Here is a 56,800-nt window from a genome sequence, read left to right as displayed (position 1 = left end):
GGACGAAGCCCGACAGCGACGGTGTCGAACGCCGCAGCAGCGCAGACGGAATGCGTGCGGAGCGGCGGGGGACGAGGCGATCGAAGACCTGGCGGGCGTCGGCATTCGCCACGACGAGATCGGCGGATCGGCGGCTGCCGTCGGCGAGTACGACACCGTCGACCCGGCCGTGTTCATCCGTCGAGACCCGGGACACCTCGACCCCGAACTCGACCCGACCACCCAGGGCGAGCAACCGATCCCGCATCGCGGTGGCGATCCGACCGAGGCCGCCGCGAACATACCAGGAGCCCCAGGCCTGCTCTGCCCACGGAACGGAGGCCAGGGCCGCCGGTGCACGACGTGGATCCGAGCCGGTGTAGGTGGCGTAACGGTCGAGCAACATCGCCAACCGCGAATCGCTGAGATACTCGGACCCCAGCCCCCGCAGCGTTTTCCACGGCGCCACGGTACGGACGTCGGAGGGGGTGGCGATCCCGCCGATCATCGTCCGGACGCTCATCGGCGACTCGAGGAACGGGCCGTGGGTGACGTCCCAAATTGCCTGCGCGCGTCCGAGAAACGCCGACCACTGGGCACCCGAACCGGGTCCGAGTGCGTCGTCCAGCGCGGAGGGGATGTGGTCGAGCGTGTCGGGCAGGTCTAGGACCGTGCCGTCGGGGAACCGGTAGCGCGCTGCGACCGGCAGGCGTTCGAGCTCGAGGAACTCGTCCACCGGGGCGCCGGTGTCGTCGAACAACTCGGTGAGGACGTGCGGCATGGTGACCAGTGACGGGCCGGTGTCGAAGACGAAGCCGTCGTGTTCGATCACGCCGAGTTTGCCGCCCACGGTGTCGAACTGTTCGAGAACGGTGACGTCATGGCCGGCCGCCAGCAGGCGCATCGCCGTGGCGAGTCCGCCGACGCCGGCGCCGATGACGATGACCCGGCTCATCGGGAGACCTCGATGGTGCGTCCCTTCCACTGCAGTTCGCCACGGCGGCGGGCGATCGCCGAATCCGCGGCGAGGAAGGTGAAGAGTGCGATGGACGCAGGATGTCCCAGGGCGTCGGGGAACGTACGTCCGCCCGTGGTCCGCGCGGACACGAGTCGCGAGGCGACGCCGGCGAGGTATCCCACCAGTCCGGTGCGGGAGCCCGTCAGAGCGGCGAGCGCCGGGATCACGTACATGAGACACAGACCGGCGGTCACCGCCGACGTCCCGGCGGGTGAGCCGAACGCGGACCACAGCGACTTGCGGTATCCCGCACGGACTTCGTCCCAGCCGTCGTACATGTGGCAGGTCGCCACGGTGCTCCCTTCGGCCACCACACCTCGACCGCCCGCGGCCTTGATCGCACGGAGGAGTGCGATGTCCTCCAGGACGACGTCACGGACCGCTTCGTGTCCGCCGGCGCGGCGATAGGTGGCGGCATCGACCATCAGGAACTGGCCGTTCGCGGCGGTCAGTGATTCGCGCGGGGACCGTTCGGCGATTCCCAGCGGGAGCGTGCTGAGCCACGACCACTGCAGCAGAGGTTGCACCAAACGCTCGGCAGCACTGATGGCGACCTGCCGCGGGTAGGGACTCACGAGGTCGAGTCCGGCGTTGCGCAACAACGCGAATGAGGAGGTGAATGCATGGGGTTCGACCACGACGTCGGCATCGACGAAGGCGAGGATCCCGCCTGGGGCGGCGTGGTCGGCCAATTGCCGGCAGGCCCAGGACTTCCCGAGCCAACCCGGCGGTGGCGGGGAGCCCTCGAACACCTCGAGTCGGTCGTCGTGGGCGGCCAGCCGCGCGAGGAGGGCGTCGGTGCCGTCGAGAGATCCGTCGTCGAGCACGAGGACGCGGGCGGGGCCGGGCCATCTGTCGACGGCCTCGAGGACGGCGGTGATGCAGCGTTCGGCCCGGGTGATCTCGTTCCGCATGGGTATCAGCACCGAAAGATGCTCGGCGGGAGGGATGTCCGCGAGACTTGGGCGGCGCACGCGAATCGCGTTGTCGACGGTGAGGGCGAGCGACGCCAGTGACAAGCCGGCCCCGACCGTCACCGTGCGACGCCAGAGGTCAGACGCTCGCACCGTGTCTCCTGGACCGGAACGACCGCACTTCGAGAACGATGAGCGGGATCGCGACGACACCCATCACCACGGCACCGGCCAGCGCGACCGTCGGGCGGCCGAAGAACATCGCATGCGCCATCACCGACGAGAAGTAGGTCCACAGGTAGGCGGCCACCGGGACCGCGTCATCGGCGTCGGCGGTGTCACCGGCACCGATCACCTGGTCGAGGAGGGCGGTCATCAGGAACGAGACCAGAAGCCAGCCTGCGAAGTTCGTCAACGGGATGTCGTCGACACCGGGTAACGACGGGGTGGGGTACTGCCAGTTCCAGTGACCCTGATCGACCATCTGGGGATCGAGGAAGACATCCCAGGCCGTCAGCGCGTACGCCCCCAGGAAGGCGGTCACCACGCGAGCCCGCGTACCGGACAGCCGCATGGCGCCGACGAGCCGTCGTGTCACGGCGAGTGCCGGCCACGACATCATGATCCAGGCCAGGGGCACCAGGACCGGGACACCGAGAAGCTTGAGGCCCAGACCGTCGGTGTATGCGTATGTGCCGAAGGGGAATCCGGTGCTGACACCGATCGCCTCGGCGACGAGGCCACCGCCGCCGGCGATCACGACCAGTGCGATCGCGGCCCCGAATCCGCGCGTGGCGGCGAGATGAAGGGCGGACGCCGACGCCAGGAGAACGACGCTCGCGACGGTGAGCGGCAGCGTGCCACCACCGGTCAGCGGGAAGGCGATCTGCACCCCGATGGTCGCGGCGAGGAGAACCCACGCGAGGGTGACGAGGTGCTTGCGGCGGGGTATCCGGGTCGCCGGGCCTTCGTGGCTCGTCGCTTGCGCTCCTCGCACCTCAGGCAGCGGGGAGGCTCCTGCTTGCGCTCCTCGCACCTCAGGCAACGGGGAGGCTCCTGCTGGCGCTCCTCGCACCTCAGGCAGCGGGGAGGCTCCTGCTTGGGCTCCTCGCACCTCAGGCAACGGGGAGGCTCCTGCTTGCGCTCCTCGCGCCTCGGCCGGCGAAGGTGATTTGGTCGTGCTCATGCCGATCTTCCCTGGTAGGTCCCGGTCACATCGAGGACGGCGAACCGGGCGAACAGTTCCTCGGCGTACCAACGGGCGGGTTTGGTGCGCGAGATCGCGGACTTGTGTGCGGGCGAGTGGTAGGCGAAGTGGGTGAGGTCGCGCGTGGAGTCCCAGAGTGAGAAGGTCCCCTGCACGCCGATCGGCAGCTCGCCGACGCCGAGCGCGAGCCGATTCCCCTGCGCGCCGGCCAGTTCCGAGGCGACCGGCGGGACCGCGCGCCAGAAGGACGCCATCGTCGTCGGCCGCAGCCGTGCTCGGGTGAGTGCGGCGACCGAACCGGTCCAGTCTCGTGCGCGGTCAGCCGCTGGATCTCGGTTCTCGTGGCCGAACGGATCGACCCGCGACCATCTCCCCTTCGAGCGCAGCGGACGCATCGTGATGCGCATTTCCTCGGTGCTCGCGTACTGCCAGCGTCGCAGCACACGCGAATTCGCCGACGCGCGAGCCGCATCGTCGTCGTGCCAGACGGTGAGTGCCGCCCAGTGGCGCAGGTCGGCGCTCTGCATCGTGAAAGTCTCTGCGGTACCGGTGCCGAGCAGTTTGGCGAAGCGGAGTCCGGGGGTGGCGCGCAACGCCCGCCGGCCCGATGCCATCCGGCCGAGCGCGGGCATCACCCGGTCGACGCCCCAGATGCGTAGCTCGACCGTCGGAACAGCAGTCGGGGTCATGAGCGGCGCCACACACAACGTTCGACGAGCGAGGTCAGGGCCTGCCGTGTCAGCTCGTCCACCGATGCGTCCGCGACGACCGCCAGGGCGTCCTCGGCGAGTTCGACGATGCGTTGTTCCACACGCTCGAGGGCGCCGGTGGATTCCACGACGTCGCGCATCTGTGCGGCACCGGCGACGTCGAGGTCCGGGTTGCCGAGGCAGTTGGCAATGATCCGTCGTTCCGTCCAGGTCGCGGACTCCTCGGCCAGCGCCATCAGCATGGTGCGCTTGCCCTCTCGGATGTCGTCGATCGCCGGCTTCCCGGTGATCTTCTCATCGCCGAAGACGCCGAGGATGTCGTCGCGCAATTGGAATGCCTCACCGGCGCTGATCCCGATCCGGTCGTAGTCGGTGAGAAGGGCGGCGTCGGCCCCGGCGAGCGTGCCGCCGAGCCGAAGTGGCTGGCCGATGCTGTAGCGGGCGCTCTTGTACCGGAGGACGCGTTCGGTCCGGTCGGGATCGGTGTGGTCCTCGGTCTGGCTGAGCATGTCCAGGTACTGGCCCGCGTACGCCTCGTCGCGCATCTCGGTCCAGGTCTCGCGGACAGCCTGACGGGTGTGGCGGTCGACGGCGTCGACCGCCGCGGCGACCAGGTCGTCCGACCACGACAGACACATGTCGCCGACGAGGATGGCGACCGCGGTGCCCCACGTGTCGGAGTCGCCCCGACGACCTACCGCGCGATGGGTGTCGGCGAAGAGACGGTGGATGGTGGGCAGGCCGCGGCGGGTGTCGGAGTCGTCCATCACGTCGTCGTGGACCAGGGCGGCGAAGTGGAACAGCTCGATGGCCGACGCCAATTCGACGACACCGGGGACCGACCGGCCGTGGGCGGCGCCGCGGGCACCCCACAGACAGAAGGCGGCGCGCAGGCGCTTGCCCCCGCCGATGCGGGCGGCGATGGCGTCCGCCGCGGGAGTCAGTTCGGCACCCACTTTGTTCAGCGTCAGGGCGTGGCGGCGGAAGTGCGCGGTCAGCACCTCCTCGACGAGTTCGAGGTCGGTCGTCGCGTCGTCGATCGCGCGGAGGCCGGAGTTCGGGTCGAGGACAGGCCGGTGAGGGAGGGATGAGTCGGTCATCTCGGCGGTCTGTGTCATGGCGAGGCCCTTCCGGGTGCGGGGTCGGCGCGGTTGCGGGTACCCGGTCTTCGGTGCGATGACACCCGTCGGATGGGTCAACGCGGTGAGCGTCAACGATCGCCCCTGAAAAGCGCCCCCGATTTCCGCCCGGCGTCGAAAACCGCCCCCGAAAAGAACCCTCCACAGCGCCGTCGGTGACAGATCGTTCGCGGTGCGACCCTGGAGGGCGGTTCCCAGGGGCGCATTTCGGGCCGGGGCGGAAGCCAGGGGCGGTTCCCAGGGGCGCTTTTCGGGCCGGGGCGGAAGCCAGGGGCGGTTCCCAGCGGATCGACGCCCGTGCTCGCGTACGGCCGCGGGGTTCTTGGCCAGCCTGTGGCGCACCGTCTCCGTCATCGCCGATGGGAGGCCGCGGCGCAGGGACCCCACGTCCGGCGGGCGCGTAGGGGCCCGGAGATGCCGGTAGGTTGGTCGAATGGCAGTGGATGCAACGGTGCCCGTGGTGGCTGCGGGTCTGGTCGGCGGCTTCGCGGCGGCTCGCTACAGCGGTCGACGAGAGCTCGGTGGGGTGGTCCTCGCAGCGGCGGGTGCCTGGTGCACCCGGCAGTGGGCGGTCAAGCAGGGTCCGGTGGTGGCCGGCGGACTGCTCGCCGGATACCTCGCGGCCTTCGGCGGCTCGCATCCGCTCGCGAAGAAGATCGGCGCCTGGCCGTCGGTCGGCGTCGTGACGGTCGCAGCTGCCGGCGCGACGGCTGTCGCCACACGCTGACACCCCGGTCCGGGAATCCTCCCCGGGTCCTGCGACGCCGACGTTACGATCGGCTCCCATGACCACGGGATACGGGCGAGCGCGGCAGAACGACATCTACACCGCTGGTGTACATCGTCGAAAGCCCCGCGTGCCAACGGATTTCGCGGAACTCGAACGCCGCGCCAGACGGTCGATGTCGGCTCGGGCGTGGGCGTACATCGGTGGTGGCGCCGGTGAGGGTCGCACGATGGCGGCCAACCGGCAGGCCCTGGACCGCTGGGCGATCGTGCCGCGGATCCTCCGCGACGTCTCCGCGCGGAACCTCGAGGTGGATCTGTTCGGACGCCGCATCCCGGCGCCGGTCCTGTTCGCACCGGTGGGCGCCGGCTCGCTGGCCGCTCCGGGAGCAGATCGTCTCATCGGTCATGCCGCCGCGGAACTCGGTGTGCCGTACATCTTCTCGAACCAGGCGAGTGTGCCGATGGAGACGGTGGCGGCCGAGATGGACGGCGTGACCCCGGGAGCCCCCCGCTGGTTCCAGCTGTACTGGTCGACCGACGACGACCTCGTCGACAGTCTGCTGGCCCGTGCGGCGGCCGTCAGCGCCGACGCGGTGGTCGTCACCCTCGACACCACGATGCTCGGTTGGCGGCCACAGGATCTGAACCTGGGATCGCTGCCGTTCGCGCGGGGCGAGGGGATCGCGCAGTACACCTCCGACCGGCGCTTCGTCGACATCGTCGCCGACCGGCTGCGCACCGCTGCCGAGGAGCGGCCGGAGATCTCCCTGGGCGCCATCGCGACCCTGGTCTCGATCACCCGCAACGCCCCCGGACGCTTCCTCTCGAATCTCACCTCGGCCCAACCGCGGGCCGCGGTGCAGACCTTCCTCGACATCTACTCGCGTCCGTCGCTGAGCTGGGACGACCTTGCCGGTCTGCGCGAGCGCACGTCGTTGCCGATCGTCCTCAAGGGCGTGCTGCATCCCGACGATGCCCGTCGCGCCGTCGACGCCGGGGTCGACGGCATCATCGTGTCCAACCACGGCGGACGTCAGATCGACGGAGCGATCAGCACCATCGACGCCCTCGACGAGATCGCACCCGCGGTCGACGGTCGGATCAAAGTGCTCATCGACTCCGGGATCTACACCGGTTCGGACGTGTTCAAGGCACTGGCGCTCGGCGCCGACGCCGCATGTATCGGCCGGCCGCACATGTACGGGCTGGCCCTCGCCGGTGCCGAGGGTGCCCGGGATGCGGTGGCCGACATCATCGCCGAACTCGACCTCACCCTCGGCCTGGCCGGCCACACCGACGTCACCGCACTCGATCGCGAGGCCTTGCGAAGGGTCTGAGCCGAGAAACGTCCCAACCGAAAAGCCCGTCCCGCTCGCGACGAGCGGGACGGGCTTCCCCCAACCGGGACAGGGAGCTCAGACCAGTGGACGGCCGGTGCGCATCCGCCAGCGGACGTCGGCGAGCAGCACGTTGAACGGAAAGCTGCGGACCGGTCTGGGCGCCCGGGTGATGATCGCCCGCAGGACGGCATTGTGCTTGGCGAAGAACAACTCCTGCCACGGCGACAGGCGGACGTCCATCTTGCGGCGGAAGTTCTCCGGCAGGAAGCCGATCGCCAGGATCTCGAAGTACCAGCCCAGCAACTTGGCGACGACCGGCCCCAGGAACTCGGCGCGGGCGATCTGCAACAGGTACCCGCGGATGACCGGGTCGATCTCGAGGGTCTCGACGGTGGAGTTCCAGTACTGCTCGAAGGCCTCGCGGTCGGCCGGCCAGGCCTCGCGCGGGACCTGCAGCGTGGTGCCCAGGACGGCACCCGCCTGATAGAACTCGTCGGTCACCTCGGTCATCCCGCCGAAGATCCGATGGACGTCCTCGGTGCCGCGGTACAGACAGGCCGCGACCCAGAGCTGCAGCTTCGGGTCGAAGGCGTTGTACTTCACTGGGCTGTCGGCGGTCGACCGAACCTGCGCGTGGGCCTTGCCGATCGCCTTGCGGTAGGCCTTGCGGTCCTTGGCGCTGCCCAGCCCCGCGACCGCGAGGTAGCTCAGGGTGGTGCGACCCCGCTTGAGCGGATGCTTGAACAGGTTGCCCGAGTCGACGCGGCTCTCATAGACGCCATATCCCACCGCGGGCAGGCTCAGCTGCATGATGACGTTCGCGGCGCCGGCGATGACGCCGATGCCGAGCGGATCGAGATCCTCGGCGGACGGGAGCGCGTCGAGTTCGGCGCGGGACATGCGCGCGGTCGACGGCAGGAACTCGGTGTCCGGGCGCTCAGCGGTGAGGAATTCGGCGACCTCGGCGGTCACCTCGGCGGGCGTCTGCGGCGACAGGGCCGAGCTTCCACTGGTGATAGGCTCCGTTGCCATCGAACCTCTCCTGGTCGGATTTAGGAAACGTGTGTTTCCCGTTTTATAAAACATGAACTTACCGGGGTGTCAAGATAGGAACCATGGGAAGAGGACCTTCGAACCCGGACAACGGGTCCGACGCTGCTGCGTCGGATTCGGCGGCTTCCCTGCGCGCCTACGGCGGCGAGGGTGGTGACACCCGGGTCGCGCGACGCCGCACATCGTTGATCGACGCAGCCCTCGACCTGCTCGGAGCCGACGACGCGGAAGCGGTCACGGTGCGAGGTGTCTGTCGGCGGGCCGGGCTGACCGCACGGTATTTCTACGAGAGTTTCGAGTCGGTCGATCAGCTCGTCGAAGTGGTGTACGACGGGGTCATCGAGGAGATCGCCCACTCGAGTCTGGCGGCGTTCGCCGAGGGCGAGACCATGCGCAGCAAGGTGTCGGGAGCGGTCGCCGTGATCGTCGATCTCATCGACAAGGACCGACGCAAGGGCCGACTTCTGTTCTCGCAGGCCCTGCTCAGCCCGGTGATCGCCGCGAAGCGGATGGAGTCGACCACGCTGTTCGCGGGCCTGACACTCCAGAGCGCCTCCTCGGTGCTCGATGTGCACGTCGGCTCGGCCGAGGCAGCGGGCGTCGCGCACTACAAGGTGGGTGGGCTGAGCCGTCTGCTCGCCGCCTGGCTCGAGGGCGACGTCGCACTCTCGAAGTCTGAGGTCGTGGACCTCAGCGTCGCGTTGCTCGTGTCTCCGGCGGACATCCTGGAGAAGAGCCTGCCCCACGGCAGCGCCGATGGTGAGTAGTGCTTCGTAGGCAGATATGGTCGATCCCATGAGCAGCGGAACCGGCGAAACCGACGTGCGACCGGCGAAGCAACCTCTCGGCGCCTGGCGTGACTACGGCGAGCCTGAGCTCCCGATCCCATTGGCCGCTGCCCTCGAGGCGTTCGCCGAGCAGGGCTACCACGGCACATCGGTGCGCGAGATCGCCGCGCGGGCGAACCTCTCGGTGCCGGGGCTGTACCACCACTACCCGTCCAAGCAGTCCCTGCTGCAGGGCCTGCTCGAACGCACGATGACCGATCTGCTGGCCCGCTCGGAGGCGGCGATCCTCGAAGCCGGCCCGGAGCCGGTGAAGCAGTTCGACGCGGTCGTCGAATCGCTGCTGCGGTTCCACATGTACCGGCGCGAGCAGGCCTTCGTCGGTTCCACGGAGATCCGGAGCCTCGACGACGACTACCGGCCGAAGTACATCGGTCATCGCGACCGCCAGCAGCGGATGGTCGACGAGATCGTCTTCGCCGGTGTGGAGGCGGGGGACTTCACCACCGAGTACCCGAAGGACGCCGCCCGGGCTGTGGCGACGATGTGTGTCGGTGTCTCGACCTGGTTCAAGCTCGACGGCTTGCTGGGGCCGGACGAACTGATCTCCCGAAATCTCCAGCTCGCCCGCGCCCTGGTCGGGTACCGCACCAACTGAGGGCACGGATTTCACCCGGTCAGCCTTGACCGGGATCGCATCGCCTGGCAAGGTATGGGCGGCCGAACGATCGCTCGGTCGGCGTCGGGGTAAGTTCCCGTCGGTCCAGCCAAAGGAGTCACGATGCCCATAGACCTGCGCCACGATCCCGCGGTGGTCGAGCTGGTCGAGAAGACCGAACGCTTCGTCCGCGACTACGTGCTGCCGCTCGAGGACGCGAACGGTGGCGACATCGTCGCGGCCGGTGGCGACGACCTTCGTCGTGAGATGAACGCAAAGGCCAAGGCAGAGGGCATCTTCGCGCCGCACGCGCCGGTAGAGTTCGGCGGGCTGGGACTGGACATGGCCGACCGCGCACCGGTTTTCGAGGCAGCAGGCTACTCCACCTTCGGTCCCGTCGCGCTGCACATCGGTGCGCCCGATGAGGGCAACATCCACATGCTCGAGCGCATCGCCAGCGAAGAGCAGCGCCACAAGTACCTGGCCCCGCTCGCCACGGGTGAGGTCCGTTCGGCCTTCGCGATGACCGAACCGGCACCGGGTGCGGGTTCGGACCCCAATGCGCTTCGCACGCAGGCGGTCCGCGTCGACGGCGGCTGGAAGATCAACGGCAAGAAGCACTTCATCACCGGTGCCGAGGGCGCGGGCTTCTTCATCATCATGGCCCGCACCGCGGGGTCACCGGGAGATCGTGGCGGCGCCACGATGTTCCTGGCTCCGGCCGGCACCGCGGGCATCACCGTGGGACGCCACATCAACACCATCGACAAGGCGATGATCGGCGGGCACTGCGAGGTCACGTTCGACGACGTCTTCGTCCCCGACGAGGACATCCTGGGCGAGGTCGACGAGGGCTACCGCTACGCGCAGGTCCGCCTCGGTCCGGCCCGCATGACCCACGTCATGCGCTGGCTCGGCGCAGCAAAGCGCTGCCACGACGTCGCCGTCGACTACGTCTCGCACCGTGAGGGATTCGGTGGCCGACTCGGCGACCTCGGGATGATCCAGCAGATGATCGCCGACAACGAGATCGACCTGGCGGCCTCGCGTGCGTTGCTGCTCAAGGCCTGTCACGAACTGGACCTGGGCAACCACGCCTCCGACGAGACCTCGATCGCCAAGACCTTCGCCGGTGAGGCATATTCGCGGATCGCCGATCGCAGCATCCAGATGTGCGGCGGCCTCGGTGTCTCCGCGGACCTGCCGATCGCGCGCCTGGCGCAGGAACTCCGTCCGTTCCGCGTCTACGACGGCCCCTCCGAGGTCCACCGTTGGGCCATTGCTCGCCGCGCCGTCGGGCGCGCGAAGAAGGCACAGGCCGCGGCGGGTGCGAAATGACCGGGGTCGAATCAGCCCTCGAGGCGGACAAGCTCCGTCGGCTCCTCACCGACAACGGTGTCGAACTCGCCGGTGATCTCTCGATCGAACTCATCAGCGGTGGGAAGTCGAACCTGACCTACACCGTCACCGACGGCGTGACCTCGTGGGTGGCGCGTCGCCCACCGACCGGTGGTCTCACCCCGTCCGCACACGACATGGGCCGTGAGTGGGCCGTCACCAGTGCGCTGCAGTCCACTTCGGTGCCGGTCGCCAAGACGGTCGCCTTCGATGCCGACGGATCGATCATCGGGGCGCCGTGCACCGTGGTCGAGTTCGTCGACGGGCGGGTGGTGCGTACGGCGGAGGATCTCGCCGCCTACTCAGACGACGAGGTGGCCGCCAACCTCGACGGCCTCGTCCGGACCCTCGCCGACCTGCACGCCGTCGATTACCAGGCCGTCGGCCTCGGCGAGTTCGGCCGTCCGGCCGGCTTCGCTGCACGACAGGTGAAGCTGTGGGCCCGGCAGTGGGGTCACGTGAAGACCCGCGACCTGCCCGACGTCGAGCGGCTCGTCGAGGCGTTGTCCGAGCGGGTTCCGGAGCAAGCCCGGGAATCGGTGGTGCACGGCGATTTCCGTGTCGACAACACCATCGTCGATGCGAACGACCCGGCGAAGATCGCCGCCGTCGTGGACTGGGAGATGTCCACCCTCGGCGACCCGATCACCGACGTCGCGCTGATGTGCGTCTATCGCACCGGTGTCTTCGATCAGGTGCTCGGATTCTCCGCGGCATGGACCAGTGACCGCTACGCCTCCGTGGACGAGATCGCGCAGAAGTACGCCACCGCAACCGGTTCCGACCTCGGCGACTGGGACTTCTACCTCGGTTTGGCCAACCTGAAGCTCGGTGTGATCGCTGAGGGCATCACCTACCGCGCGCTCTCGGGTGCGTCGTCGGGCGATGGTGCCGAGCGTGCGGGTGAGGCCACCGCGGCCTTCATCGCCGCCGGCCTGCGTCACATCAGCTGAATCGGCAACGGGCAGAGAAGAAACACGGGGGGCAAGTGCATGAGTGAAGTGTCGAACACCCGGGCCGCGCTGGTCACCGGCGCGTCCCGGGGCATCGGGGCGGCGATCGCCGAGAGGTTCGCAGCCGATGGCTGGGACCTGACGATCAGTGCCCGAGGCCGGGAAGCGTTGGAGAACAAGGCGGCCGAGCTTCGGGAGCGCGGCGCGGGTCGGGTGGAGGTCGTCCCGGCCGACATGACCGACGCCGACGCGATCGCCGCACTCGGTACCGCGCATGCCGACGCTTTCGGGCGCTGCGACGCGTTGATCATCAACGCGGGCATGGGTTCCAAGGGTGCGGTGGCGGAGATGCCGGTCAAGCGTTTCGACCGGCTCTACGAGGTCAACGTGCGGGCACCATACATCCTGCTGCAGTCGGTGCTGCCGACGTTGCGGGCGACCGCGGAATCCGTCGGCACGGCGAAAGTGGTTGCGGTGGCATCGATCACCGGTGTCTACCCCGAGCCCGAACTCTCCGCCTACGGTGCGACCAAGGCCGCGCTGATCTCGCTGTGCGAGACGTTCAACCTCGAGGAGTCGGAGAACGGTGTCAGCGCAACGACGATCGCGCCGGGTTACGTCAACACCGACATGACGGACTGGCTCGAGGACCGCATCCCCGCCGACGAGATGATCACCGCCGCCGACGTCGCCGTCGTCGCACACTCGATCACGCAACTGTCGCGGTTCGCGGTGCTCCCGAACGTGGTGCTCACGCGTCCGGGTACGAATCTGCATCGGGCGTAAGACCTCGATACGCGGCGCCCTCGCTCCGCTCGGTCGACGCTACTCGGCCGGCGGGGTGGGGGCGCCGCTGTGTGTGTTGGTGGTTACTCGGCCGGCCAATCCCGCCGGCCGAGTAGGTCCGAGGGGCTACCCGAGGGCCGTATCGAGGTCAGACCCGCTGCGCCGCCGACCTTCTCAGCGGAAGGTCGAGATCCCGCCCTCACGGTCGGAGAGGTGACCGTGTTCGTTGAACGACACGACGGTCACACCTTGCCGACCCACGATGAGCTTGGTGATGGAAGCGTTCACCATCGAGCGCGCCATCTTCGGCCACTGCTCGTCCGAGATGCCCCAGAGCTGGGCGATCCACTGCGTGATGGTGCCCGCCGAGGAGACCACCAGAAGCGTCTGACCTGAACCGGCCATCTCGGTCGCTCGCGCCGCGGCGTCGTGCACACGTGCCTGGAACTGCGGGTAGCTCTCGGCGGGCCCACCGTCGGGTCCCGGCTCGGGGTCGTGTTCACCTGCGGCGATCCACGCGGCGAGCCCCTTGTCCAGTTGCTGCTGGTAGTTGCGGCCGTCGCGGTACATCTCCGGCGACGCGTGTCCCACGAGTGCGGGGAGCGAGTACTCGTTCCAGCCGGGATCGACCCGCGCGTCCGGCCGCGTTTCGAACGGGCCGAGGACGCCGTTGAGGGTCTGACTCTGGCGGGGCAGGTTGCCACTCACGGCGGCGGTGAATCCGCCGACCTGACCGGAGAGGAATGCACCCGACACCGCGGCCTGGGTGTCACCGGTCGCAGTGAGTCCGCCGGGCCCGTTCCGGAGGTCGTCCGTGGCGTCGGATACGCCGTACGCCAACGCATTAGCCTGACCGTGCCGCACAAGATAGATGACGCCCATGACTGCACACTATTAGACGCCGATGAGTTCCCTTGCGCGGGCTGGTCTGTACTGGGTAGTACCCCGATCTCGACTGGAGGCCAGCCGTGGCATCGATGCTCTTCGTCAATCTGCCGGTCGCCGACGTCGCGCGGTCACGACGGTTCTTCGGCGCGCTGGGTTTCCGATTCGACGAGATGTTCTGCGACCCGGCCACGGTGTGCATGCCGATCAACGACGCCGCGATGGTGATCCTGATGCAACGACGACGTTTCGAAGGGTTCGCGGCCGGGCGCATCGCCGAGCCCGCACGGGGGCGCGAAGCGCTCGTCTCGTTCTCCGCCGACAGCCGGGAGCACGCCGACCACCTCGTGAGCGCTGCACTGTCAACCGGCGGCACCCCGCTACGCGAACCCGAGGACTTCGGCTTCATGTACTGCTGCAGTTTCTGTGATCCGGACGATCACGCGTGGGAGGTGGTCTGGATGGACCCCTCCCAACTACCGCAGGACTCCGAGGAGGGCTGACGTCTACCTCAGTGCCAGGGGTTGGGCGCCGCCCGGGTGGGTGCATCGTACGGAGTGGCGGGGAGCCCGAACCTGGCAAAGTCCTCTTCGAGGGTGTCGCTGAAGAAGGCCACCACGTACCCGACCTTCTTCGCCTGCGGATCGATGTCGAGGACCTGGAGCTGGAACGGCCGATGGACGCCGTCTGGTTCGCGCATGTACAACCCGAACGCCGGTTGTCCGTTGGCGACCGTGGGCAGCAGGATCTGGTCGCCGGCCTTCTCTGCCGGGCAGTTCTTGCGGATGAGGGTTCCGATGGCCTCCGGGCCCTGATACCAACCGGTGAACGGCGGCATCTCCCAGATCGCCTTGTCGGTGAACATCTCGGCGATCGCGTCGACGTCGTAGCGCTCGAAGGCGGACACATACCGGGCGAGCAGTTCCCGCTTGGCTTCGTCGTCGAGGACCGACGAGTCCGAGCTGCCCGACTCCGCCTGGGGGCGGGCGGTCTTGAGCTGTTCTCGTGCGCGCTGCAGAAGACTGTTGACGGTCGCGGTGGTGACGCCGATGGTGTCGGCGACCTCGGCGGCCCGCCACTGCAGGACGTCACGCAGGATCAGTACGGCACGTTGCCGTTCCGGCAGGTGCTGCAGGGCGGCGATGAACGCCAGTCGTACCGATTCCCGGGCGCCGACGACGTAGGCCGGGTCGGCGTCGTCGCCGGGGGTGATCTCGTCGACGGTGCCGGCGTACGGCTCGAGCCATGGCACCTCGTGGTTCTGGAGCAGGTCGTCGGTGGGGTCGAAGGCGTCGCCTCCGAGCCCGGACGGAAGCGGGCGACGCTGGGAACTCTGCAATGCAGTGAGGCAGGTGTTGGTCGCGATCTTGTGCAGCCAGGTCCGCACCGAGGAACGGTGGTCGAACTTGGCGTAGCCGCGCCATGCGCGCAGGAAGGTCTCCTGGGCGAGGTCCTCGGCGTCGTGGTGGGAGCCCATCATCCGGTAGCAATGGGCAATGATCTCGCGTCGGAACGGTTCGGCGATCTCGAGGAAATCGGCGTCGGAGACGGACTCGCCCGCGGTTGTGGTCATGCTCACAATTTACCGTCGATCACCGACACTCTCGACCCGGTGAGGTCAACGGGCCCTGGTCCGCTCGATGACGGGAAGCAGGTCGGGTAGCCGCAGCGTGTGGCTCTGTAACCACGCTGAGCGCAACCCGGGCGGGGCGTCGTCGGTGAGGCCGAGTTTGCCGGTGAACGCATGTGACCCCCGCTCCGGAAACCTCGGTCACCTGGAGGAACGGTCTTGCCGCGACGGGGCCGCGTTGCTAGTTTGATCCGCATGACGAGTGTCGACCGCAACCTGTCGGAGGTCACGTATGTGACCACCGCTCTGGGCTGCCGTCTGCCGCTCGCTCGCGTTCTCTGTTGTTGTCGTCGAATGCGCTGAGCCGACGCCTCGTTCCGGGGTGTCGCTCCAAGTCTCTTCTCCAGAGCACTTCAGCCACCCTGCCCCCGCCGTGTAGAGCGTGGGGATTTTCGACGAGGACATCATGACCGCAATTCTTCCTGAGATCTCCGGCCGTACCCTGCGGACCGCACCCACTCCGCTGACCCGCCGACCTGCATCGCGTCCGGTGCGCCGCGGGCCGCAGGTCAACCGCCAGCCAGTACCGTTGTCATCCGTACCTTCGCCGGTGCCGTCGCCCCGGGTCCCGGGATCGGTCGCGGACCGACGCGGCTTGAACAGGGGGGATCAGCGGGTGCACGTCTCGACGCCGCGCCTCGAGCTGTCGAACAAACCGGCCGCTCTCGTCCTCCGGGCCGCGCGACTGGCCGGGCCGCTGTTCCGTGACGATGCCGCCGAGCGCACCGGTCTGAGCATCTCGACGGTCAACCGCCAGGTCAGCGCCCTGCTGAAGGCCGGTCTGATCCGCGAACGCGCCGACCTGGCCCCGTCGGGAGCCATCGGACGCCCGCGCCTGCCCTTCGAGGTCAACCTCGCCGAGTTCCTCACCCTCGGCATCCACATCGGCTACAAGGTCACCTCGATCACCACCCACGATCTGCTCCACCGCGTGGTCGGTGCCATCCAGATCCCGACCCCGGAGGCCGACACCCCCGAGGAAACGCTCGCCGCGATCGGCGTGAGCGCCCGCCGCTTCGCCGAGCGCTGGACCGGGAAGCGCGTGCTCTGGGTGGGCGTCGCACTGGGCGGACGTGTTGCCGAGGGCGGCATCGTCGACCATCCCCGCCTCGGCTGGGAAGGTGCTCCCGTCGGGCGGGTCATCGCCGAGGCCGTCGGCCTGCCGGTGTCCGTCGCCTCACACGTCGAAGCGATGGCCGCCGCCGAGCTGGTCCTGAATCCCGTCGACGAGCAGTCGAGCTTCCTGTACTTCTACGCCCGCGAGATGCTGGGCATCGCCTTCAGCGTCGGCGGCACCGTGCACACCCCGACTGCGGGACCTCCGGTCATCGGGCACTTCCCGACCGGCACCACCACACTGCTCGACCCGCGCCGGACGGGTCGACTCGAGCCCGCGGTGAGCGACACCGGCATCGTCGAAGCCGCTCAGGCGCTGGGGCTTTCGGTGACCGACGTCGAAGGTCTGCACGGCCTGGCTCGTACGGGTGACGCCACTGCGCGCGCCCTCTTCGAAGAGCGCGCCGAGGTGCTGGGCCGCACGGTCGGCCTCATCGCCGACATCTTCAACCCGGACCACATCATCCTCGGTGGTCAGGCGTTCACCGACTACCCGACCACCCTGCCCACGGTGGCCCGCGCGGTTCGTGAGACCTCGATCGTCGCCAAGCGCGATGTGCGAGTGTCACATTCGGGAGCCAGCGTGCAGCAGCAGGCGGCCGGCGCGGTCTCCCTGGACGCGATCTACAGCGACCCGCTGCAGGCGATCACTCTGACTGCCTGAACGGGCCGCTGTAGTCCCCTCGATACGCTCGCGGGCTCGCTACTCGGGGACCGGATTTACTCGCAGGTTCGCTACTCGGGGAGCGGATACGCTCGCAGGCTCGGTACTCGCGGAGCGGGCGTACCTGCCCGGCGGTTCAGTCGATGGTCCGCTTGTTGTAGGCCCGCAGGGCGAACGGTGCGAAGACCAGGGTCAGCGCGACCGCCCAGATGATGGTCGAGATCACCGGATGCTGAAGCGGCAGCGCCGAACCCGGACCGAACTCCGGACCGTTGCCCCACAGGACACGCAATGCCTGGACGAGCGATGACATCGGGTTCCATTCGGCGATCGTCCGCAGCCAGGTGGGCATCGGGTCGGTCGGGACAAAAGCGTTCGACAGGAATGTGATCGGGAACAGCGTCGAGAACATGAAGCCGTTCACCGCTTCCACGGTGCGCAGCCATGATCCGATGAGAATGCCGAACCAGATCATCGCGAAACCGAACAGGAGTAGCAGGCCGTACGCGAGAACGGCTTCGACGAAGGACCCGCGGATACGCCATCCGATCGCGAGACCGGTCAGCGACATCACCACGATGCCGATAGAGCTGTGCATGACACTCGCGATGCTCCGGCCGATCAGCACCGATGACCGTCGGATGGGTAGCGACCGGAACCGGTCGATGATGCCCTTCTCCAGATCGGCGGTGATTCCCGACGCCACGATGAACGCGGTGAACACGATGGTCTGCCCCATGATGCCCGGCAGCAGGAACTCTTTGTAGGAAGCGCTGTCGGTCTGGATCGACGCGCCGAACACGTACGCGAACAAGACCACGAACATGATCGGCTGGATCGTGACGTCAGAGAGCATCTCGGGCATGCGTCTGGTGTGGATCATGTTGCGTTTGACCATGATCCAGGACTGTTGCCACAGGGTGGTCGGATGGACGCGCGATGTGTTCGCGACCACCGCGTCTTTCTCAGCAGTGGTGGTCATCAGGCGGTCTCCTCGTCGGTGGTGTTGGTGGTGTCCTCGGCGCGGTGGCCGGTCAGGGACAGGAAGACGTCGTCGAGGCTCGGGCGGGCGAGTCCGAAATCGTCTACGGCGATACCGCTTTCGTCGAACCAGGCGGCGACGCGGGGCAGGTCACCGAGGCCGCCGGAGGCGGTGGTGAGCCGGCGTGCGGGGACGTCGACGAACACCTCGGCACCGTTCTTGCGCAGCAGCGCCTCGGCCGCGGGGAGATCTTCGCCGCGGGACACGGTCAGCACCAGGCTGGCCGAACCGGCCTGTTCCTTGAGCTGCAATGGTGTTCCGTGGGCGATGATCTTCCCCTTGTCGATGACGACGATGTCGTCGGCGAGCTGGTCGGCCTCTTCGAGGTACTGGGTCGTCAGAAGGAGGGTGGTCCCGTCGGAGACGAGGTCACGCAGGACATCCCACAGTTCCGAGCGGCTCCGCGGGTCGAGGCCGGTGGTCGGCTCGTCGAGGAACAACACGGGTGGCGACGCGAGCAGGCTGACCGCGAGGTCGAGTCGGCGACGCATACCGCCGGAGTAGGACTTGACCGGTTTGTTCCCGGCCTCGGTGAGTGAGAACTGCTCCAGGAGTTCGTCGGATCGACGGGCGAGGGTCTTGCGGCCGATGCCGTAGAGGCCACCGATCATGCGCAGGTTCTCGCGACCGGTGAGGATCTCGTCGACGGTGGCCGCCTGGCCGGTGAGGCCCATGTTCTGTCGGACCATGCCGGGCTGCTCGATCACGTCGTAGCCGGCGATGCGGGCGGTCCCGCTCGTCGGCGGCGACAGGGTGGTCATCATGCGGACCGTGGTGGTCTTGCCGGCGCCGTTGGGGCCGAGCAGACCTAGCACGGACCCGCGCGGGACCGTGAAGCTGACACCGTCGACCGCGGTGAAATCGCCGAAGCGTTTGACCAGGTCGATGGCTTCGATCGCGACATCCGACGTCGCGACAGCGCCGGGTGCGGTGGCGGGAACTGTGACTGAGTTCATAACTCTCCACGGTATCTATGGGGTGTGACAGGAGCGAACGATTTTCCGGCGTCTCCGGGTGTGAATGGGGGACAACTCAGGGAACTCCGCTGTTCCTAGACAAGACTGACCGCCCGCCCCCACGGAACTCATCGGTCCGACGGCCCGAATACCGACGATCGATGTGAGATAGACGCTAGGACCTCAAGCCCGGTTGAAGTCAAGAAACTGTGGATGTCCGTATCTGCGGAGTCTGACCGCGATATTCGACGCAGATGCGGATAGAGTGTGGCCGTGACTGCGATACGGATCAAGGATGCCGCGACTCTTCTAGGCGTCAGCGACGACACCGTCCGCCGATGGATCGCGTCCGGGGTGCTCGAACCGTCCGACGACGGGCCTGTCGCGACCGTCGACGGAGCGCAGCTCGCGGCGCTGGCGCGTGAACGTGCGGTGGCACCCGATGACGGGGCGGCGGTGGCGCGCTCGGCGCGCAATCGGTTCACCGGCCTCGTCACCGATGTCCGTACGGATGTGGTGATGGCGCAGGTGACGCTGCAATGCGGCCCGTTCGAGGTGACGTCGCTCATGAGCGCGGATGCCGTTCGCGAACTGGATTTGCGACCCGGTGTCGTGGCCACCGCCGTCGTCAAGGCGACGACCGTCATCGTCGAGACCAACCGGGACAACAGATGAGAAGGCTTGCCGTCGCGTTCGCGACCATCGGTCTGCTCCTCGTGGCGGGATGCTCGGGCACCGGGGGTTCGGATTCCGGGGCCGCCGACTCGGCGGCCGGTTCGACGACCCTCGACGTCTCGGCGGCGGCGTCACTGAAGAAGACGTTCACAGCCATCGCGAACGAGTTCGAGGAGCAGCACGACGGCGTCACCGTGCGCCTGTCCTTCGACGGCTCGTCGACACTCGCCAACCAGATCCAGCAGGGTGCGCCGGCCGATGTGTTCGCGAGCGCCGACGAGAAGAACATGGACAAACTGGGCGACCTCGCCGTCGACCCGAAGGTCTTCGCCACCAACACACTGGTGATCGTCACGGCGCCGGGTAATCCACGCGGGATCAGGTCGTTCGCCGATCTGAACAAGCCGGACGTGACGACGGTCGTCTGCCAGTCGGCCCAGCCGTGCGGCGCCGCCACCGAGACCGTCGAGCGCAACACGGGGATCACCGTCGACGCCGCGTCGGAGGAACAGTCGGTGAGCGCGGTGCTGACCAAGGTGACGACCGGGCAGGCGGACGCGGGAGTCGTCTACGTGACCGACGCGCGCGCCGCCGGCGACATGGTGGCCACCGTGACGGATCCCGCCTTCGCGGCGGTGATCAACTCGTACCCGATCGCAGATCTCACCGGCGCCGGCGACCCGGAGCTCGCCGCGCAGTTCGTCGATCTCGTCCTCGGTCCGATTGGTCAGGGCATCTTGCGCGACGCCGGCTTCGGCGCACCGTGACCACGCGGTCGGCACTCCGGTATCGGCGAGACGCCGCAGGCCTACCGGGCTGGACCTACGGCCTGGCACTGCTCGGTGTCGGATTGATCGTCCTGCCGCCCCTGTCGTTGCTCCTCCGCTCACCGTGGGGCACCTTCGTCGAACAGGTCTCGTCGCCGTCGTCGCTGGATGCGCTTCGGCTCTCGCTGATCACCGCCTCGTGCAGCACCGCGATCTGCCTGGTCGTGAGCGTGCCGATGGCGCTGATCTTCGCGCGGCACGACGGCCCGCTCATCCGGGTGCTCCGAGCACTCGTGTTGCTACCCCTGGTACTGCCGCCGGTCGTCGGTGGTCTGGCACTGCTCTACACCTTCGGGAGGCTGGGGATCGTCGGTGAGCACCTGCACGCAGCCGGCGTCGACATCGCCTTCACGACCACCGCGGTCGTCCTCGCGCAGAGCTTTGTGGCGTTGCCGTTCCTCGTGATCAGCGTCGAAGGTGCGGTGCGCGTGGTCGGTACGCGATACGAGGAGGTCGCCGCGACCCTGGGCGCCGGGCCGACCCGGACGCTGTGGCGGGTCACCCTTCCGCTCGTCCTGCCGTCGCTGATCGCGGGCCTGGTACTCGCGTTCGCGCGGGCGCTCGGCGAGTTCGGCGCGACGATCACGTTCGCCGGGAACGCGCCCGGGGTCACCCAGACCGCGCCGCTCGCGATCTACGTGTCGGCGATCGACGACCCGCAGGCGGCGATCCCGTTGTCGCTCATCCTGGTCGTCGTGTCGCTGGTCGTCGTCGTGGGAGTGCACAGCCGCCGAACACGTCCCGGGACGGGTGGGTTGTGACCAGCGCCGACCTGGAGGTGTCCATCGACCTCGCGGTGCCCTCGTTGCGGGTCGAGCACCGCTTCGCCGCCGGCGCGACCACCGCGGTCGTGGGGCCCAACGGGGCCGGCAAATCGACCATGCTGCGGGTTCTTGCCGGACTCTTCCGAGGTGACGAACGAGGCCGAATAGCTCTCGGCGACACAGTGTTCAGCGATTCCTTCACCTTCGTCCCGCCGAATCGTCGGGGTATTGCGCTGCTGTCACAGGACGCGCGGCTGTTCCCGCATCTGACGGTCGCCGACAACGTGGCGTTCGCGCCCTCGGCGCAGCGGCTCGGGAAGTCGGAGATCCGGGGCCGGGTGGAACGCTGGCTGGCTGCCACCGAGGTGGCGGACCTGGCCGACCGCAAACCGCACCAGCTCTCCGGTGGGCAGGCGCAGCGGGTCGCGATCGCCCGGGCGCTGGCCGCGCAGCCGCGAATACTGCTGTTGGACGAACCTTTTCGCGCTCTGGATGTCGACGTCGCGAGTCGGTTGCGTGCCCTGTTGCGCGCCCTCCTCGCCGACCGTGATCGTACGACGATCATGGTCACCCACGACCCCGTGGACGCACTCGGGCTGGCTGACGAGATCATGGTCCTCGAGAACGGTCGTGTCGTCGAATCCGGCGCGGCGCGCGATGTACTGGCACGGCCCACAAGTCGTTTCGCGGCGTCGTTGTCCGGGCTCAACCTGTTCGTGGGACGCACGGATGCTCGCGACACCGTCGTCGACGCTTCGGGTAACCGTGTCGTCGGGAGCGCCGGAGACGACGGCCCACAACCGGGCGCGGGCGCCGCGGCAACGTTCTCTCCGCGCGCCGTCGCCGTCTATCTCGAAGCACCGCACGGTAGTCCGCGCACGACACTCGCTGCCACCGTTCGAGATGTGGCGCCCCGGGGCGACCACGCCGTCGTCACCGCCGAGGTCGGTGATCAGGTCATCGCGGCCGAGGTCACCTGGGCGGCGGTCGCCGACCTCGGGCTCGTCGCCGGTCTCAGCGTCAACCTGGTGGTGAAGGCAAGCGAGGTGCGGATCAGCGTCTTGGGGCCGCGCTCACCCTGACTGCCGGACTTCAACTCGACCGGTGGACTTCGATCGAGGTCTGCACACGGTCACAGTGGCCGAATCCCTCGGTCACGCGCGGATGATCCGGTCGACTGCGTACATACATCGGTGAACCGAACGGTGTGGACTTGTCCAGACCTATCGGTCTATAATTCGACCGTGCGGTCAAAAACCCAACCGGGTGCCCGAACCTTCGCCGACGAGGCGCGTCGTCGACAGATCGTTGCGTGCGCGATCGACTTGATCGCCGAAGTCGGTTACCCGAGCGCGTCGCTGGCCAAGATCGCAGAGCGCGCGGAGATAGCGAAGAGTGTTGTGCTGTATCACTTTCGCGACAAGGATGAGTTGGTCGGCGCTCTGGTCGAGACCGTGTTCGAGACCTCGGCCGGCATCATGATCCCGCGGATCCTCGCGGCATCGGGAGCGCGTGACCGTCTTCGGTCCTACGTGGAGTCAAACGGCGCATTCCTCGACGCCCATCGCCGTTCTGCCGTCGCCCTCTATGAGATCTCCACGAGTTATCGCGACAAATCGGGCCGTAGATTCGACGAGGCGATCCGGTCATCCATCGACGACACCGGGGTACCAGCTGAGTTCGCCCTTCTCGATCCGCTGTCCATCCTGTCGGCAGGAATGGAGGACGGCGATTTCGTCACCGACATCGACCCTGTCGTTCTGAAGAACATCATCCGAGCGGCACTCGACGGCGCAGTAGCCGAACTCGCGCGCGACGAGACCTATGACGTGATCGCCCACACCACAGTCCTGTGTGACCTCGTTCTTTCCGCGATCGGGGCACCTTCATGAGTCCACAAATCACCATCCTGGCGTTCGGCACCCGAGGCGACGTCGCGCCACTGACGGGCCTCGCGACCGGGCTGCGGGATCGGCTCGGCGCCCACGTCACCATTGCCGCGCAACGCCCATACGAGCAGATCATCACCCGCGCCGGCCACACGTTCCGTCTCCTACCGCGAGATACTCAGGCGGACACCCGGTCATCAGAATACGGTCAGGCGATGGTCGACGGCCGCCGACTCAAACCGTCAAAGGATGCGATGGTTGGGATGCGTGAGGATCTGGCGGGCGTGGGCGAGGCCGTGGCAGCGGCTGCGGAGAATGCCGACCTGCTTCTGTGCGGCGGCCCGGTCGGTACGTTGCTCGGCTGGCATGTGGCCGAGGCAGTCGGATGCCGGAGTGCAGCCGTCGTCCTCCAGCCATCTTACCGTACAAGCGATTTCGGTCCCCCTGCCCTCGGTGTCCGCTCGTTTGGATGTGTCGGGAACCGGGCCGCGTGGCGCACGACCGCGATTGGTGAGAGGCTCTTCGCACCTCTCATCGACGATCTCCGACAGTCATTGGGCCTCGGCCGCGAGTCGCGAACCGGACCAAGGCGAAAGCGTCAGCGAAGGTGGACTCAATTGTGTGGGTTCAGCGAGCACGTCGTGCCCCGACCCCGGGACTGGCCCGACAACGTTCATGTCACGGGATACTGGTGGCCGAGTGAAAACCCGTCCGAAAACGCTTACCCCGGTCTCGTCGACTTCCTTGCGGACGGGCCGCCACCGGTGTACATCGGGCTCGGCAGCACGGCGATCAGCGACGGCGGGCGGATCAGCGAAGTCATCTGCGACGCGCTTCGTCGAAATGAGCTCCGTGGCGTGGTGCACAAAGGGTGGGCGCATCTGGACGGCGGTTCGGACAGCGCGATGCACACGATCGACGACGTTCCCCATTCCTGGCTGCTCCCACGGACTGTGGCGGCGGTCCACCACTGCGGCGCCGGAACAGCGGCGGCCACACTCCGTGCCGGTGTCCCGACGGTGGCCCTTCCCGGGATCATGGATCAACCGTTCTGGGCGAACCGCCTTCGGCGGATTGGCGTCGCGCCCGACCCCATCCCACGGACCCGGGCGACGGTCGAGAACCTGAGCGCGGCGCTGCGGGCCGTCGCCGACGGGGAGAACGGTCGATCTGAGTACGGGCATCGCGCCGCCGCGCTCTCCTCGGCGATTGCCGACGAGAGTGGAGTCGGGCGTGCGTGTCAGGTCGTCGAAGACCTTTTGAACACGTCGACCTCGGCTTGATCAACCGCGAGCACACTCAAGAGGAGGAGAAGGAGTCATGGCTAGCGAAGCACTCATCGGCGATGCCCTACTTGCCGGGGCGATAACCCTCGCCGGTGGCGCCATCGCCGCGGGTATCGGCAACGGACTGGCCGGAGCGCGCTTCATCGAAGGCGCCGCTCGCCAGCCTCAGGCGCAAACCCGTCTGTTCACACCGTTTTTCATCACCGTCAGCCTCGTCGAGGCGGCCTTCTTCATCAACATCGCCTTCATGGCTCTGTTCGTGTTCGCCACACCCGGCGCAGAGTGAACCCACCGGGTAGGTGCACGCACAGGAGTCTGCCCGTCCGGCTTGTACGGGCGAGGTTGGACGCGCTCTCGAGCGCATCCGACGCTGGTGATGGCTTACCAGCTGGTCTGGCAGACTCGAACACCTTGCTCAGATCACGGCGGTAGCGCTGCGGTCTGCACAGGGCACCCTGACGGATGCCTCAATCACGTGGCACCGGAGTGAGGGCTTCTCGTCTCCTCCCTGAATGGTTCGGGGACCACCGCCGCCCTGCGGCCGTTCCGCATGACGGCACACGCGTTAGCCGCTTCGCCCCTCACGTCCGTATATTCGTGACATTCGCCACTCATCCACACCGTGAAAGACGAAATCTGAGGAGTACCGTGCCCAACCCGTCCACTTCGAGCCCAACGCGACATCCGCATCGGCAAGGCGAGGTACTCGGGATGGGCGTCTCCGGATGAGGACGAGTCATCTGGCCGAGCCGAAGACCTTGCCGAGCAGGCAAACCTGATGCACCGTTACGGCGCCGACTGCATGTACGTCACCGACACGGGAGGGCGGTTGACGATCGATGATGCGCGTGGGCGCACCAGGGCCTACCAGGACGTACTCGACCCATCTACCCAGCTCGGCTTCAATGCGGACAGAAAACCATCGCTCTCGTGGGCTGATAGCGTCGTCACGGTAGGGGAAGGCGGCGCCTACCGAGTTGACGCTTCGCCGGCCGGCCACGGGACTGGCGCCGGAAACACTTCACTCGAGGCGTTCTTCGCTGCGGCCGGCCTCCCTGGCTGGGAGCACAAGACGGACCGCGATCCAGGACGCCGCAGATGATCTGCGACCGCTCCAGGATGATCCGATCCACCCGCGCGCCGGCCGTCCCGGCGCCGAACAACGAACCCATCTCGCCAGTCCGTGCAACGTACGCAACCAACGGCTTAAGGACGACCGTTCTATGAATCCCCCTGCTACACCTTCGGCACCGCTGTGTCGCTCTGTAATTCTCATGACGCTCTCGGTCTTGGTAGTGGCGGCATCGCTCATCTTCAACCCGGCCTCTGCGAGCGCCCAGGGACCACTGTTACCACCGGCGCAGCCGTCGAGCGGGCTGGGAGCGCAGGGTCCTTGCGGATCGACTGTAGCCGTCCATGCAAACCCTGTTGACGCGACACAGAAGATCGCCATCCATAGCCCTACAGGAACTGCGGCCACGCCCCTTCTGGGCGGTCGCTGCAACGATCCGAAGCGACCCGTCGTGGTCATCGTCCACGGCCTGCTCGCGGGCATAGACGCACAGCTTCTCGGCTCCAGCGTCCTGTACCGCGATATCATCAATCACTTCGTGGCCGCGGGAAATGTGGTGGTTTTCGCAACCTGGCCAACCAATCCGTACAATTTCTCCGAAGCAGTCGCGCAACAGGATCGAGCGCTTGGCTACGCCCAGAGATTCACGCCACGTGCCGATTTCAGCAAGCTGGGATTCATCGGGCACTCCATGGGCGGCGGAGCGCTTCCGTTTCTGGCGCAACAGGCGGTCCATCGAGGATGGGGATCATCGTCGCTCTGGTTGTTCCAGATTGCGCCCGCGTTCGCCAGCGACGTCGGCACCGGAAGCATCTCGGTGCCGCAGTACACGAGGGTCGTCGTTGAGAATTTTGACCACGACAACGTTCTGGACGCACGAATTGGTATCGAACAATTCAACGCCTACGATCTGCCGGTCGAACAGAAGCGCCACATCACCGTTCGAAGTGACTTCCGCGGACCGCTCACGAGATTGGACGCCACGCATCTGTCGGCTAACAGCGTCCTGGCGCCCAACGATGCGATCCGTTTCTATGGGATCTATCGAGTGGGCGACGCCCTTCAATCTTGCGCCCTTACAGGATCGCATTGCACTTCGGATCTCAGCTACATGGGAGAGTGGAGCGACGGACGCGCAGTCCGCAAATCTATTTCAACAACTACGCCGGTTGACTCCGGCCCACCGGCAAACGCATTCGATATTGTGGGACTCAATGGCGAATGCGAGTCACCGCACAATGTCCGCGCCGGCAGATGCCCGGAATCCCATGTTTCTCAGAACTGACCACCGTGCGAGCGGTCCGTTCCTCCACTGGTGGATATGAGTGATGGTCGACCATCGGGGTTACGGCTCTGTTCTGGCTGCCGCCGATTGCGTGTCGGTCCGAGAGCGCTTCGTCAGCGCGCGGCGGGTGGGTCGGGTACTGCAGGCAGCTGAGCCAGGTACGCATCACGTACTCCGCGAGACCTTCCATCGCTGCATCGTCGAGCCCTCAGCTTCCCAGTCGACAGCCAGTCGACGTAGCATCGAAGCGCCCAGCGTGATCGCCGGATGTCGTTGCTTCCCGGGTGAAGAACTCGGTCTGGCCAGCCCGGACCAGGAGTCCGATCGCGGGCTCGTCGGGTCAGACTTTCACGCAGGAGACTGATGGTCTCAGTGACCGCCTCCTGCGCGGTGTTGACGTGGGCGAGATCCGTTGACATGCGGTCCGGGAGTCCTGGGCCCGGCCGTGGCGAGCTCTCGAACTATTGCCAGGGACAGCGATCCGAGTGCGATTACGAAGAAACACAGGACATACCAGAGGTTTCCGGTAGGGTACCGTGATCGGTGACTCCGCGGGTTGCGCCGAAATAGGCCGGCGCGGAGGCGATCCAAAGCACGGCCGGAACGAGCAGATAAGCAACCGGGAAGATGCGAAGGAACGGCAGCGCCGTTCTGGCCGCCGACGTCGATGGGTCCGATGAAGCTCGACGGACTCGACGCCAGTGCGACACCGTGAAATAGATGCCGCGGACCCACAACCCGGCGATTTCGAGCGTCAGTACGATCGCCTGACCTGTAGTGTTGGCGTGCTCGCGTCCGAAGCAGCGGTCGGGATGCTGAACAGCGGCCGGCAGGCTACCGCGAAGGCTCCCGCCTCGACGACGGTGCGCACACGTGGGCGACCTGACTCAGTGCCGGATAGAACGCGACTATGTACGGGGGCGGGCGGTCGTACATGAACTGAACCGTGAAGACATTGTGATAGAACATGAGTCCCAGCGCATCTTGCATTCCGACAGCGGCAGCGTTCCAGGCCGAAGATGGCCACCCGGCGCGGGCTGCGATCCGCTGGCGCGCCATCGTGGCTGGATCTCCGTGCCCGTGCCCGTGGCATTGGCATATCCCTCATCACGGGCGAGGGTGAGTGTCCCCGTGCGGGTGTCCCCGCAATCGGGTGGAAACTCGCCGGCACCGGATCACCGTGGTCGGATTCGGCGGAGACGGATCGCCCGCCGACGGCCCTCGCTGGCTCCGCGCAACGTCAAGTCCGCAGGCGAGGGCCATGACCTGACCTACGAAGCGGTTCGACACCCTCTGGCGACCGGCTCGCGCTGTCAGGTCCCCGGTACGTGGTCGAGGTCCATGTCGACTTCGGTCACCCAGTCGGGTTCCGAGACAAGCAGACTCAACTCATGACCGGGGACATCGACATCGACGACGTAGCGCAACCCGGCGGCCTCCGCGGCCGCGATCGTGCGTATCGCGCGCGACCGTGCCTGCTCGGGACCATCGCGTTCCACTGCGAACACGACCTTCCGGCACTCGGGATCCGCTTGTCGCGCAGCGGAGATCACCACACTTAGCGAACTGATGAGGTCCTCGGGGCTCGCGTCGGTCATCCGCACTTCGATGTCGTGTGCTGCGACGGGATATGCGGAGCTCAGCCGACCGGCCGTGCAGCGCAGCAGCTCCACCGTAGCGATTACCCTCCCGTCGCGATGCAGTGTCACCGTGCCGCCGGCATCTGTCCACGAGAGCACCTGGCCCGACCACGGCATGGGGAAGTGAGGACGGCCCAGCGGGACGTTCACTGCGAGCCATCCCTGACGATCGATCGAATCGCCACTTTCTCCAGCTTGCCGGAGGCATTCCGGGGGACCCGGTCGATGATCTTCAACCGCTGGGGCAGTTTGTAGCGGGCCAGTTCGGCGGCCGCGAATTCACGCACGTCGTCGAGTGTGACCGCGACGTTGCTGTCGAGCGAGACGACTGCGACGACGGCCTCGCCCCACTTCGGGTCCGGCACACCGACCACGGCGACATCCGTGACTCCGGGCATGTTCGCCAGGACGCGTTCGACCTCTGCGGGGTAGACATTCTCGCCACCACTGATCACCATGTCCTTGAGCCGGTCGACGATGAACAGGTAGCCCTCGTCGTCGAGGTATCCGATGTCTCCGGAGTGGAACCATCCCTCGTCGTCGAACGCGGAGGCGGTTGCTTCGGGGTTCTCCCAGTAGCCCGGGGTGACGTTCGGACCGCGAACGAGGATCTCACCGCTGACGCCTGCGGGGACAGGGGTGCGCGAGGCAACGTCGACGACTCGAATCTCGGTGTACGGCATCGGAATACCTGCGGAGCCGAGCTTGTCGAGTGTTCGCTCGACCGGAAGATGGGTGGCGAACGGGGCGGTCTCGGTCAGCCCCCACGCCTGCTGCAGCCAGATGCCGTGATCGGCGAACTCGCGGATCAACGACGGGGGCACCGGCGCGGCCGCGACGACGATCGACCGCACATGCGACAGGTCCACCTCGAACACCCCGGGCACGCGGCGGAGGCTTGCGAGCATGGCCGGCACGACGAACACCGAGTTGACTTTGTAAGCAACGAGATCGGCTAGGAACTCGGCGGGGTCGAAAGACCGTCGCAACACGACCGTTCCGCCACGGACGAGCGTGCGGAGGACGAAACTGTTGAGTGCTCCTACGTGGAACAGCGGCGCCGAGGCGTAGGTGACGTCTCCGCGGCGAGCATCGAGACGGGTGTCGACGTTGACCGAGTTCCACCAGATGTTGCCGTGCGTGAGGATGACACCCTTGGGAGTGCCGGTGGTGCCCGAGGTGAACATCAAGATGGCGGGATCGTCGAACTGCCCCGGCACCAAGCGGTCGGCGGGTGCTGCATCGGCGATGACGGTCGACCACGGCTCCCACCCCTCGGTGTCGCCGGTCACCGGCACCGCGGGGTCGTCGTCGACGAGGAGGAACCGCTTGACCGCAACCACATCTCGAACGGCATCGACCAGAGACTGGTGTCCGGGTTCGGCGATCAGGGCAGCGGCTCCGCTGCGATCGAGCACGGTCTGCAACTCGGGTCCGGCGAGCCGGAAGTTCACCGGCACGAACACCGCACCGATCCGCAGCGTCGCGAGCAGGGTGATCAGGTATGCCGGGCTGTTCAGGCCCACATAGGCGACTCGCTCGCCGGCGCCGACCCCGCCGTCTGCTAATACTGCGGCGAGCCGGGCCGATCGATCTTCGAGATCGGCGTAGGTCAACCCCACATCTGCGTACCGCAGCGCCACCGCGGAGCCGTTCCAATCAGCGTTGCGGCGCAGGGCGGTTGCCGGGTTGACGTCGACGGTGATGCCCGAATTGGCGGGATGTCCAAGTGTCATGTCAAGCCTTCCAGGGCTCAGAGGTGGTTGCCGCCGGCGTCGGAGCTGAACCCGCGAACGCCCATTCCGCCGTCGATGGAGATCGCTTCGCCAGTGATCGGTCCGCTCTGCTCGCGAGAGGCGAGGAGGACGTACGGTCCCGTGAAGTCCTTCGGGTCGGTACTCGAGTCGTGCAAGGGAAGCGGTGGGGGAGGGGTGTCCGGGCCGCGCTTCGCGAACGACGCCGAGATGGACCGCTCACCCATCGACAGCGATTCCGGGCCGCGCAGGTCGGTGTTCATTCCGCCACAGGCGACCCCGTTGACCCGCACCTTCGGGGCGAGTTCGTATGCGAGTTCGCGCATCAGCCCGAGGCAGGCATGCTTGCTCGCGGTGTACACCGGGCCACCGCCGTTGACGTAGAACGAGGCGTTCGACAACGTCATCACGATGCTGCCGCGCGTCTTGACCAGTTCGCGCCACGCGGCCTCGGCAGCGAGAAAGTACCCCTTCACGTTGACGGCGAACACCTCGTCGAAGGTGGCGGCGACCTCCGCCCCGGATAGTCGGGTGAGCTGGCGCTGGTAGTCCCACACCCCGGCGTTGGCGACCAGCGTGTCGAGTTTGCCGAAATGCGCGACGCTCTCGGCGACCGCTGCGTGCAGTTGCTCGGGTTCGCGGACGTCAGCCGCCACCGCATGCACACGCGAAGGGTCCGGCGCCTCGGCAGCCACGGTCTTCAGCTGGTCGAGATCGCGGCCGAGAACCGTCACCGAAGCTCCCTCGGCGAGGTAGCGTTCAGCGACCGCGCGACCGATTCCTGTTCCCCCGCCGGTGATCAGCGCGGAGTAACCCTCAAGCCAGCCGCTCATTCGAGATCTCCGAGGAAGTCGGTCACCAGACGTTCGAATTCTGCGGCGCGTTCGAGCTGCACCCAGTGCCCGCAATTTCCGAAGACGTGCATCTGCACATCGGGGATCTGCTTCACCATGATCTGCGCACCTTCGAGGGTGATGGTCCGATCGTCGCGGCCCCACAGCAGCAGGGTCGGGGCCTTGATCTTGTGCAGGTCCCTCCACAATGGGTCCATGCCGTGGCGCCTGGCGAAGGCGGCGTTGTACAGGTGGTAGAACTCGATGTGGCTCTCATCGAGCGAAGCCTCGTACCGCGCCCGCACCACGTCCTCGCCGAACTGCTTGTGGTCGAACACCATCGTCCGGATGAACGAGGCCATTTTCTTCTCGCTTGGCCCTGCGCCGTTGAAGTACTTGAACATTTCCTTCTGCCCCTCGGTGGGAGTGGGACCGAAGGGCAGCCAGCCGCCACCGGGCGCCATCAGCACGAGGCCGGTGACGCGGTCGCGTTGTGTCTGGGCCATGGCGATCGCAGCAGCGCCACCGAGGCTGTTGCCGAGTAGATGGAAGGATTCGATCTCGAGAGCGTCGAGGGCTTGGAAGAGCGCATCGACGGTGATCTGGGTGATCGACCGCTCGCCGAGTTCGGTCTCGCCGGGCCGGTAGCTGTGGCCGAATCCAGGCTGATCGGGAAGCAGAATTCGAAAGCGCTTCGACAGCGCGGCCAGGTTCTGATGATAGTTGCTCACGCCGGAGGCACCTGGGCCTCCGCCGTGGAGCATCACGAGCACAGGCCCCTCGCCGGGTACCTCGGCCACGGCGACCTCTCCGAGAGAGGTCTGCACCTTGTGATGGCGGAGTTCGAGTTCGGTCGTGGAAGTGGTCACTGAGAATCCCCTCGGTGAGAATCGAGTCGGTGGCGGCTGTCGGCGTCAGAAGAAGGTGGAGATGTTCTTCGACTGGAGGATGTTCTGGTCGAGAAGAATCGTGCGGCGAGCAATCTTCAGTCCGGAGTCGGTACGACGGAGCACATCGGTCCGACCGCCGGCGAAGATGTTCTCCTCACGCTCGAGTCGGTTGCGATAGACGAGGAACGCCGATCTCACGACGAGGTCGTCGGCGGTGAAGCCGGCAAATTCGGCGGTGTCGACGTGCCGGGCGACGACATTGGTGACGAGATGGCGCGTCCGGGACGGCGGGTCCTCTGCCCACGCCATTCCCGAATCGAAGCGACGGATGCGCCAGGCGAGACTGTCCTTGGTTTCGTCGTAGAAGGCGGCTTCGCCGCGCGCTGCGATGGACAGGGCCTGCTGACGACGCAATCTGTTGGTGCGGGTCGGCATCCAGTAGTCGAGGTCATCGGCCAGCAGGTCCAGCCAGTCGGTGAACCGCCCGTCGTCGAGGAGTTCGGCTTCCTCGTAGTAGAACTGTTCGACCTCGAAGTGTGTGTCGCGATCCGCGCGGCGTCCCGCCGCCTGCTCGGCGCGCGGTGACCCGGTGGCGGTGGTGGTCACGGGGTTCGTTCCCTTCTCTGGGTGCTACAGGGGCTGGCCCACAGGCTCAGCCGCGTAGCAGCTTTCGCAAATCGGTGGCGGTGTCGGCCAGTTGCTGCGGGTCGACGACCAAGCCGCGCTCGATCATCCGGCGGGCCGCCCGGACGGCATTCGAATCGTCCACGGCGACGGCGCCCACGACGACTCCGGAGCGAAGGCCGAAGGCGGAGAAGAACTCCGATCCCAGTTCGCCCCGCAGGACGATGGTCTCGGCGTCGGCGAGGTGCCCGACGCCCTCCACGTGGCGACGATGGCGGTCGGTCCAGAACCAGGGCGCCGTGGTGTGCGGCGCAGGGGCGTCGAGAATGGTCGCCGCGGCGCGGCGACCCTCCTGTTGAGCAGCATCCCAATGCTCGGTCCGCAGGGCGAGGACGCCCTCCCGGCGGATGCGGGTGGGATCGCCGACCGCGAGGATCGCTGGGTTGGATGTCACCTGCCGCTGGTCGACGACGATGCCGCGGTCGACCTCGAGTCCGGCTGCCTCGGCGAGGCGGGTGTCCGGCACCATGCCGACGCCGAGCAGCACGGCGTCGAAGGAACGGGGGGCCGTCTCGCCGGCGATGACGACTTCCACGCCCGAACCGGTGTCGGTGAAGGATTCGATCTGCGTTGTAAGCGTGGTGATTCCGCGGGCGGCGTGCTGGCTGTGCAGCCACGCTGCGATCTCATGTCCGACCGCCGCGGCGACCGGCACTGCGACCGGGTCGACGAGGGTGACGTCACATCCGAGGTCGACAGCCGTGGATGCCACCTCGGCCCCGATGAGGCCCGCGCCGACGACCAGGATGCGTGCTTCCGGAACAAGGGCGGCGCCGATCCTATCGGCATCCTCGCTGGTGCGCAGCACATGCACCCGCGGTCCGTCGGCGCCCGGGATCGGCGGGCGCGCGGCGTGACCGCCGGTGGCCAGCACGACCCGGTCTGCCGCGAGCATCGTGCCGTCGGCCAACTCGACGCCGCCTTCGGCCGGGCGGAGTGCGGTCACCATGATGCCGGTGCGTAGATGGATAGCGTTGTTGTCGTACCAATCTGACGATTGCAGGGCGATCTGCTTCAGGTCTTTCTCGCCTGCGAGGTAGTCCTTGGACAGCGGCGGCCGGTCATAGGGGAATTCGCCGGCGTCGACGAGGATCAGTTCATCGGAGTAACCACCATCGCGGAGGGCGCCAGCCGTGCTGACCCCGGCGATACCACCGCCGACGATGACGATCCGCTCGAGGCCCGTTGACATCAGGGGACCTCGTTCGGGTACAGGAAGACTTCGCCGTCCCGCACCTCGACCCGGTGCGGGCAGGCGTCCTTGGTGGCCGGAAGGCCGTCCACCGCGCCGGTTTTCAGGCAGAACTTGCTCGAGTGCAGGGGACACTCGACGTACCCGTCCTCGACCCACCCGTCCGCGAGGGATGCCTCAGCGTGGGTGCAGGTGTCGTCGAGTGCCCACACGGTGCCGTCGTCGTCGCGGAGCAGCGCAATGTTGTCGCCGGTTCCGGTGATGGACTTGTCGATGGCGACGCCCTCCCCCTCGGGAATGTCGTCGAGCGTCGCGACGCGGATTCCTGCGGTCATCGTTCCTCCTCATGCCATGCAGGGGTGTTCATCAGGTCGCGCCAGCGGGCGTAGAACGCGCGGCCGGCGGCGTCGCTGTAGAGCTCGCTTGTCGTGCCCGGGTGCCGGCCGTCCTCGCGCTCCGATCCCAGCCCCATCTGGTAGTTCAGAGCGACACCGTTGGTGATGAACCCGCGGGAGATGGCCTGAACCTCGCTCCAGTTCTCACCGTCGTCCTGCTCGAAGATCCCGCTGGGACCGAAGGTGCGTAAGTTGTAGAGGCGCTGAGCTTCTCGCACTTCTTCCGGCATCGACTCGTCGACGATCGTCCACGCCCACACCTCCATCTGGTCCGGCCCTTTGGGGTGCCATATGCGGATGGAGCCGTTGACGGGTAGATAGGAGAAATTCGGGAACACCGTCGCGTGACCGGTGGTGAGCGGTCCCTCCACCCGAGCGTCACCGAGCCGTGTGCGCAGCGCGTCGTAATCCATCCAGTCGTGGACGGTACGGGCGTCGAACCGGTTCTTGGGATGTACCGGGAACCCTGCGCCGTGCCCATTCGGGTCGACGTACTGCCGGCCCGTGCGGTGCACGATCTCGTCCTTGGGGGCCTTGCCCGTAGGGGACAACACCATGAGTGCCGAGGCGTGGCTCATGTTGACGTGGTACCAGTCGGTGGCGAACTGTTCGGCAGACAGCTTCCAGTTACCGTCGAGCACCCATTTGTGCACGCCGCCGACGACGACCGTGCCCTGGTCGTCGTGATCGAGCATGGCGTCCATGTACCACGCCATGTCACCGAGAGACTCCCGCAGCGCAAGCGGCTGCGGGTTCCAGGTGCCGAAGATCAGACCGTGGTAGGTCTCGAGGTGCGGAACCTCGACCAGACCCCAGTCCTTCGAATCGAACGAGGCGGGGTAGCCCTCTTTGTTCGGGACACTGATCAGCTTGCCCTCGAGGTCGTAGGCCCAGCCGTGGTAGGTGCACGTGAAGTTCTTGGTGGCGCCGAAGTCCGCCCGGCACACCCGCGCGCCACGGTGTCGGCACGAGTTGAGGTAAGCGCGGATCCTGCGCTTCTTGTCCATCGTGACGATGACCGGGTCCTCACCCATGTAGGTGGTGAAGAAGTCTCCGGGTTTGTGGAACTGGTCGGTGTGGGCGAGGAACAACCAGCTCGGCGCGAAGATGCGGCGCATCTCCTGCTCGTAGAGCTGGTGATCGGTGAAGATGGCGCGGTCGAGCAGGCCGCCGTCGGCGTCGACGAGGCCGGACACGTCGATGTTGCGGGTCATGATCGAGGGTCGCTGCAGCGCGCCGCGGGGGGCCGCGGTTGCGGCGCCACGAGGCAGCTCGCAGGCGCCACCGCACCCGCCAGCTCCGGCCGCGGGTCGGATGGTTGAAGTCATACGTCCACACAAACCGGTCGGCCCGGCGGTTTCCAGGCGCCGTTCCCTACAATGGAACAGCCTCGGATCTTCGCCGAATCTGCGATAGAGTGACGGATCGGTAATTGAAAGTGACAGTAGCCACCGTCGCTCTCGGCGGCAGATCTCGTACAGGAGTCGGCGACATGAGGATGACCGGGGACACACGGATCAGTGAGAACGACCTGGTCGCCCGTAACGTCCGGCGGTACCGGCAGGAGCGGGCCATGTCGCTGGGCGATCTCGCCCGTCGTTCGGGACTGTCCAAGCAGACGCTGTCCAAGATCGAGAAGGGCACCGGTAACCCGACCGTGGAGACGTTGGCACTACTGGGTGCGGCTCTCGACATACCCTCGCGTCGATTGCTGACCGAGTGGGGAACGCCTGTCTATGTACAACGCGCCGGGGAGGGGGTGTGGACCGACGGGGACGCCACGGAGCATTCCGAACGTCTGCTGGACGAGGTCTACGGCTCCGGGTATGTGCGGACCCTGGTCCTGCGCTTCGAGCGCGGCAATGATGCGTCCGCACTCGCGGCACACTCCGCGGGAACGCTGCATCACCTGTATCTGGTCAGCGGAAAACTACGGGTTGGCCCGGTGAGCGAGATGGTCGACCTGGCCGCTGGAGATTTCGTGCGGTTTCCCGGCGATGTGCCGCATCAGTACACCTGCCTGACCGAGCGGGTCGTCGCCCACATGGTGACGACCGTCCCGCAGGTCCGCCAGTTCGGACCGACCGTGGCCGCCGCGCAGGAAGGTGCTAGGCGCGGCGGCTGACGGTGCGGCCGTGCTCATCTCACGCCGTTGTGGCGAGTAGATCGAGTGCTATGTCGACGATCATGTCCTCCTGCCCGCCGACCAGTTTGCGGTTGCCGACCTCGAGCAGGATCGTCCGCACGTCGAGGCCGTACCGTTCGGCGGCGGCCTCGGCATGGCGCAGGAAGCTCGAGTACACGCCTGCGTAGCCCAGGCTGAGGGTCTCGCGGTCGACGCGCACGGGCCGGTCCTGCAGAGGTCGCACGATGTCGTCCGCGGCATCCTGCAGCGCAAACAGGTCACACCCGTGTTTCCAGTCGTACAGATCGGCGACGGCGATGAATGCTTCGAGCGGGCAGTTGCCCGCACCTGCACCGTGGCCGGCGAGTGACGCGTCCACGCGGGTGACGCCTTCCTCTACGGCGACGACACTGTTGGCCACCGACAACGAGAGATTCTCGTGGGCGTGGATGCCGACCTGGGTAGCGGGGTCGAGTACGTCACGGTATGCCCGGACGCGGTCGCGGACATCGTTCATCGTCAGCCGGCCTCCGGAGTCGGTGACGTAGACGCAGTGCGCGCCGTACGACTCCAGAAGTCTGGCCTGTTCGGCCAGACCTGAGGGCGAATTCATATGGCTCATCATCAGGAACCCGGACACATCCATGCCGAGTTCGCGAGCTCGGGCGATGTGCTGGGCGGCGACGTCGGCTTCTGTGCAGTGGGTCGCGACTCGTACGGACCGGACGCCGAGACGGTAGGCGTGATCGAGTTCGGCGATGGTACCGATGCCGGGTAGAAGCAGGGTGGTCAGCACCGCGTTGGTGACGTTGTCGGCCGCGGCCTCAATCCACTCCCAGTCGGTGTTCGATCCGGCACCGTAGTTGAGCGATCCGCCGGCCAGACCGTCGCCGTGGGCGACCTCGATGGCAGCGACACCGGCGGCGTCGAGTGCGGCCACGATACGCCCGACGTCGGACGGGGCGATTCGATGGCGGACGGCGTGCATGCCGTCGCGAAGTGTGACGTCCTGGATGTACAGGTCGTGCTGGAGAGCGGTCATCAGCGGGCCTCGGCGGGAAGAGCGGAACGGGTTCGGCGGGCAATTGTCTCGGCGGTTCGCAGGGCTGCCGAGGTCATGATGTCGAGATTGCCGGCGTAGGCGGGGAGGTAGTGGGCGGCGCCCTCTACCTCGAGGAAGATCGATACCTTCGTCGTCACCGGGTCGCTGTCGGCGGGGGTGAGGGTGTGCACGGGTTCGTCATCGGGGACCGGAGTGAACTGGACCTCTTGCTTGAGCCGGTACCCCGGCACGTAGTCGGCCACTCGGGCGGCCATGTCGGCAACCGAGGCGCGGATCGCGTCGTGGTCGGCGTCGCCGATCAGCGCGAACACGGTGTCTCGCATGAGTAGTGGTGGCTCAGCGGGATTGAGGATGATGACGGCCTTGCCGCGCGCGGCGCCACCGACGGATTCGATTGCGTGCGCGGTCGTCTCGGTGAACTCGTCGATGTTGGCACGGGTGCCGGGCCCCGCCGAGCGCGAAGCGATCGACGCCACGATCTCGGCGTAGGCGACCGTGGTGACCTGAGAGATCGCGGCCACCATCGGGATCGTGGCCTGTCCGCCGCAGGTGACCATGTTGACGTTGTCGGCATCGCCGTCGAGGTGCTCGTCGAGGTTGACCGGCGGCACCACGAAGGGACCGATCGCCGCCGGGGTCAGGTCGACCAACTTCTTGCCGTGCGGTTTCAGAGCGTCGGCGTTCGCGCGGTGTGCCTTCGCCGAGGTGGCGTCGAAGACGATGTCGATCTTGTCGAAACCATCCAGGGCGATGAGGCCACCGACGCCGTCCGAGGTCGTGGGCACGTTCAGGCGCGCGGCGCGGGCGAGCCCGTCGGAGTCTGGATCGATACCGACCATCGCGCCCATCTCGAGGATGTCGGAGTTGCGGAGCACCTTGATCATCAGGTCGGTTCCGATGTTGCCCGATCCGATGATGGCGACCTTGGTCTTGTGGGTGTCAGTCATGCGGAATCCTTCGAGAAGACGGCGGTCACGGTGCCGAGAGAGCTCAGTTCGGCCCGAATCGTCGTGCCAGGCGGGGCGGGTACCATCGGCCCGAGAGCGCCAGAGAGGATGATCTGCCCTGCCCGAAGCGGATTTCCGTAGTCGCGGGCGGTCTCGGCCAACCAGGCGAGAGCCGCCAGCGGGTCGCCCAGGCACGCGGCGCCGGTCCCTTCGGAGACCAGCTCGTCGTCGGCGAACAGCTGCATCACGACGTCGCGGGGTTCGAGATCGTCGAGGGTCAGCCACGTGTCACCGAGCACGTACAGCCCGGCGGATCCGTTGTCGGCGACGGTGTCGGTGATGGTGATGTCCCAGCCGGCGATCCGCGAGTCGACGATTTCGAGCGCCGCGGTGGCACGGCAGACGGCCGCGCGGACCCGCTCGAGGTCGAGATCCTCGTCGAGGTCCTCGCCGAGTTCGAAGGCGATCTCGGCTTCCGCACGAGGCTGCAACAGGCGTGCGCTGGGGACCTCGGGCAGACCGGAGACATCCATGTCGTCGAGGAGGACGCCGAAATCTGGCTGGTCGACGCCGAGCTGCTGTTGCACCGCGGGAGAGGTGAGGCCGATCTTGCGGCCGGTCACAGCGGCGCCTGCCCGGACGCGCCCGTCGATCAGGAGTCCTTGCACGGCATAAGCGGACCTGATGTCCTTGTCCCCCAACAGGTCCCGGACCGGGGGGCAGGCTCGACCGGTGTCGGCGGCGATCGCGAGTCGATCAGCGGCCGAGCGCACGGCGTCGACCGAATTGGTCGTCGGGCCGTGGCCGGTCATCGCTGTCCCTCCGGAAGTGCTGTGGTCACGGAGAAACCGGCGATCCATTCCGGCACCGCTTCGTAGAAACGCGAATGCATCCGGTACGGGCTGCAGGCGGCCAACGACGCGTACGCCGCGATCCACGTGCGTACTTCGTGTGCGGAACCGCCACCCTCGGCGGCCATCTCTTCCACGGTCCAGCCGTCGATCTCGGAGAGGGCGCCGCTTTCGAAAGTGTCCAGAATCCGGTTGTCCCAAGCCGGGTTGATCGGCATCATCGTGGCGACGCCTGCGGCGTAGTCACGTCCCGCCTGGATCACGCGCTCCTCGCCGCGGGCGCGCTGCTCGGGGGTGGGCGGGTGCCCCTCGATCAGGGCGTCGGCGACCCGCGGCGGCGCGCCGTCGAGCACCGGGACCGGCGGATCATGCGACAGACCGCCCGAGGCAACGAAGAGCACCCGCCTGTCCAGGGCGCCGGCGGCCTCACCGAGAGCGGTACCGAGGGCGCGGATGCGATGCAGAGGACCAAGCGGGGTCGCCACCCCGTTGACGAAGACCGGCACCACGGGCACCCGATCGATGCCGCCGAAGAGCACCTCGAGCGGCTGGACGAAGCCGTGGTCGACGGTCATCCGTGCCGAGATTGTCAGATCGACACCGCGGTCCAGCACCCCACGCGCGAGTTCGTTCGCAGCAGCGCCGTCGACCGACAGCGGGCCCGCAGTGGAGCCGAAGTCGCCGACCGCGTGTGCGTCGGTGGCGAGACAGAACGGTGGCATCTCCTTGTAGAAGAAGCCGTTGTAGTGATCGGGCGCATAAAGAACAACGAGTTCGGGACCGAACTCTCGAACGAACGCTCGGGCATCCTCGACGGCGGCGTCAATCCGGCCCAGGACGTCAGGTGCCGGATCATTCTTGCCGATCAAGGGGGAATGGGACAGTCCGACAAGGGCATTGGTCATAGGAGTGGTCCTCACTGGTTCGGGGGAGTCGGGTGGATGACGACCTTGCCGGTGACAGTGCCGTCGATCATGAGCTGAAAACCCTTGTGAATCTCACTCAGCGGCAGAGTCCGGTCGACGACCGGACGCACACCGGTGGCGTCCAGCATCCGCAGCAAGGCCACCAATTCGCTCCGTGTGGAACCGGTAGACCCGAGGATGCGCTGCTGGAGGTAGAACACGCGGTTCAGGTCGGCCGGCGGGTTGGCGCCGCTGGTCGCACCGGCAATCACGATCGTCCCGCCGGGCCTCAACGCCTTCATCGAGTGTGACCAGGTGGCTTCACCCACGGTCTCGATGACGACGTCGACCCGCTCGGGCAGCCGCGCACCAGACGGGACGGCGGCGCGCGCTCCCCAGGACAAGGCCTCGGCGCGCTTGGTCTCGCTGCGGCTCGTGGCATAGACGACGGCACCGGCTGCGTGTGCGAGTTTGATGGCGGCGGATGCGACACCACCGCCCGCTCCCTGGACCAGAACCCGGTCTCCGGCAGTGATCTTCGCCTGTGTGAACAACATCCGATATGCGGTGGTCCAGGCGACCGGGAGGCAGGCGGCCTCGTCGAAGGACAACCAGTCGGGCTTGGGAACGAGATTGCGGGTCGGAACCATGAGGTATTCGGCGAACGCACCGTTGTGCTGCTCGGACAGAAGAGCGCGGCGGGGGTCGAGGGTCTCGTCGCCCATGCCTGCGTCGGCATCGGCGATGACGGGGTACACGATGACCTCGTTCCCGTCCTCGTCATAACCGGCGGCATCGCAACCGAGGATGATGGGCAATCGTTCCGGGGGATGCCCGACCCCGCGCAGGGTCCACAGGTCATGCATGTTCAGCGAGGAGGCGACCACGCGGACCACCGACCAGCCGGGCCGGGGTTCGGGTTTGGGAACGTCGGAGAGCATCAGGCCCGAGAGCGGGTCAGATGCGTCCTGGGAGATGGCGGTTGCGGCAAGCATGTATCTCACAGTGCCGAGCGCTCGCCGCCGATCCCAGTGGTCGTTTCCTACAACGGAACGGGATCTGGATCGGGCCGGCGCAGGAGGGTGTCATCGACGTCATGACTTTCACCACTCGGCGTGTCACCGAGTTCGGGCCCGCGTGAGAGCTCCGAGTCGCCTTGGCCGAGGGAGACGGGGGTCTGTCGACGGTGATCGACGTCCGTCACGCCGACACGCCCTGGCGCGACATCCGAGGATCGGGCGATTTGAGTGACGCGTGGATGGAGACCGTGCGCGCGGCGGCATTGGCCACTCGGCGCAACACCGCGGCGTGCCGGTCGACGTCGAGCCGACCGGCCTGGCCCGCCACTGACAGCGCGGCCACCGGACGGCCGCCGGCAACCAGGATCGGCGCGGCCACACAGGTCAGGCCCGGCCGGGATTCATTGATCTCGACCGCGATTCCTTGTCGTCGGACCAGGGCGAGCTCGGCGGTCAGTGCAGCCGGATCGTGAATGGTGCGCTCGGTGGGTCGGTCCATCGGTCCGTCCAGCACGCGCTGGGCATGCTCGGGGTCGTATGCCAGAAGGGCCTTACCCACCGCTGTGCAGTGCGCGGGCATGCGACCCCCGATCCTCGACGGTGACGGAAAGTGACGGTGTCCGTAGAGCTTGGCCAGGTAAACCACGTCGGTGCCCTGCAGGACTGCCAGGTGGACCGTTTCGCCGGTGGCCGTGAAGAGATCGGTGACGAACGGAATGAGCAGGTCCCTGAGTCGGTCCTGGCCGGGCGCCTGCATGCTACGTCCGAGATCGTGCAAGCGGGTGCCCAGTCGGTAGTCGGTTCCGGCGCGTTCGACGAAGCCGTTGCGTTCGAGCATCGCGAGCACGCGAAATGCTGTGGACTTGCTCAGGCCGGCTCGACGCCCCAATTCGCTGACACCCACGCCGGTTGCTGCCTCCGAGCCGAAAGCGGCCAGTAGGCTCATCGCCTTGTCGACTGCGGCACGATCGTCACGGGTCGCCGCCGTGGAAGTTGTCATACGTACACCTCGTTGGCTGATCTGCGCACCCCCGTCACGTGTCATTTGTGGTGGACGATGCGGCACTTTTCATGGACAGTGTGCCCACCGGGGCCCCTTCCGTCAAGAGTGACGAACAGTCCAACATAAGTGACAGTCGAGGTGGGCCGTTCCGCGGGACGGCACACACGTTGGTTGCTTCGCCCACCGCGTCCGTACATTCGTGACATTCGCCACTCGGCCACACCGTGATAGACGACATCTGAGGAGCCACTGTGCCCAACCCGTCCACCTCGACCCCGACACAAGACCCGAAGGGGTCGCGTCGGGCTCTTGTATCGAGCTTCCTCGGCAGTACGGTCGAGTACTACGATTTCTTGCTCTATGGTGCGGCTGCCGGCCTTGTATTCCCTCAGCTCTTCTTCCCCGAGACGATGGACCGTGCACTCGGGTCGACACTTTCCTTCGCCATTCTCTTGGCTGGATATGTGTCTCGTCCAGTGGGGGGAATTCTCTTCGGGCACTTCGGAGATCGGTACGGCCGCAAGAACATCCTCGTCATTACGCTGGTTCTGATGGGTGCGGTTTCCGTTACGATCGGCCTGCTGCCGACCTACGGCACGATCGGAATCGCCGCGCCCGTTGTGCTGGTTGTCTTGCGCATAGTGCAGGGTCTCGCGGTGGGCGGCGAGTGGGCGGGTGCAACGCTGATGGCCGCCGAACACGTATCCGAGAGAAACCGAGGGATCGCGGCATCGGTCGCAGTTACGGGCGGCCCCACCGGTTCGGTGCTTGCGACGCTCGTCCTCGGCCTCTTCGCCGGCCTACCCGACGACGCATTCCTCAGCTGGGGCTGGCGCGTTCCCTTCTTGCTGTCGGCTGCTCTGGTGGTGATGGGTCTGTATATGCGTATCCGGGTAACCGAATCGCCCGAGTTCGCCAGGGCGCGCAGCACCGGTGACGTGCAGACCGGCACGCCCATCCTGCGGGTCATTCAGCGCTATCCAGCGTCTACGATCTACGGAATACTCGCCGTGGCCGGTCCGCTGTTCATGCAGGCACTACTCGCGGTGTGGATTGTGCCTTTTGTTGCGAGCCAAGGCGCGGTCTCACGCCAGGAGGCCCTCTACATGTTGACCTTCTCGAGTGTTGTGCATATATTCGCCATTCCATTCTTCGCTTGGCTGTCAGACCGATTCGGGAGGCGCCCTGTCATGTTGTGCGGGGCCGCAACCTCCGTGGCTCTGGTATTTCCGATGTTCGCCTTGTTCAATTCGGGCAGTGCGTGGCTGATCGCCCTCGGATTCCTAATCGGTAACCCGATAATCCAAGCATCGATGTACGGACCGGTCGGGGCATTTCTTTCTGAGAAATTCGATACACGGGACCGCTACACCGGCGTCTCCCTGACGTTCCAACTCGGCTCAGTCCTCGGTGCGGGCACTGCACCGCTGATGGCCAACTGGCTTTTCGAAATGGACGGTGGTGGTACCAGCACCATTGCGTGGTATTTCATCGGACTCGTCGCGGTGTCGTCAATCGCCATCTACCTGTCAAAGGAAACGCTGGCGAGTCGCGATTCTGCCGCGAAAGACGCCCAGGAGTCTGACGACGACGATCGGACGGTACCTCAGGCCTGATTCGTCACCTCGCGGACTGTCAGCACAAGGGCCGGCGCGCCATCGCGGCTCCCGCGAGCGGGCCGTTGTCGAACTGGGGCGGCGTCGCGACATGGGAATCCGCACGCCGGCGTCATCCCGCGCTAGGCCACCCCGTTGACTTGCCATCGCGGACAGGCGTCGAATTTGCCCTTGTAGCAATCTATTTCACGTGTCATGACCCACGTGATGTCAGGGAAAGCGCAGCACATTGCATCGGACGAGATCGATTCGGTCGTCTACGGGGTTGGGCGGTGGCTGTCCAGTATTCGGCGGGCGGCGTCCTCGACGAGCGTCACCGCATCGTCGTAGGTGATGTGGCCGCTGCCGGCGCGCATGATGGCGCCGGTGTAGACCAGGTCGAGTAGGTCGACGAGCGGGTCGGCCACCCCTAGCTCGAGGGCGTCGGCGAGGCGGCGGCGCAGTTCTTTGCCGATCTGCAGCCGCATCCGCTCGACGTCGGGGTCCTCGCTCAGGAGTGCCCGATAGGCGGCGCGGGCGACGCGGTGCGCACGACAGGAATCCCGTCTGCCACAGCACGCAGGCTACGCCATGGGCCGGTAGGTCCAGCGCGTCACGACCGCTGGAGCGTCCCCTGCGACGTGCGTTCGAGCTGCTGGCGAAGCAGCAGATGTCTGAGGCGCTGTCGGCGTACTGCCGTGGTGTCGATCGGATCGACGTCGATCTCGCGCGCGCCGATGACCCTGGCGGTTTCGGTGAATAGTTCCTCGTCGCAGAAAGATTCGCGCGCCGAGTCCTGGACGAGATGGCACCAGAACGCGTCGCGCTGGTCGATGCGATGGCCGTCGGGTGGTACTACACCCGACTGGGGACCTCCGACCCCGCGGCGGTTCCTCTCGTGGTCGGACTCGGTGCGATCGGGCTATCAGTGGTTGTCGCCCTTGTTCAGCGAGGCGTCGAGACCATCGTCGCCGCCGATCTCGACCCTGCCCGCCGCGAGCTGGCCCAGAAACTCGGAGCCCACGTCGTCGTAGACCCTCGCGAACATTCAGCATTCGCGGCTTGGCGGACCGCTGCGTGGGGCGCGCCAGAAGAAGTCCACGACCGAATCTCCTTGGCCGGCCTGCCCGACCCGTCGTCTACGAGTGCTCTGGGGCACAGAACATCCTCGGCGGCATCGTCGACGACTGCCCTCTCGGTACCCGCATTTGCACAGCGGGCGGACCCGCGACCGACACGATCCCGACGGAAGCCGCGCACATCAAAGGCGTCTCGATCCAGTTCGGCGGTGGCCCCAGCCCCGAGGACTGGTTCGAAATCTGCGACCTCGTCGCGGCCGGTACCGTCGATCCCAGCCCACTTGTCGGTGACGTCGTCGGGTTCGACGGTCTCATCGATGCATTCGACCGTGCCCGCACCCCAGACGCGCCACCTCGGATCGTCTTCCGACCCGACCGCTGATACATGCCAACCCGCTCAGCACGAGGGCAAGAACCGGGCTGTTCCTCAGACCGAGTTCCCGGCTGGCGCATCTGCACAGCGAGAGGGGGTCAGTCGACGAGCGGGCCGTCGCGGTGTGCCTCGAGTACGCGGGCCTTGAGATGCTTGTACCCCCGGACGCGAAGTGTCGGTATCGGTTTGAGGTAAAAGCGGTCGTTACCGGCGAGCTCATCGGCGATCGCGTCGTCGACGAGTGTGGTTCCGGGACGCGCGGATCCGGCCAGGCGGGACGCGATGTTGACCGGCTCGCCGAAGACATCGCCGAGGCGCGCGAGGACGGAGCCGCGTGCCATGCCGACGCGCAGCGGTGGCAGGTCGTCGCCGTCGGAAAGCCGGTGGATCTCGAGGGCGGCGCTCGCGGCGGCAGCAGCGTCGGCGAAGGTGAACATCACCGCGTCGCCGAGGGTCTTGATGACGCGCCCTCCTTGATCCACGACGACGTCGAAGGTGTCGTCCTCGAACGAACCCAGCAGGGTCTCCAGGTCATTGAGGTCGATACGGCGGGAAAGGCTTGTGTACCCGACGATGTCGGCGAAGCCGACGATGAGGTCGATCTCCTCGTCGGCGGAATGGTCGGTGTGACGCTCGATCGCCTGCGTCATGTGCCGGCGCCAGATGAGCTGCTGGATCTGGCCGACGGCGAGACTCATCTGATCGAAGTCCCATGGCACGGCGGGGTCATCGACGATGTCACGCAGCAGATCGGCCTCCCATTCGGCCAACCGGGACATCGTCTGACCGATGGCCCGGGCCATCGCGATCTGAGTGGTCTCCGGCATCGCCGCCGACGACGACGCGAACATCCGCAGAGCGGTCAGGTCGCGCTCGCTGAACACCTTGTCCGACGACGGCCGTCGGACGAACCCGAAGGCATTCCAGGCCTTCTCGGCGAAATCGGCGGACAGACCGAGTTCGGCGACCAGTTCGTCGCGAGTGTAGCGGGGCAGGTCCCGCGCGTCCGAGGCGTCGTTCATCCGATCCGAGTCCCATCTCCGGCGTCGGCTCAGCATAACGGCAGACGCGCCCGGCCTACCCCCGATGGCGTTCTACGTTCTGCGCGAATCGGCCCGGGCCGTGGGAACCGGTTGGAATGTCCGTCCGTCTACGGTGCGGTCACCATTCGGATCGCACTGTCTGGCACCGTTCGGACGAGCTCGTCGAGGGACAGCGGACCACCGGGGTGGTACCAGCGCCACACACTGACGAGTGCGCCGAGAACGAGACGGGAGTGGACCGCCGGATCGCCTTGGACGAACACGCCCTCGTCCATTCCGCGCTTGATCAGGTCGGCCCAGTTCTTCTCGATCTCGGCGACGAGCTCCCGCGACCGGAGGCGTTCGGCCTCCTCCACATCCGACTGGCGCTGTGTGCCCAGGAGGTCCATGTGGTTCTGCAGGATTCGGCGTTGCAGGACGTCGATCGGCTCGCCGCGCAGTGAGGCGTCGACGGCGGACCGGAGGGCCTCCCCTGGATCCGGGATGCCGGCGGTGCCCGCCCGGAACCGCTCGACCGAGTCGGTCAGTTCGAGCCGCATGATGGTCAGCAGGCAGTGAGCCTTCGACTCGAAGTAGTGATAGAGAGCCGTCTGCCCGATGCCGACCTCCCCGGCGACCGACGCCCACTTCGTGTGCTCGTAGCCGGCTCTGCCGAACTGTTCGATCGCGACGGTGAGGATTCGCGCGCGTTTGGAACGGGGACCGTCTTCGCGCACCTCCGCAGCCACCGACATGAGCTTCCCCCCTTCAGTGCGGTTGCCGCAGTCTACGTCGAATGAGTTGAACTCGGGTCAAGGCGTCGAACAGGCTTGGGTGAGCGGACTGGGGCGGCCGGTACGGCTCCGGACCATGCCGGAGCTGGTCGGCAGCTCTACGGTGCCCTTTCGACCGACTGCGCGCGAACGGCGTGGATCAGAGCGCGAGCACGCCCTTCATGAAGTAGGCCATTCGTGCGGCGAACTGTGGGCTCTTCGCGCCCCGTCGCATGCGCACGGCGTCGTTGACGATCGAGAGCGCCGCGTGCACGGCGACCGCGCCCTGATCGCGCTTGATCTCCGGGTCGACCTGCATGAGCAGGTCCACCCAGCGCGCCACGTAGCGCCGCTGGACGTCGACGAGGTCGGTGGCGCTGGCCTGGCCGGCGAGTGCGGGGGAGTTGTTGAAGCTCACCGACAGATCCGGGGTGCTGGTGATGGTCTCGACATAGGAATCGACCAGACCGGCAAGGAGTTTCGCCGGATCAGACGTCGCGCCGTAGACGGCCATCACCCCGGCCTCCAGTCGTGCCCCGCTGCGCTGGCCGATGGCCACGAGAATGGCGAGCTTCGACGGGAAGTGTTTGTAGACACTGGGACCCGCAATGCCGACGGCGCCGCCGATCTCGTCGACGCCGACGTCGGTGTACCCGCGCTCGGCGAAGAGTTCGGCGGCCGCGTCGAGGATCTCGTCGCGACGCGAACCCGGAACGGAGGTCACCGTCGGCGAGGACGCGAACGGCGGTGCCGCAGCGGGGCTCAGGGCGAGAATCCGACGGATGAGCTTCTCGATCTCGTCACGTGCACGCGCCCCGGACATGCGGGTGTGGTGCACGGTGAGGCTGCCGCTGACGCTCAGCACCGCCCACGCCAGCTGCACGGCCTCGCGCTCGGTGAGGTCAGTACGTCGTGCGGCGAGCGCCGACGCCCAGTGTCCGATCACCTCGCGGGTGCGGACCGCCACCAGTTTGTTCTGCTCGGTGGTGAGGTAGTTGCTGGTCCACCGCCACAGCGATGCCGCCTGGGGGCGCTGGACGGCCAGGTCGCAGACCGTCGAGATCAGCGAGTTCGCGTCGACGCCATCGGCCAGCGCCCGATCGGTGCAGGACTCGAGGTCGTCGACGCCGGCCAGGACCGCGGCGGCCAGCAGGGACTGCTTGTCGTCGAAGTGCCGATACACCGAGGGGGCCGTGACCCCGGCCGAGCGCGCGATGTCCGCGAGCGAGACCTGCGCATACCCGCGCTGCAGGAAGAGCGCGGCCGCGGAGTCGACGAGCTGTCGCTTGCGGTCGGCGCCCCGAGTGCGAGTGGTGGGTTTGCGGTCAGGCATGGTGAACAGACCATAGCGCACATTCGACAGAACGCCAGACCTCTTGACCACCGGGTATAGCCAAACAAGTTATTCCGCGTTAGCCTCGGTGGGTAACCAACCAGTGGTTCGTGTGAAAGGAACACTTTCGTGCCTGATCAAGCATTCATCTACGAGGCGATCCGTACGCCCCGTGGCAAGCAGCGCGGCGGTGCGCTGCACAGCGTCAAGCCGGTCGACCTGGTCTCGGGTCTGATCAACGAGGTCCTGGCCCGTCATGGCGGTCTCGATCCGGCCGACGTCAACGACGTCATCCTCGGTGTCGTCTCCCCGGTCGGCGAGCAGGGCGCGGTCATCTCGCGCACCGCCGCCCTCAACAGCGGTCTCCCCGAGACCGTCCCCGGCACCCAGATCAACCGCTTCTGCGCCTCCGGCCTGGAAGCCACCAACCTCGCCGCCGCCAAGGTCGCCTCCGGCTTCGACGACTTGGTTCTCGCCGGTGGTGTCGAGTCGATGTCGCGCGTCCCGATGGGCAGCGACGGCGGTGCGCTGTTCACCGACCCGGCCACCGCATACGACCACTACATCGTCCCGCAGGGCATCGGCGCCGACCTGATCGCCACCATCGAGGGCTTCTCGCGCGAGGACGTCGACGCCTACGCCGCCGAGTCGCAGGCTCGCGCTGAAAAGGCCTGGAACAGCGGCTACTTCACCAAGTCCGTGGTGCCCGTCAAGGACATCAACGGCGTCACGATCCTCGATCACGACGAGCACCGTCGCCCGGGCTCGACCGTCGAGAGCCTCGGCAAGCTGAAGGCCGCCTTCGCCGCCCTCGCCGACATGGCCGGCTTCGACGACGTCGCGCTGCAGAAGTACCCGAGCGTGGAGAAGATCAACCACGTCCACACCGGTGGTAACAGCTCCGGCATCGTCGACGGCTCGGGCCTCGTGCTCATCGGTAGCGAGGAGGCCGGCAAGCGCAACGGCCTGACCCCCCGCGCCCGCGTCGTCTCGTTCGCCGAGGTCGGCTCCGAGCCCACCATCATGCTGACCGGCCCCACCCCGGCCACCGAGCTGGCACTGAAGAAGGCCGGCCTGACCGTCGACGACATCGACGTCTTCGAGCTGAACGAGGCCTTCGCCTCGGTCGTCATGAAGTGGATGAAGGATCTGAAGATCCCGCACGAAAAGGTCAACGTGAACGGTGGCGCGATCGCCATGGGTCACCCGCTCGGTGCGACCGGCGCGATGATCTACGGCACCTGCCTCGACGAGCTCGAGCGCACCGGCGGCCGCTACGGCCTGATCACCCTCTGCATCGGTGGCGGCATGGGCGTCGCGACCATCATCGAGCGTCTCTGACGACCCGCTCCCACTTCACGAGAAAGAACTCTGCGAAACACCATGAGTGACAACATGATCAACTGGGAGAAGGACGCCGACGGCGTCGTCATCCTGACCATGGACGACCCCAACCAGGGCGCCAACACCATGAACGCGCTGTACCAGGAGTCGATGGCTGCGACCGTCGACCGCCTGGAGGCGGAGAAGGACGACATCACCGGTGTCATCCTGACCTCGGCGAAGAAGACCTTCTTCGCCGGCGGCGACCTCAAGGACATGACGAGCGACCGCTCGAACGTCTCCAAGGCCGAGATCGCCACCCAGATCACCGAGACCACCAACGCCATGAAGAAGGTGCTGCGTCGTCTCGAGACCCTGGGCAAGCCCGTCGTCGCGGCCATCAACGGCGCCGCCCTCGGTGGCGGCCTGGAGATCGCGCTGCACACCCACTACCGCATCGCCGCGGACGTCAAGGGTGTCCAGATCGGTCTGCCCGAGGCCACCCTCGGCCTGCTCCCCGGTGGCGGCGGCGTCGTCCGTACCGTCCGCCTGCTGGGTATCCAGAACGCCCTCATGGGTGTTCTGCTCCAGGGGCAGCGCTTCAACCCGACCAAGGCCAAGGAGACCGGCCTGATCAACGAGGTCGTCGGCTCCATCGAGGAACTGATCCCCGCCGCCAAGGCATGGATCAAGGAGAACCCCGAGGCCCAGCAGCCGTTCGACGTCAAGGGCTACAAGATCCCGGGCGGTGCTCCCACCAACCCGGCCTTCGCCGCGAACCTCCCGGCTCTGCCGGCCCTGCTGCGCAAGCAGATCAAGGGTGCCAACATGCCGGCCCCGCGCGCCATCCTGGCCGCAGCCGTCGAGGGCGCCTACGTCGACGTCGACACCGCCGACATCGTCGAGACCCGCTACTTCGTGTCGCTGGTCACCGGCCAGGTCGCGCAGAACATGATCAAGGCGTTCTTCTTCGACCTCCAGCACATCAACGGTGGCGGCTCGCGCCCCGAGGGTTACGACAAGTACACCGCCAAGAAGGTCGGCGTCATCGGCGCCGGCATGATGGGCGCGGCCATCGCATACGTCTCGGCCAAGGCCGGCATCGAGGTCGTCCTCAAGGACATCGACCTCGAGGCTGCCAAGCGCGGTAAGGGCTACTCGGAGAAGCTCGAGGAGAAGGCCCTCTCGCGTGGCAAGACCACGCAGGAGAAGAGCGACGCGCTCCTCGCCCGCATCCACCCGACCGTCGATCCGGAGGACTTCAAGGGCGTCGACCTCGTCATCGAGGCCGCCTTCGAGTCGGTCGAGGTCAAGCGCAAGGTGTTCCAGGAGATCGAGGACATCGTCGAGCCCGACGCCGTCCTGGGTTCCAACACCTCGACCCTGCCGATCACCATCCTCGCCGAGAGCGTGAAGCGGTCCGAGGACTTCATCGGTATCCACTTCTTCTCGCCGGTCGACAAGATGCCGCTGGTCGAGATCATCAAGGGTGAGAAGACCTCGGATGCAGTGCTGGCCAAGGTCATCGACTACACCCTGCAGATCCGCAAGACCCCGATCGTCGTCAACGACAGCCGTGGCTTCTTCACCAGCCGTGTCATCGGCACCTTCATCAACGAGGCCATCGCGGCCGTCGGTGAGGGCGTCGAACCGGCGTTCATCGAGCATGCGGGCACCCAGGCCGGTTACCCGGCCGCGCCGCTCCAGCTCATGGACGAGTTGACCCTGACCCTGCCGCAGAAGATCCGCAAGGAGACCGAGGCGGCGCTCAAGGCAGAGGGCAAGGAAGTTCCGCAGCACGGCTCGAACGCCGTCGTCGACTGGATGGTCGAGAACGGCCGTACCGCCAAGAAGGACGGAAAGGGCTTCTACGACTACGACGAGAACGGCAAGCGCACCCAGCTCTGGCCGGGTCTGCGTGAGCAGTTCAAGTCGGGTACCACGGAGATCCCGCTCGAGGACATGAAGGAGCGCATGCTCTTCGCCGAGTCCCTCGAGACCGTCAAGTGCTTCGACGAAGGTGTGCTCACCTCCGTCGAGGACGCCAACATCGGTTCGATCTTCGGCATCGGCTTCCCGGCCTGGACCGGCGGTGTCATCCAGTACATCAACGGTTACGAGGGTGGCGTGCCCGGCTTCGTCGCGCGCGCCAAGGAGCTCGCCGGCAAGTACGGCAAGCACTTCGAGCCGCCGGCCTCGCTTGTCGAGAAGGCCGAGCAGGGTGTCACCAAGCTGACCAACGAGAACCTCGCTGCGAAGTAAGGCACTCGCTGCTGGATGACCAGCAGACATCAAGGGCCCCGGCCGGATTCGTTCCGGTCGGGGCCCTTGTCTTCCCGCGCATCGACTTCCGTCCCATCTGGTGAGCTCAAGAGGCGGGACGGAAACTCATACGCGCGAAGCTCAATCCTCCGACGGCGCCTCGGCTGCGCCGACGCTGAGCACGACGCGGGCACCGTTCGGCACTGATCCGCGACGACTACGAATCCATGTTCCGGCGTGTCGTGATCGAGGGTATGGACGACGGTTCGTTGCGCCCCGGAGACCCCCAGCTGACCGCCCGCATGCTGCTCAGAAGCTTGAACTCGATCGACGCGTGGTTTCGCACACGGCCCGGTCAGTCCGCCGACGAGGTCCGTGACCTCGCGGTTGAGATCACCAGCATGTTGATCTCCGGGCTAGAGGCCCCTCTCAGTATGTGAGCGACCACCGCCGCAGTCGGCGACGAGCTCCTCATGCTGACGCACAGCGAATAGAGACGGGGCATTGGCAGATCTCCCGCATCTGGTCATGTGCTTGAGCGAGATCTGCTGGCGCCGTTAGCCCCTCACCGAACCCGGTTCCGTTGGCTGAACCCGTTCTCGCTCGGAAGTTGGGGCTGATCCCCTGGTGAGACGTTCCCGGCTCGCGAGGTGTCATTCTGTGAGTCGCAGCCTTGGCTGCTGCCGGTGAAACCTCTACTGCGGACACCGTGACAGCGCCGAAGGGCGCGACCGCCCATCTCGAGGCGGTTCAACGGGATCGGGCCGCCGCCCGTGCACACCGAGGCACTGGTCGCCGACGACAAAGCCATGAATCCCGAGCACTCAGAGTCCGGATCATCCGCAGCGCCCACCCGCGCCGGTTCTGACCGCTGACGATGACACAAGTGTCAGAACGCTACGTTGTCGGCATTTCAAACCAGTGGAACGACAGGGGGATTCGGGCTTGAGTCGACGTAATCAGGAGGGTGCCCGGATTCGTCCTACCCGGGAGCGGGAAGGTCGAAGACTCGCGAGGAGTCGAGTCGCCATGCGAGATATGCCAGGCCGAGCCTGATGCGGCCGTACCCGTCTTGGAAGTCGAAGCCGACCTCGGCGCGGAGAAGCTCGGACCGCGTCTGCGCCGTGCTGTGGTGGACGCCGGCGTGGCGGGCGGCCTGGCGTACTGACGACGTGGCCAGAATGGCCTCGATGGTGGAATCGGCCCACGGGTGGGCCATCACCGTAGCGATGCGGGCCGAGTCGCTGGTGGCGGTCGTGGATGGCCCGGCGTCGGCGAGGAGCTGAATCAGCCCGCCGTAACGGTCCGCGCAGACGAACGGGTCCGACGGCGGGCGGCACAGCCGGACCGCGACGAGTGCGGTGCGGAACGACGCCTCGAGTTCGTCGATGGGGGTGGCAATGCCGACCCCCGACGGTCGCACGTCGAGCTCGGTGGTCGTGGCAGGCACGACCGTGGCGTGTACCGGACCAAACGCGGTGCTGATGACGTCCGAGGGACCCGCCGGATGCGATTCCCACACAGCGAATAGCGGAGCGGCTACGACCCTGTGGGTCCGGGTCGCGTCGAGGCCCAGCCGTCCGGCTGCCTCGGCTCGCTCCGACGCGGACGTCGCCGAGTCAAGCACGACACGCAGATCACGGCGCGGCTCGATCTCCCGGCGCTCAATCCCTGCCCGTACGCCCACCGCTAGCGCTAATCGCTCGAGAATGATCGCGTCGTTGGCGTGTGGCGACCCGCTGCGCTCCAACCAGACGTGGACGCCCCCCGGAAGCTGGCTGACCGTGACGTCGTCGGGGCGGGCGCCTGTGAGCACGTCGCCGGAAGGGCCGAGCCGTAGCTCGGATCTTCCGGCGCCGGTTTTGGCCCCCGCCGGACACCCCGCCAGCGACGCTGCGGTAGCCAGCAGACCACGGGTGTTGACGTCGCCGAGGATGAGTTCGTCGAAGCAGGCGATCACTCGAATCCCCAGACTGGCGTCGGGGTCGAGCGCCGCGATTCTGCCGAGCAGCTCCTGCATCACGAACTCCTCAGCGACGGGACGGCGACGGACGGGCGAGACCCATTGTCAGCCGCGCAACGCCCGGTAGGTCGCGGTTTCCAGGTCTAGGTAACCGGTTACGGAGTCCGCGTCGGCGAACGGGAAGATCTGCGTGGCCCAGTATCCGCCGATCGAGTTGCGTCGGTCGATCCAGTAGTAGAGATTTGCCAGCCCCGCCCAGGCGATGCTGCCAGCGGGACGTCCCGTCGGCGCCTCCTCGTCGTTCACCATGAAGGTGTAAGCCCAGGACTTGGACTGGCCGGGGAAGAACTCTGCGTCGTTGCTCAGAGTGGGGATCACCCCGGGGAGCATCTTGACTTTGAGATCGCCGAGGTGGTTCTGCGCGGCGAACTCGACGGTGTCGGGCCGCAGGATCTGCTCGCCCGACGTCGCCGAGCCGTCGTTGAGCCACATCCGAATGAAGGACAGATAGTCCCCGACCGTCGAGTACAGGCCGTGACCACCCATGTGGACCTCGGGGTCGGGCAGACGGAAGTCGGTTGGTTCGAGCGTCCCGTCGGCGCCGCGCTGGTGCATGGTCGCCACCCGCGATTCCATGTCGCCATCAAGGGTGAACGATGTGTTGGTCATGCCCAGCGGAGTGAGGATGCGGTCGCGGAACACCTCACCGAGCCGGCGGCCGGTAATCCCCTCGATCACCTGTCCGGCCCAGTCGATGTTGCTGCCGTACTCCCACTGCTCGCCCGGATCGAACAGCAAAGGTGTCTGCAGAGCGCGGCGACTCGAAGTGACGATGCTGGGCTGCCCATGGTTTTCCGCCAGACGGTTGTACTGCTCGTTGAAGAAGTCGTATCCGAACCCCGCAGTGTGGAGCAGCAGTTGCTTGGTGGTGATGTCGGACTTGGGCGCCCGCAGGACCGGATCACCGTTGTCGTCAAAGCCCTCAAGGACTTGCACCTCGCCCAGCGCCGGAGCGTATTCCTTTGCCGGCGCGTCGAAGTCAAGGTCCCCGCTCTCGCGCAGCTGCAGTGCCGCGACACCCGTCAGGGCCTTCGTAGTGGAGAAGATCGCGAACACCGAGTCGGTGGTCATCGGCGTCTTGGTGCCCAGGTCGCGGTATCCGGAGGCCCCGAGGTATAGCGTCTCCTCCGCCGTCGTGACGCCGGCGACGACGCCGGGGACCCGAGACGCCGCGTCCTGAACGACGCGGTCGACCGCCTCGGCGATCGAGCTGCTATTCGTCGTGGTCATCGTGAACTCCTTTGTTCTGTGTAACTTTCACTGCGAGAAACTCAGTCGGACAACCGATTCGCCACCCAGTCGAAACGGGCACGCATCATGCCCTGGGCGAGAGCGGTGTGCGGGGCGAAAATGTCGAAGGCATGAAACCCACCGGTCCATACGTGCAGCTCGGCGTCACCACCGGCCCGCCAGATCGCGGTCGCATAGTCGATCGCCTCGTCGCGAAAGATCTCCGCCGACCCCACGTCGATGAACGCCGGTGGGAGGCCGGTCAGGTCGGTAGCGCGAGCAGGGGCGATATAGGGCGAGACATCGTCGCTGCCGTATCTGTCACCCAGCACCGCCGCCCACCCGGTCTCGTTGCTGATGCGGTCCCACACCCCGACGCCGTCGAACTGCCCGGTAGACGGGGTTCGCCCCCGGTCGTCGAGCATCGGATAGACGAGCAACTGTCCGCACAGCGCGGGACCCGAACGGTCGCGGGCGGCCAGTGCGGCGCCAGCGGCCAGACCGCCCCCGGCACTAGCGCCGGCGACCATCACTCGACGAGGGTCGATGCTCAGATCACCGGCGTTGGCGACCGACCACACGAGGGTGGCGTATAGATCCTCGCGGGCATACGGGTCTTGGAATTCCGGTGCCAACCGGTACTCGGGGCACACGAGAACGGCGCCGAGTTGCTCGACCCAATCGAGGTTCATCGCCAGCGCGTTGAAGCGATCGCCGAACATCAACCCACCCGAGTGGGCATACACGATGGCCGGCCGCGATCCGGGATGGTCAGGGGATCGGAAGACCGAGGTTACGATCTCGTCGCCGCCGTGACCCCGAACGGTGTACTCCTCGTGGAGGACGTGGCGGCCCTCAAGGGTCTCCGCCACCGGCGGGGACGCATAAGACCGTCGCATGAATGGGATCAAGTCGGGGGTAATGGTCGGCGGAAAGACCCCACCGACAACCGCAAGGCCGGCCTTCAGCTCGGGGTCGAAACGCGGACGCCGTACGCCCGCACCCCTGCCGCCCTCTTCCTGAAGTGTCACGGATCACACTCTAGTGAGCCCCGCGAATCCCGTACACCGCCATCACGGCGCAGTTCTGTCCACCCGCACCGCCATCTGGCTGGTTCGCCGTGTGGCGCGTGTCAGCACGCACGCTCGAAGCGAGAGCGACAAGAATGTCTGCTCCGCGCAGATGCTGACGGGCCGATCGGGCAGCGTCTCAGTCGATCAGGGGTGCGGCTCCATGGTGACCATTGGGGAAGACGTCCCCGGCACTTGTATTCGTTTGGAGGGCAGGTGTTCACCTACGTAACTGACATAAGCATGCTCCCCGCGGCGGCGCCCGCAGGTGACAAGCCAACGACAGGGTGGCATCCGCCACCGACACTTACGTATCAACCCAGGCCGCACCATAAATCGACACCCAAATACGCCAACCGGTGCAGCAGGATGTGTTGTGGACACCCGTCCTCCACGCAACACCGAAGATCACAATAGTCTTTTCGCCCCTCCGGCAGCACATCTGTCGGCAGGTTGCACTACGCCTGAGAGTAGCTTTACCCCAATGGGTTTGCGGATTAGGTCGGTCACGGCAGGGTGGCTGAGCGCCACCGACCGACTCAGTCTCTACCGCTCCGACGATCAACCCCGAATCATCAGAAATGGAGAAGAAGATAATGGTCGACAAAGTGTTTGCTGATATTTCCGAATGGCAGCCACCTATCAATGACAGCTAT

General features: G+C 66.6%; 55 protein-coding genes (1 of these 55 cut by a window edge). 24 read left to right on the top strand and 31 right to left on the bottom strand.

What is annotated here, in order from left to right; genetic code table 11:
• The 5 genes from M1L58_RS21065 to M1L58_RS21045 all read right to left on the bottom strand — a co-directional run.
• A protein-coding gene (locus M1L58_RS21065) for a phytoene desaturase family protein (protein ID WP_248660375.1) crosses the window boundary here: on the bottom strand, nt 1-934 show its 5' portion. The gene continues 566 nt to the left of window position 1, outside the view; the window shows 934 of its 1,500 coding nt (coding positions 1-934); it begins with the start codon at nt 932-934; its stop codon lies off the left edge, out of view.
• Nucleotides 931-2,064: a glycosyltransferase gene (locus tag M1L58_RS21060; RefSeq protein ID WP_248660374.1), complete on the bottom strand. Its 1,134-nt coding sequence runs from the start codon at nt 2,062-2,064 to the stop codon at nt 931-933. Before M1L58_RS21060 ends, M1L58_RS21065 begins: the two co-directional genes overlap by 4 nt.
• Nucleotides 2,051-2,908, bottom strand: coding sequence for a carotenoid biosynthesis protein (locus tag M1L58_RS21055; protein ID WP_248660373.1), 858 nt, complete (start codon nt 2,906-2,908; stop codon nt 2,051-2,053). Before M1L58_RS21055 ends, M1L58_RS21060 begins: the two co-directional genes overlap by 14 nt.
• 185 nt (nt 2,909-3,093) lie before the next feature.
• A complete protein-coding gene (locus tag M1L58_RS21050; protein ID WP_248660372.1) occupies nt 3,094-3,807 on the bottom strand; it encodes a monooxygenase in 714 nt (237 codons plus the stop codon).
• Nucleotides 3,804-4,946: a polyprenyl synthetase family protein gene (locus M1L58_RS21045; RefSeq protein ID WP_248660378.1), complete on the bottom strand. Its 1,143-nt coding sequence runs from the start codon at nt 4,944-4,946 to the stop codon at nt 3,804-3,806. Before M1L58_RS21045 ends, M1L58_RS21050 begins: the two co-directional genes overlap by 4 nt.
• Nucleotides 4,947-5,400: 454 nt before the next feature.
• Here M1L58_RS21045 and M1L58_RS21040 point away from each other — a divergent pair, with 454 nt between their 5' ends.
• The gene (locus M1L58_RS21040; protein WP_227026275.1) at nt 5,401-5,694 is read left to right on the top strand and encodes a hypothetical protein; all 294 of its coding nucleotides are present in this window, start codon (nt 5,401-5,403) and stop codon (nt 5,692-5,694) included.
• A 58-nt stretch (nt 5,695-5,752) separates the two neighbouring features.
• A complete protein-coding gene (locus M1L58_RS21035) occupies nt 5,753-7,033 on the top strand; it encodes an alpha-hydroxy-acid oxidizing protein (protein ID WP_248660371.1) in 1,281 nt (426 codons plus the stop codon).
• Between the two features lie 78 nt (nt 7,034-7,111).
• Here M1L58_RS21035 and M1L58_RS21030 read toward each other — a convergent pair whose 3' ends face one another.
• Entirely contained in the window at nt 7,112-8,068 is a 957-nt protein-coding gene (locus tag M1L58_RS21030) for an oxygenase MpaB family protein (protein WP_248660370.1), read from the bottom strand.
• Nucleotides 8,069-8,151: 83 nt separating this feature from the next.
• Here M1L58_RS21030 and M1L58_RS21025 point away from each other — a divergent pair, with 83 nt between their 5' ends.
• The 5 genes from M1L58_RS21025 to M1L58_RS21005 all read left to right on the top strand — a co-directional run bounded on the left by M1L58_RS21025 (nt 8,152) and on the right by M1L58_RS21005 (nt 12,669).
• Nucleotides 8,152-8,856 (top strand): TetR/AcrR family transcriptional regulator, encoded by a 705-nt coding sequence (locus tag M1L58_RS21025; protein ID WP_006868721.1) that lies wholly within the window; start codon nt 8,152-8,154, stop codon nt 8,854-8,856.
• 28 nt (nt 8,857-8,884) lie between these two features.
• Nucleotides 8,885-9,532, top strand: a complete 648-nt coding sequence (locus M1L58_RS21020; RefSeq protein ID WP_006357973.1) for a TetR/AcrR family transcriptional regulator — start codon at nt 8,885-8,887, stop codon at nt 9,530-9,532.
• Nucleotides 9,533-9,655: 123 nt separating this feature from the next.
• Complete coding sequence (locus M1L58_RS21015; protein ID WP_248660369.1) at nt 9,656-10,870, top strand: acyl-CoA dehydrogenase family protein; 1,215 nt, start codon at nt 9,656-9,658, stop codon at nt 10,868-10,870.
• Nucleotides 10,867-11,883: a phosphotransferase family protein gene (locus M1L58_RS21010; protein ID WP_154882166.1), complete on the top strand. Its 1,017-nt coding sequence runs from the start codon at nt 10,867-10,869 to the stop codon at nt 11,881-11,883. The genes M1L58_RS21015 and M1L58_RS21010 overlap by 4 nt, the downstream gene beginning before the upstream one ends.
• Nucleotides 11,884-11,922: 39 nt before the next feature.
• Complete coding sequence (locus M1L58_RS21005; protein ID WP_248660368.1) at nt 11,923-12,669, top strand: SDR family NAD(P)-dependent oxidoreductase; 747 nt, start codon at nt 11,923-11,925, stop codon at nt 12,667-12,669.
• Between the two features lie 174 nt (nt 12,670-12,843).
• Here M1L58_RS21005 and M1L58_RS21000 read toward each other — a convergent pair whose 3' ends face one another.
• Nucleotides 12,844-13,551, bottom strand: coding sequence for a histidine phosphatase family protein (locus M1L58_RS21000; protein ID WP_248660367.1), 708 nt, complete (start codon nt 13,549-13,551; stop codon nt 12,844-12,846).
• An 86-nt stretch (nt 13,552-13,637) separates the two neighbouring features.
• On the opposite strand from M1L58_RS21000, the gene M1L58_RS20995 reads away from it, so the two are divergent.
• Nucleotides 13,638-14,057 (top strand): VOC family protein, encoded by a 420-nt coding sequence (locus tag M1L58_RS20995; protein WP_248660366.1) that lies wholly within the window; start codon nt 13,638-13,640, stop codon nt 14,055-14,057.
• A gap of 8 nt (nt 14,058-14,065) precedes the next feature.
• Here the strand turns inward: M1L58_RS20995 and M1L58_RS20990 are convergent, their stop codons facing one another.
• A complete protein-coding gene (locus M1L58_RS20990) occupies nt 14,066-15,127 on the bottom strand; it encodes a sigma-70 family RNA polymerase sigma factor (protein WP_248660365.1) in 1,062 nt (353 codons plus the stop codon).
• A gap of 673 nt (nt 15,128-15,800) precedes the next feature.
• On the opposite strand from M1L58_RS20990, the gene M1L58_RS20985 reads away from it, so the two are divergent.
• Complete coding sequence (locus M1L58_RS20985; RefSeq protein ID WP_308221831.1) at nt 15,801-16,964, top strand: ROK family transcriptional regulator; 1,164 nt, start codon at nt 15,801-15,803, stop codon at nt 16,962-16,964.
• A 136-nt stretch (nt 16,965-17,100) separates the two neighbouring features.
• Here the strand turns inward: M1L58_RS20985 and M1L58_RS20980 are convergent, their stop codons facing one another.
• Both M1L58_RS20980 and M1L58_RS20975 read right to left on the bottom strand, forming a co-directional pair.
• Nucleotides 17,101-17,946: an ABC transporter permease gene (locus tag M1L58_RS20980; protein WP_006868730.1), complete on the bottom strand. Its 846-nt coding sequence runs from the start codon at nt 17,944-17,946 to the stop codon at nt 17,101-17,103.
• Entirely contained in the window at nt 17,946-18,962 is a 1,017-nt protein-coding gene (locus M1L58_RS20975; protein ID WP_248660363.1) for an ATP-binding cassette domain-containing protein, read from the bottom strand. The genes M1L58_RS20980 and M1L58_RS20975 overlap by 1 nt, the downstream gene beginning before the upstream one ends.
• Before the next feature lie 273 nt (nt 18,963-19,235).
• Here M1L58_RS20975 and M1L58_RS20970 point away from each other — a divergent pair, with 273 nt between their 5' ends.
• From M1L58_RS20970 to M1L58_RS20930, 9 genes are all read left to right on the top strand, one after another.
• Entirely contained in the window at nt 19,236-19,637 is a 402-nt protein-coding gene (locus M1L58_RS20970; RefSeq protein WP_248660362.1) for a TOBE domain-containing protein, read from the top strand.
• Complete coding sequence (gene modA, locus M1L58_RS20965; protein WP_248660361.1) at nt 19,634-20,404, top strand: molybdate ABC transporter substrate-binding protein; 771 nt, start codon at nt 19,634-19,636, stop codon at nt 20,402-20,404. Before M1L58_RS20970 ends, modA begins: the two co-directional genes overlap by 4 nt.
• Entirely contained in the window at nt 20,401-21,225 is an 825-nt protein-coding gene (locus M1L58_RS20960; RefSeq protein ID WP_248660360.1) for an ABC transporter permease, read from the top strand. Before modA ends, M1L58_RS20960 begins: the two co-directional genes overlap by 4 nt.
• Complete coding sequence (locus tag M1L58_RS20955) at nt 21,222-22,310, top strand: sulfate/molybdate ABC transporter ATP-binding protein (protein WP_248660359.1); 1,089 nt, start codon at nt 21,222-21,224, stop codon at nt 22,308-22,310. The genes M1L58_RS20960 and M1L58_RS20955 overlap by 4 nt, the downstream gene beginning before the upstream one ends.
• A gap of 162 nt (nt 22,311-22,472) precedes the next feature.
• Nucleotides 22,473-23,120, top strand: coding sequence for a TetR/AcrR family transcriptional regulator (locus M1L58_RS20950; protein WP_248660358.1), 648 nt, complete (start codon nt 22,473-22,475; stop codon nt 23,118-23,120).
• Between the two features lie 212 nt (nt 23,121-23,332).
• Nucleotides 23,333-24,400: a glycosyltransferase gene (locus M1L58_RS20945; RefSeq protein ID WP_248660357.1), complete on the top strand. Its 1,068-nt coding sequence runs from the start codon at nt 23,333-23,335 to the stop codon at nt 24,398-24,400.
• 37 nt (nt 24,401-24,437) lie between these two features.
• The gene (atpE, locus tag M1L58_RS20940; protein WP_248660356.1) at nt 24,438-24,689 is read left to right on the top strand and encodes an ATP synthase F0 subunit C; all 252 of its coding nucleotides are present in this window, start codon (nt 24,438-24,440) and stop codon (nt 24,687-24,689) included.
• A 492-nt stretch (nt 24,690-25,181) separates the two neighbouring features.
• Nucleotides 25,182-25,505 (top strand): hypothetical protein, encoded by a 324-nt coding sequence (locus M1L58_RS20935; RefSeq protein ID WP_374112774.1) that lies wholly within the window; start codon nt 25,182-25,184, stop codon nt 25,503-25,505.
• Between the two features lie 172 nt (nt 25,506-25,677).
• Nucleotides 25,678-26,760 (top strand): alpha/beta hydrolase, encoded by a 1,083-nt coding sequence (locus M1L58_RS20930; protein WP_248660379.1) that lies wholly within the window; start codon nt 25,678-25,680, stop codon nt 26,758-26,760.
• 1,313 nt (nt 26,761-28,073) lie between these two features.
• Here M1L58_RS20930 and M1L58_RS20925 read toward each other — a convergent pair.
• The 8 genes from M1L58_RS20925 to M1L58_RS20890 form a co-directional block, all read right to left on the bottom strand.
• Nucleotides 28,074-28,358, bottom strand: coding sequence for a hypothetical protein (locus tag M1L58_RS20925; protein WP_248660355.1), 285 nt, complete (start codon nt 28,356-28,358; stop codon nt 28,074-28,076).
• Nucleotides 28,359-28,546: 188 nt separating this feature from the next.
• Complete coding sequence (locus M1L58_RS20920) at nt 28,547-30,136, bottom strand: acyl-CoA synthetase (RefSeq protein ID WP_248660354.1); 1,590 nt, start codon at nt 30,134-30,136, stop codon at nt 28,547-28,549.
• 17 nt (nt 30,137-30,153) lie between these two features.
• Entirely contained in the window at nt 30,154-30,987 is an 834-nt protein-coding gene (locus M1L58_RS20915; RefSeq protein ID WP_248660353.1) for an SDR family NAD(P)-dependent oxidoreductase, read from the bottom strand.
• Complete coding sequence (locus M1L58_RS20910; RefSeq protein WP_248660352.1) at nt 30,984-31,856, bottom strand: alpha/beta fold hydrolase; 873 nt, start codon at nt 31,854-31,856, stop codon at nt 30,984-30,986. Before M1L58_RS20910 ends, M1L58_RS20915 begins: the two co-directional genes overlap by 4 nt.
• Nucleotides 31,857-31,901: 45 nt before the next feature.
• Nucleotides 31,902-32,483, bottom strand: coding sequence for an aromatic-ring-hydroxylating dioxygenase subunit beta (locus M1L58_RS20905; RefSeq protein WP_248660351.1), 582 nt, complete (start codon nt 32,481-32,483; stop codon nt 31,902-31,904).
• A 46-nt stretch (nt 32,484-32,529) separates the two neighbouring features.
• Nucleotides 32,530-33,753, bottom strand: a complete 1,224-nt coding sequence (locus M1L58_RS20900) for an NAD(P)/FAD-dependent oxidoreductase (RefSeq protein WP_248660350.1) — start codon at nt 33,751-33,753, stop codon at nt 32,530-32,532.
• Complete coding sequence (locus tag M1L58_RS20895) at nt 33,753-34,088, bottom strand: non-heme iron oxygenase ferredoxin subunit (protein ID WP_248660349.1); 336 nt, start codon at nt 34,086-34,088, stop codon at nt 33,753-33,755. Before M1L58_RS20895 ends, M1L58_RS20900 begins: the two co-directional genes overlap by 1 nt.
• Nucleotides 34,085-35,257 carry an aromatic ring-hydroxylating dioxygenase subunit alpha gene (locus tag M1L58_RS20890; protein WP_248660377.1) on the bottom strand — a complete coding sequence of 391 codons (1,173 nt, stop codon included), beginning with the start codon at nt 35,255-35,257 and terminating at the stop codon, nt 34,085-34,087. Before M1L58_RS20890 ends, M1L58_RS20895 begins: the two co-directional genes overlap by 4 nt.
• Before the next feature lie 389 nt (nt 35,258-35,646).
• Here M1L58_RS20890 and M1L58_RS20885 point away from each other — a divergent pair, with 389 nt between their 5' ends.
• Entirely contained in the window at nt 35,647-36,273 is a 627-nt protein-coding gene (locus tag M1L58_RS20885; protein ID WP_248660348.1) for a helix-turn-helix domain-containing protein, read from the top strand.
• A gap of 19 nt (nt 36,274-36,292) precedes the next feature.
• Here M1L58_RS20885 and dmpG read toward each other — a convergent pair whose 3' ends face one another.
• The 6 genes from dmpG to M1L58_RS20855 all read right to left on the bottom strand — a co-directional run bounded on the left by dmpG (nt 36,293) and on the right by M1L58_RS20855 (nt 42,004).
• Nucleotides 36,293-37,315 carry a 4-hydroxy-2-oxovalerate aldolase gene (gene dmpG, locus M1L58_RS20880; protein WP_248660347.1) on the bottom strand — a complete coding sequence of 341 codons (1,023 nt, stop codon included), beginning with the start codon at nt 37,313-37,315 and terminating at the stop codon, nt 36,293-36,295.
• Complete coding sequence (locus tag M1L58_RS20875) at nt 37,315-38,283, bottom strand: acetaldehyde dehydrogenase (acetylating) (protein ID WP_248660346.1); 969 nt, start codon at nt 38,281-38,283, stop codon at nt 37,315-37,317. Before M1L58_RS20875 ends, dmpG begins: the two co-directional genes overlap by 1 nt.
• Nucleotides 38,280-39,095, bottom strand: coding sequence for a 2-keto-4-pentenoate hydratase (locus M1L58_RS20870; protein ID WP_248660345.1), 816 nt, complete (start codon nt 39,093-39,095; stop codon nt 38,280-38,282). Before M1L58_RS20870 ends, M1L58_RS20875 begins: the two co-directional genes overlap by 4 nt.
• Complete coding sequence (locus tag M1L58_RS20865) at nt 39,092-40,039, bottom strand: 3-carboxyethylcatechol 2,3-dioxygenase (protein ID WP_248660344.1); 948 nt, start codon at nt 40,037-40,039, stop codon at nt 39,092-39,094. The genes M1L58_RS20870 and M1L58_RS20865 overlap by 4 nt, the downstream gene beginning before the upstream one ends.
• A gap of 11 nt (nt 40,040-40,050) precedes the next feature.
• Entirely contained in the window at nt 40,051-41,034 is a 984-nt protein-coding gene (locus M1L58_RS20860) for a zinc-binding dehydrogenase (RefSeq protein WP_248660343.1), read from the bottom strand.
• Nucleotides 41,035-41,239: 205 nt separating this feature from the next.
• Nucleotides 41,240-42,004: an IclR family transcriptional regulator gene (locus tag M1L58_RS20855; RefSeq protein ID WP_248660376.1), complete on the bottom strand. Its 765-nt coding sequence runs from the start codon at nt 42,002-42,004 to the stop codon at nt 41,240-41,242.
• A 308-nt stretch (nt 42,005-42,312) separates the two neighbouring features.
• Here M1L58_RS20855 and M1L58_RS23530 point away from each other — a divergent pair, with 308 nt between their 5' ends.
• Nucleotides 42,313-43,677, top strand: a complete 1,365-nt coding sequence (locus tag M1L58_RS23530) for an MFS transporter (protein ID WP_248660342.1) — start codon at nt 42,313-42,315, stop codon at nt 43,675-43,677.
• Between the two features lie 257 nt (nt 43,678-43,934).
• Here M1L58_RS23530 and M1L58_RS20845 read toward each other — a convergent pair whose 3' ends face one another.
• On the bottom strand, nt 43,935-44,144 hold the full coding sequence (locus M1L58_RS20845) for a hypothetical protein (protein ID WP_248660341.1): 210 nt from the start codon (nt 44,142-44,144) through the stop codon (nt 43,935-43,937).
• Nucleotides 44,145-44,718: 574 nt separating this feature from the next.
• On the opposite strand from M1L58_RS20845, the gene M1L58_RS20840 reads away from it, so the two are divergent.
• Nucleotides 44,719-45,117 carry a hypothetical protein gene (locus tag M1L58_RS20840; RefSeq protein ID WP_248660340.1) on the top strand — a complete coding sequence of 133 codons (399 nt, stop codon included), beginning with the start codon at nt 44,719-44,721 and terminating at the stop codon, nt 45,115-45,117.
• Nucleotides 45,118-45,206: 89 nt separating this feature from the next.
• On the opposite strand, the gene M1L58_RS20835 is transcribed toward M1L58_RS20840, so the two are convergent.
• The 3 genes from M1L58_RS20835 to M1L58_RS20825 all read right to left on the bottom strand — a co-directional run bounded on the left by M1L58_RS20835 (nt 45,207) and on the right by M1L58_RS20825 (nt 48,236).
• A complete protein-coding gene (locus M1L58_RS20835; RefSeq protein ID WP_248660339.1) occupies nt 45,207-46,130 on the bottom strand; it encodes an adenylate/guanylate cyclase domain-containing protein in 924 nt (307 codons plus the stop codon).
• Nucleotides 46,131-46,258: 128 nt separating this feature from the next.
• The gene (locus M1L58_RS20830; RefSeq protein ID WP_248660338.1) at nt 46,259-46,885 is read right to left on the bottom strand and encodes a TetR/AcrR family transcriptional regulator; all 627 of its coding nucleotides are present in this window, start codon (nt 46,883-46,885) and stop codon (nt 46,259-46,261) included.
• Nucleotides 46,886-47,063: 178 nt separating this feature from the next.
• On the bottom strand, nt 47,064-48,236 hold the full coding sequence (locus tag M1L58_RS20825) for a TetR/AcrR family transcriptional regulator (protein ID WP_248660337.1): 1,173 nt from the start codon (nt 48,234-48,236) through the stop codon (nt 47,064-47,066).
• 129 nt (nt 48,237-48,365) lie between these two features.
• Here M1L58_RS20825 and M1L58_RS20820 point away from each other — a divergent pair, with 129 nt between their 5' ends.
• From M1L58_RS20820 to M1L58_RS23680, 3 genes are all read left to right on the top strand, one after another.
• Nucleotides 48,366-49,577 carry an acetyl-CoA C-acetyltransferase gene (locus M1L58_RS20820; RefSeq protein ID WP_248660336.1) on the top strand — a complete coding sequence of 404 codons (1,212 nt, stop codon included), beginning with the start codon at nt 48,366-48,368 and terminating at the stop codon, nt 49,575-49,577.
• A gap of 42 nt (nt 49,578-49,619) precedes the next feature.
• Nucleotides 49,620-51,821, top strand: a complete 2,202-nt coding sequence (locus M1L58_RS20815) for a 3-hydroxyacyl-CoA dehydrogenase NAD-binding domain-containing protein (protein ID WP_248660335.1) — start codon at nt 49,620-49,622, stop codon at nt 51,819-51,821.
• 203 nt (nt 51,822-52,024) lie between these two features.
• Nucleotides 52,025-52,261 carry a hypothetical protein gene (locus M1L58_RS23680; RefSeq protein ID WP_374112776.1) on the top strand — a complete coding sequence of 79 codons (237 nt, stop codon included), beginning with the start codon at nt 52,025-52,027 and terminating at the stop codon, nt 52,259-52,261.
• A gap of 542 nt (nt 52,262-52,803) precedes the next feature.
• Here M1L58_RS23680 and M1L58_RS20810 read toward each other — a convergent pair.
• The 3 genes from M1L58_RS20810 to M1L58_RS20800 are packed head-to-tail and all read right to left on the bottom strand — an operon-like array spanning nt 52,804 to nt 56,105.
• Nucleotides 52,804-53,841, bottom strand: a complete 1,038-nt coding sequence (locus M1L58_RS20810; RefSeq protein ID WP_137811067.1) for a PucR family transcriptional regulator — start codon at nt 53,839-53,841, stop codon at nt 52,804-52,806.
• A 48-nt stretch (nt 53,842-53,889) separates the two neighbouring features.
• Nucleotides 53,890-55,074 carry a serine hydrolase domain-containing protein gene (locus tag M1L58_RS20805; RefSeq protein WP_248643922.1) on the bottom strand — a complete coding sequence of 395 codons (1,185 nt, stop codon included), beginning with the start codon at nt 55,072-55,074 and terminating at the stop codon, nt 53,890-53,892.
• A 41-nt stretch (nt 55,075-55,115) separates the two neighbouring features.
• Entirely contained in the window at nt 55,116-56,105 is a 990-nt protein-coding gene (locus tag M1L58_RS20800) for an alpha/beta hydrolase (protein ID WP_244278321.1), read from the bottom strand.
• Nucleotides 56,106-56,800 lie beyond the last annotated feature (695 nt).

This window comes from Gordonia sp. C13 (assembly GCF_023218005.1).
Taxonomy (GTDB): Bacteria; Actinomycetota; Actinomycetes; order Mycobacteriales; family Mycobacteriaceae; genus Gordonia; species Gordonia namibiensis.
The sequence above is the reverse complement of the archived record's forward strand: the minus strand, read 5'-3'. Positions and strand labels throughout refer to the sequence as shown.

Excerpts from the sequence above, each read along its gene's own strand:
- M1L58_RS20915 (WP_248660353.1), bottom strand. The coding sequence starts at position 30,987 with ATGAGCGGCTGGCTTGAGGGTTACTCCGCGCTGATCACCGGCGGGGGA.
- M1L58_RS20975 (WP_248660363.1), bottom strand. The coding sequence starts at position 18,962 with ATGAACTCAGTCACAGTTCCCGCCACCGCACCCGGCGCTGTCGCGACG.
- dmpG (WP_248660347.1), bottom strand. The coding sequence starts at position 37,315 with ATGACCGCTCTCCAGCACGACCTGTACATCCAGGACGTCACACTTCGC.
- M1L58_RS21050 (WP_248660372.1), bottom strand. The coding sequence starts at position 3,807 with ATGACCCCGACTGCTGTTCCGACGGTCGAGCTACGCATCTGGGGCGTC.
- M1L58_RS20805 (WP_248643922.1), bottom strand. The coding sequence starts at position 55,074 with ATGACCACGACGAATAGCAGCTCGATCGCCGAGGCGGTCGACCGCGTC.
- atpE (WP_248660356.1), top strand. The coding sequence starts at position 24,438 with ATGGCTAGCGAAGCACTCATCGGCGATGCCCTACTTGCCGGGGCGATA.
- M1L58_RS20870 (WP_248660345.1), bottom strand. The coding sequence starts at position 39,095 with ATGACCGGCCACGGCCCGACGACCAATTCGGTCGACGCCGTGCGCTCG.
- M1L58_RS21025 (WP_006868721.1), top strand. The coding sequence starts at position 8,152 with ATGGGAAGAGGACCTTCGAACCCGGACAACGGGTCCGACGCTGCTGCG.
- M1L58_RS20990 (WP_248660365.1), bottom strand. The coding sequence starts at position 15,127 with ATGACCACAACCGCGGGCGAGTCCGTCTCCGACGCCGATTTCCTCGAG.
- M1L58_RS20935 (WP_374112774.1), top strand. The coding sequence starts at position 25,182 with ATGCACCGTTACGGCGCCGACTGCATGTACGTCACCGACACGGGAGGG.
- M1L58_RS21000 (WP_248660367.1), bottom strand. The coding sequence starts at position 13,551 with ATGGGCGTCATCTATCTTGTGCGGCACGGTCAGGCTAATGCGTTGGCG.
- M1L58_RS21010 (WP_154882166.1), top strand. The coding sequence starts at position 10,867 with ATGACCGGGGTCGAATCAGCCCTCGAGGCGGACAAGCTCCGTCGGCTC.
- M1L58_RS20810 (WP_137811067.1), bottom strand. The coding sequence starts at position 53,841 with ATGCAGGAGCTGCTCGGCAGAATCGCGGCGCTCGACCCCGACGCCAGT.
- M1L58_RS21030 (WP_248660370.1), bottom strand. The coding sequence starts at position 8,068 with ATGGCAACGGAGCCTATCACCAGTGGAAGCTCGGCCCTGTCGCCGCAG.
- M1L58_RS20835 (WP_248660339.1), bottom strand. The coding sequence starts at position 46,130 with ATGAACGACGCCTCGGACGCGCGGGACCTGCCCCGCTACACTCGCGAC.
- M1L58_RS21020 (WP_006357973.1), top strand. The coding sequence starts at position 8,885 with ATGAGCAGCGGAACCGGCGAAACCGACGTGCGACCGGCGAAGCAACCT.
- M1L58_RS20845 (WP_248660341.1), bottom strand. The coding sequence starts at position 44,144 with ATGCGGCTGCAGATCGGCAAAGAACTGCGCCGCCGCCTCGCCGACGCC.
- M1L58_RS21045 (WP_248660378.1), bottom strand. The coding sequence starts at position 4,946 with ATGACACAGACCGCCGAGATGACCGACTCATCCCTCCCTCACCGGCCT.
- M1L58_RS20830 (WP_248660338.1), bottom strand. The coding sequence starts at position 46,885 with ATGTCGGTGGCTGCGGAGGTGCGCGAAGACGGTCCCCGTTCCAAACGC.
- M1L58_RS21035 (WP_248660371.1), top strand. The coding sequence starts at position 5,753 with ATGACCACGGGATACGGGCGAGCGCGGCAGAACGACATCTACACCGCT.
- M1L58_RS21005 (WP_248660368.1), top strand. The coding sequence starts at position 11,923 with ATGAGTGAAGTGTCGAACACCCGGGCCGCGCTGGTCACCGGCGCGTCC.
- M1L58_RS20895 (WP_248660349.1), bottom strand. The coding sequence starts at position 34,088 with ATGACCGCAGGAATCCGCGTCGCGACGCTCGACGACATTCCCGAGGGG.
- M1L58_RS20925 (WP_248660355.1), bottom strand. The coding sequence starts at position 28,358 with ATGACCGACGCGAGCCCCGAGGACCTCATCAGTTCGCTAAGTGTGGTG.
- M1L58_RS20920 (WP_248660354.1), bottom strand. The coding sequence starts at position 30,136 with ATGACACTTGGACATCCCGCCAATTCGGGCATCACCGTCGACGTCAAC.
- M1L58_RS20885 (WP_248660348.1), top strand. The coding sequence starts at position 35,647 with ATGACCGGGGACACACGGATCAGTGAGAACGACCTGGTCGCCCGTAAC.
- modA (WP_248660361.1), top strand. The coding sequence starts at position 19,634 with ATGAGAAGGCTTGCCGTCGCGTTCGCGACCATCGGTCTGCTCCTCGTG.
- M1L58_RS20855 (WP_248660376.1), bottom strand. The coding sequence starts at position 42,004 with ATGAGCCTACTGGCCGCTTTCGGCTCGGAGGCAGCAACCGGCGTGGGT.
- M1L58_RS21015 (WP_248660369.1), top strand. The coding sequence starts at position 9,656 with ATGCCCATAGACCTGCGCCACGATCCCGCGGTGGTCGAGCTGGTCGAG.
- M1L58_RS20815 (WP_248660335.1), top strand. The coding sequence starts at position 49,620 with ATGAGTGACAACATGATCAACTGGGAGAAGGACGCCGACGGCGTCGTC.
- M1L58_RS20930 (WP_248660379.1), top strand. The coding sequence starts at position 25,678 with ATGACGCTCTCGGTCTTGGTAGTGGCGGCATCGCTCATCTTCAACCCG.
- M1L58_RS21040 (WP_227026275.1), top strand. The coding sequence starts at position 5,401 with ATGGCAGTGGATGCAACGGTGCCCGTGGTGGCTGCGGGTCTGGTCGGC.
- M1L58_RS20860 (WP_248660343.1), bottom strand. The coding sequence starts at position 41,034 with ATGCTTGCCGCAACCGCCATCTCCCAGGACGCATCTGACCCGCTCTCG.
- M1L58_RS20825 (WP_248660337.1), bottom strand. The coding sequence starts at position 48,236 with ATGCCTGACCGCAAACCCACCACTCGCACTCGGGGCGCCGACCGCAAG.
- M1L58_RS20945 (WP_248660357.1), top strand. The coding sequence starts at position 23,333 with ATGGTCGACGGCCGCCGACTCAAACCGTCAAAGGATGCGATGGTTGGG.
- M1L58_RS20865 (WP_248660344.1), bottom strand. The coding sequence starts at position 40,039 with ATGACCAATGCCCTTGTCGGACTGTCCCATTCCCCCTTGATCGGCAAG.
- M1L58_RS20900 (WP_248660350.1), bottom strand. The coding sequence starts at position 33,753 with ATGTCAACGGGCCTCGAGCGGATCGTCATCGTCGGCGGTGGTATCGCC.
- M1L58_RS20980 (WP_006868730.1), bottom strand. The coding sequence starts at position 17,946 with ATGACCACCACTGCTGAGAAAGACGCGGTGGTCGCGAACACATCGCGC.
- M1L58_RS20875 (WP_248660346.1), bottom strand. The coding sequence starts at position 38,283 with ATGACTGACACCCACAAGACCAAGGTCGCCATCATCGGATCGGGCAAC.